This window comes from Kitasatospora sp. NPDC052896, assembly GCF_044547075.1.
Classification (GTDB): Bacteria; Actinomycetota; Actinomycetes; order Streptomycetales; family Streptomycetaceae; genus Kitasatospora.
The window spans coordinates 1-55,347 of sequence record NZ_JBITZU010000034.1; the positions used below are offsets into that span (position 1 = coordinate 1).

Below are 55,347 nucleotides of genomic sequence, written 5' to 3' on the forward strand. Positions count from 1 at the left end.
CCGGTCGTGGCGGCGTGGACGGTCACGCGGTCGGCGTGGATGGTCAGGGTGTTGACCGCGACATCGGCGGTGTGGTGGAGCCAGAGGTCTTGGAGGAGATCGTCAGACACGACTGTTCATGATCGCGGTTCCGGTGACACTCCGTGGCTCTGGCATGGAAAGTGATCCAGAACCACACCTGTGCCGAGATCTTCGGCCCGCTGCTGACCGCCACCGCCGGATAGGCACGGCTCGCCATGCCCCCGCCCGCGCACTCCCGGCACCACGGCACCACGGCACCACGGCACCACGGCACCACGGCACCGATTATCGGCGTACGCCTGAACGTGCTCAACCCCGTACAGGTGAACGTGCTCAGTTGATGATGCGCTGACCACGGGTTCTCGTCAGTCCGCAATGGACCGTCGACGGCGTCGGGCGGCCGGGCACTTCTCATGCCACCTTGATGACAACCTTGCCCGAGGTGTGACCGTTCTCGACGGTGGCGAGGGCGGCCGGGGCGTCGGAGAGTGGATGGATCGCGGTGATCACGGGTGCGAGGACTCCGTCGAGGGCCAGCCGGGCCGACCGCTCCAGGTTGTCGCGGTCGACGCGACGCTCGACGAAACGCCCACCGAGATCGGACACAGACATGTCACCCACAGCGATGACGTTGCGGGGATCCCGGGCCAGTGGAGCGACCGTCCGCAGCGAGGTGCCTCCGACCAGGTCGACGATCCCGTCGAAGCCGTCCGGGACCAGCTCGCGTGCCGCGGCGGCGACGTCCTCGGCGGCGTAGTCGATGAACCGCACCCCGATGGCCTCGGCGTGCTCGCGTTTGGCGGTACTCCCGGTGCCGATCACACGCAGCTCGCGCCCAATGGCCAGCCGGGCGACGGTGAGGCCGACCCCGCCCCCGACCCCGTTGACCAGGACCGTGGCACCGGCTGGGAGGTCGAGCTGGTCGAGCACGTCCACCGCGGTCGTCCCGGCCACTGGCAGCGTTGCCGCCACGGTCGCGGACAGACCCTCCGGGATACGCGCGGTGTTCGGCGCGGACAGCACCGTCGTCTCGGCGTAGGTGCCGCCACCGGTGAGTGCGAAGCCGAAGACCGCGTCACCCACCTCGAGCCCTTCGACATCCTCGCCCCGGGCGAGAACGATTCCGGCTGCCTCCATGCCCAGCACGCGGGGAAACGGACGCCCGCCGTCGAGCCCGTCGACCAGACCCGAGCGCAGAAGGTGGTCGAGGGGATTCACGCCGGCCACGGTGACCCGGATCAGCACCTCGCCGCGACCGGGGACGGGATCGGGACGATCGAAGGACTCCTGCGCCTCGGGCCCGCCATACCTGCCGAAACCCCACGCCTGCCCCATTGTCTGCTGCCTCTCGTGTGACCGACCCCGGTGGTTCCGGGCGCTGTCGCCATCCTCACCTCTGACATTGATGTAAGGGGCAAGCGGCTGAGATGCAGATCACAGCATCAGGCCGACTGTGCCACCGGTTCCGGGGCCGTGGACAGCTCCGCCCGGTGCCGGCTGTTGGCCCTGATCAGCACGTCGAGTGCATCCCGGGTCTCGATCAGGTGCGCGATGTCGGCGTCGATCCGGTCGCGCTCGCGCATCATCGCCGTGAACGTCTCCTCGGCGACGCCCAGGTCACCGGGGATGTCCACACACGGCAGCACAGTCGCGATCACCCGGCTGGACATACCCGCGTCGAACAGCTGTCGGATGAGCGATACGCGCTGGACCGCAGCATCGGAATAGTGACGCTGCCCGGCGTCGGAGCGTGAGCTGGTCAGCAGGCCCTGCTCTTCGTAGTACCGCAGTGAGCGCGGACTCACGTCCGTGCGCTTGGACAGCTCGCCTATCCGCATTTCTGAGAGCCTACGCCCGCGTGCTCCGGGTTCAGACCGCCGGCGAGTCATGGACGCTCGCGGACACCCCCACGGCCGCAGGGTTGTCGTCCCGGTCCCACGACTGAGCACGTTCGTCTGTACGCGCCTGAGCACTCTTCTCGGTACGCCGACACCGATGGCCCCGGCGGCCTCGGCCTGTTCGTGGCGGTGGTGGCCGCGGCCCTGCTCTGCTGTGCGGGGCCGGCGCTGATCGTCGCCGCGGCGTCGGGTGCGCTCGCCGTCTGGCTCGGCAACTGGTGGGCGATCACCAGCGCCGTACTGCTGACCGCAGGTGCAGCGGCCTGGTGGGTCCGGCGCGGCGGTCGTGCCGTCCGCCGCGTCCCCTCGATGAAGCCAGGCGGGGCTGTTGCGGCGGTCGGCGGCTACTTCGCGGCGGCGGCCCGGCGGCGCTGGTCGAAGATCAGCGCGACCAGGAGCAGGCCGACCGCGCCGCCGATCAGCTGCATGCCGATGAAGCCGGGCAGCGAGCCGGGGGCGATCCCGCCCCGCCAGGCAGGCGCGGCCGTCGCGCGGCGCGAGGTTGCGCAGCGCGACGACCCGGATCAGCTCGCGCCAGGCGGGATCGGCCAGCCACGGCGACGAGGGCGGTCGTCGTGCCGCGATGACCACGACCGCGTCGGCGGGCAGCGCGGGCAGGAACTCGTCCCGTACCCAGTCGTCGATCGGGGCGAGCAGCTCGTAAGTGTCCAGGAGCAGCACCGCCCGGCCGCCGATGGAATGCGCCTCAAGGGAACTCCGGACCGGCGGCACGTGACGGCCATCGACCGTCATCGGATCGGCGCCCGCAGCCACCGCGACATCGGCCAGAACATCCAACAACGCGCTCTTGCCGATGCCGCCGGGACCGTGAAGAAAGAGCACGCCGCCTGCGCCCAGCATCGACCGGAACAGCTCGATCTCCCCGGTGTGCCCCGCAAAGGCACGCCGTCGTAGCTCACTCAGCCGCTGCTGGTGATCGTCACAACGGTGGGCGGGTCAGTCGTTGAACGCCGTGGCCACGGCATCTCCGAGCTGATTCAAGACGTCCCGTGAGAGCTGCACCGACCCGGTGAACGAGAGGAAAGCGTGGGTGGCACCCTTGATCGGGAGGTGCGTGACCGGCACGTCGGCTTCGGCGAGCTTCTGCGCGTACCGGTCACCCTGGTCCCTTAGCGGATCGTGTTCGGCGGTGACGATGACGGCGGGAGGAAGCCCGGCCAGCTGGTCGGAGCGCGCCGGCGAGACGCGCAGGTCGGCGCCTTCGTCGGGCGTGTTGAGGTAAAGGCCCCAGAACCATTCGAGCCAGCTGCGGCTCAGCAATGGTCCGGTCATGTTCTCGTACATGGAGGGGCTGTCGTCGAACCGGTCGACCGCCGGGTACGCCAGTACCTGCAGTGCGATTCGAGGTCCCCCGCGCCGCTGCGCTTCCTGCACGAGGGCCGCTGCGAGGTTGCCGCCGGCGCTCTCGCCGAACACCGCGATGCTCTGCCCGTCGCCGCCGAAACTCCCGGCGTTGGCCGCGACCCATGTCAGGGCGGCGTAGGCGTCTTCGATCCCTGCCGGGAAGCGGTGTTCGGGCGCGAGCCGGTAGTCGACGGAGACCACGATCGTGCCGGAGCGGTTGGCCATGATGCGGGCGATGTGGTCCTGGCTGTCCAGGTCTCCGAGGACCCATCCGCCGCCGTGGAAGAAGACCGTCACGGGCCGAGGCCCGGAGCGCGGGAGGGTGGCGGGGGCGTAGATGCGGATGGGGACCTCGAGGCCTTCGGCGGCGGCCACTGCGTCGTGCACGCTGCCGACGGGCTCGACGTCGCCCGCGAGGGTGGAGAAGCTGCTCACGAGGTCGCGGTTCTCCGCGACCGTTCGACTCTCCGGTGCCGGTTCGCCTCCTTCGGTCAACTTCTCTAGCAGGGCATCGATCTGAGGGTCGAGGGACATGATGAGGACCTTCCTGGAGCTGGCGAAACGACGCGGATTGGAATGACTGTTCCAATCTCTCCAAGTCGCAGGAGTGGAGCAGCGGCAGCGTGATGCCGTCCGGCGCTGCGCGACCCCGGTCACGGCCGGGCCCGCGCTCCACGCGCACGCGCACTTGGATCGGCGAGCGTGCGGCCCCTGCCGACGGCCACGGGTCGCCGTCCGGCGCTGGATCGCCGGCCCTGGCTGCGCTGTCGTAGCTGTTCTGGATGTGGGCCGGCCGGCGGCGGTGTACTACGTGCGGATCAGCGGGCGATTGAGATCGCGAAGGGTGTGAATCCGCTGGACCGGATGACGTGCGGGACGAAGAGGATCGCGGCCTCTGTGGCGCGGGCGGTCTGGATCCCGCCGAGGTCGGTGATCCAGTCCTTGTGCCAGCCGAGGTCGGTGAGCAGTTCGCGGACGGTCTGCTTGGCCTGGGGGTCCTCGCCGGAGAGGAACGCGGTCGGTGTCTGGGTGAGCGTGGCCGGTGCGGTCATCACCGGGAAGAGCATGGTGTTGAGTGTCTTGACGACGCGGGTTTCGGGGAGTGCTTCCTGGAGTTGTTCGGCGAGGCTTGAGCCGGGGTGGAGCAGGTCGGCGGGCAGTCCGTCCGGTCCGTCGAGGGTGGCGTTGGAGACGTCGACGAGGATCTTGCCGCGCAGTTCGTCGCGCAGGGCGGCGAGCCGGTCCAGCGAGCCGGCGCCCGGGGTGGCGTTGATGACGATCCGGGCTGTGCGGGCGGCGTCGGCGGCGGCGCCCGGCGTGCGGTCCGCGACGGTCACCTCGTGTCCTGCGCGGGTGAGGGCGGCTGCCAGGTTGCCGCCGACGCGGCCGTTTCCGAGTACTGCGATCGTGGTCATGGTGATGTGGTCCTCTTGTGGGTGCGGTTGTGGTGGGCGGTCAGCGGGAGAGGGTGGCGACGGCCTGGGTGTGGACGCCGGGTGCGGCGGCCAGGAAGCTTTCGCTCTGCGGGGTCCAGGGGCGGCCCTGGGCGTCGGAGATCCGTCCGCCGGCCTCGGTGACGAGGAGCGTGCCGGGAAGCAGGTCCGCGCGGGCGCCGGCGGACTGCCAGAAGGCGTCGATCCGGCCGGCAGCCACGTTCAGCAGGTGCAGGGTCGCGGGCACGGCGACGCGGACGACGAGTGCGTCGAGGAGCATCGCGGTGATCGAGGAGCCGACGCGCCGGACGACGTTCTCGTCCTCGTCGGGCCGGGCCTGGCTGGTGGCCACGATGCTCAGGCCGAGGTCCGCGGTCTGGGAGACGTGCAGCGGTCGGCCGTCGAGGTGGGCGCCCGCGCCGGTGAGCGCGGTGTAGGTCTGGCCGGTCAGCGGCAGGTGGACCGCGGTGAGCACCGGCTGGTTGTCGCGTACGAGGGTGGCGGTCACCGCCCATTCGGGCAGGGCGTGCAGGTGGTTGACGTTGCCTTCGGCCGGATCCACGACCCACCACTCGCCGGATGGCAGCGCCCCGCCGTCGAGTTCGTCCTCCACCCAGCCGGCGTCCGGGCGCAGGCTCGTGAGTCGGGGGCGCAGGATGGCGAGGGCTGTGTCGTCGTTGGCGGCCAGCGCGCGCATCAGCTCCTCGCGGGTCTGGTAGCGGACCACCTCGCCGAACCGCTCGCGCAGCGCCGAACCCGCCTCACGCACGGCGATCGCGGTCTGGGCGAGCACATCGGCGTCCAAGGCGGCGACGTCAGTGGTCTGAAGCGTTTCGGACATGGTGGTACTCCCGTCTGAGGTGGGGTGCTGAGGCCGGTCGAGGGCCGAACTGCGCGTTACTTCTTGCGCTTTCGCCTCAACGGTAGACAGCCCCCTAATTAACTTCAAATGCATGTCAAGCACGGCTAGGGTTACTCACATGCAATTGGATTTGAATCTGCTCGCCGTGCTCGACGCGCTGCTGGAGGAGGGCAGTGTGGCCGGGGCGGCCGCGCGTCTGCATGTCACCGCCCCCGCGATGAGCCGGAGTCTGGGCCGCATCCGGCGCACGACCGGGGATCAGATCCTGGTGCGCACCGGTCGCACGATGACCCCGACGCCGTATGCGATCGCGGTGCGGGAACAGGTGCACGAGCTGCTGCACCAGGTCCAGGGGGTGCTGGCACCGAGCCGTGAACTCGATCTGGCAACGGTGGAGCGCACTTTCACACTCCGCTGGCACGATTCCCTGGTCGCCTTGAGTGGCCCCGCACTGCTCGCGGCCGTGCGCGAACAGGCACCGGGCGTGCGGTTGCGCTTTGTTGCGGAATCGAGCGTCGACACCCCCGAGTTGCGGCGCGGCGAGGTCGACCTGGAGGCGAACGCCAACCGTCCGAGTGCACCGGACATCCGTGCCGAGAGCGTGGGCGAGACCCGCCTCGTCATCGTCGTGAGGCAGGGGCACCCCCTCACCCGTGTTAGGACTATCACCGCAGAGCGGTACGCCGCCGCTGAGCACGTCACCGTCTCGCGACGTGGAAGCCTCAGTAACGCCCTCGACGACGCCCTCGCACGGCTCGGCCTCACACGCCGCGTGGTGGCGACCGTTCCCACGGAAGCGGCCGCGCTGAAGTTCGTACGCGGCTCCGATCTCCTGATCAGCGTCCCCGAAGCGACCACGCGGTCCGCGGTCGCCGACCTCGGCCTGGTCTTGCTCCCCCTCCCTCTCGAACTGCCGTCGGCACCGATATACCTGTCGTGGCATCAGCGCTACGACACCGACCACGCCCACGCCTGGCTGCGCGGGCTGGCGCGAACCGCGCTAGCCGTGTGCGGAGCGTCGTAGTCGGCGTCGTCCGGCCGCTTCGGGGCCGGCACACAGACCGGTGGCCGTGTTGGCGAGGCGGAGCCCGGCGGGCTGGCTGCTCGGTGTGCACGAAGTCGCAGGCGACGACACCCTCGGCCTGCGCGGTCAGGAACTCGCGCCACGTCGGCCCACCGCGGCGCGGGGCCGGATCGATGCCTGCCGCCGTCAGGATCTCCCAGACCGTCGTCGTGCCGATTGGATGCCCGAGGCAGACCAGTTCGCCTTGGATCCGACGGCAGCCCCAGCGCGGATCTTCCTTGGCCAGCCGCAGCACCAGCCTCTTCAGCGCGCTCGCGGTCGGCGGCCTGCCGAGCCTGCCCCGCCGCTTGGTGTAGTCCCACTTCCGGGTGACCAGCCTGCGGTGCCACGCGAGCAGAGTCCCGGGCGTCACCGGAAACACCTTCGCCCGCCGGCGCCGGGGGATCAGCGAGGACAGCGCCGCGAACCACAGCCGGTCCGCCGGCTCGTACCGCACCGGCGCGGTGAGTTGCCTGCGCAGCACCGCGTTCTCATGCCGTAGCACCAGGAGTTCGGCGTCTTTGGCCGCGTCCCGGCGCAGCAGCATCGCCGGAACCGACAGCAGTTTCCGCGCCACCTGATACACCAGTGAGACGATCACCTGGACAGGGTTCCAGCAGTCCGTGACGGCGCGCCAGACCCACTCCTAGCAGCACCGATGAGTATCCGAACGGCACACGACTGGGGCTTACCGCTCCGGGCTTTCCTGGGTTTGGGCTTGCTTCTCGTCGTAACGGTGCCGTGCGGCTGCGACCTGTGGCGAGAATTCGATGATCGTGGACAGCAGCTCACTGAGAGAGTCGACGACCACCTCGCCCGTCGGGGTAAGGCTGTACTCGACGTGAGACGGGATGGAACGCACCAGCTTCCGGTCCACCACCCCGTCACGCTCGAGCGCCTTCAGCGTCTGCGACAGCCTGCGCTCGCTGACTCCACCCACGGTGCGCTTGAGTTCGTTGTAGCGCAGCGTGCCGTCCTTCAGCGCGATCAGGATGAGCAGCGACCAGGTGTTGGCAATGGTGTCGAAGGCCTCCCGCACGTCACCCGCACGTGCGAGCACCTCCTGGACCGACACCTGATGTCCCGGCCGTCGTTCGTCACCCATCGCTGCCGTACCCCTTCCGTCCCGCGAATGAATATACACACTTTGCGTGTACCTCCATATCGTGTGTACTCTCATTTTGAGAGCACAAGCTCGTCCGAGGAGGTTCCGACATGAGTACCGAGTTCAACGACTGGACTGTGGGCGACAGCAACGCGGTCACCTTCGACGCCCCTGCCAGGTTCGTCTTCGATCTCGTCACGCAGGCCCGCTTCTGGCCCGAGTGGCACGTCGCCAGCCACGGCGTCGGCGGCGTCACCGAGCGCCCCTACCGCGTCGACGATGTGATCTACGAGTACGGCGTCCTTGAGGACGGCAGCGAACAGCACCTCTACTGGCGTGTGGTCGACCAGGAGTACGCCAGGTCCTCCCTCCTCATCGACGACCGTCTCGGCGCGGGCCTGCAGTACCTGCTCACCGAGGACGGTGAGGGCGCCACCAGCTTCACCCGCCGCACTCTCTACAGCCCCGACTCCCCGTTCACCCCGGCTCAGCGCGCCATCGTCGCCGAAGCCAGCGCCGAAAGCGTGCAGGGTCTGCACCGTCACATCAGCGCCCTGCTGGAGACGGAGCGCAGCAGCCTTCCCGCGGTCTCCTCGTAGAACCGTGACAACCAAGATCGAGAGGATGTACCTCGGGTCCATCGCGACCTAGGTGTACCTCACTCGATTGGTGCAGACGGTCGGGTGTGGGCTGATCGGCCTACACCCGACCGGCGGTAGGGCGCCCGTGGAAGGCCGTGTCGAAGGCATTGGACGCAGCCTTCCGCTTGCTGCTCCAGCGCGGGCGTCCGCGGCCGGTGGGGTCCAGAGCGAGGGCGGCCAGGTCAAGGGTCTGATGGCCCGGAGGGTCACCGACCGTGGTCTCCGAGAAGGGCAGACGAGGTGATCGACAAGGGCAGGGTTCGGTGGGGAGTAGCACGGGAGACCGCCACCGAAAAGCCGATGCCGGGCCCGCCCACCAGCTGCGTGCCAGCTCGCTGCGGGCCTTCGGGGCAAGAGCTGTCCCCAGACGAATCGGACAGGACGTCATCTGCGCCTGCCCCGGCGCCGGGCACCTGCTCCCGGGCGCTCTGGTGGACTTTGGTGGTGAGCGCAGGCCCTGCTGCGCCGTGTGCGCGCTCTGGTGCGACGGGGGCGAGCGCCGCACACTGACGAGGCGACAGCAACCCCGGGTAGCGCACGCACGACCGTCAGCAGGGGGATGCCGATGGAGTACGTACCGATCCTGCGCGGCAAAGCGGGCGAGTTCATCGCCCTGCGCAACACCAGCGCCGACGTGCAAGCACACATCCGCCCGCTCCTCGAAGTCCACCCCGACCAGCGCCTGGCCGACGTCGTGCGGACCTTCGCCAGACACGCCGGCGAGCACCTGCCCGCCAACCTCACCGTGACCGTCGACTGCGGGCAACTCTGGCAGCACGGCGCCGTGGGGACCGGCTTCCGCGGCCACGCCATGCTGTGGCTCAGCGACGCCTTCAAGGACTGGCTCCACACGCTCATCCCCGCCTTCCGTACCACCGACCCGGCCGGTTCCCTCGACGAGACCCGCCAGACCCAGCTCGCACATGGCGCAGGAGGTTGCCTGCGCATCGACCTGTACCACCTGCCCGACGGCCCCCGGGCACTGACCGAAGACGTGCTCGGCGCCCTTGAAGCCGTCGCGCTCACGCCGCAGGACACCGACCTTCTCCTCGACGCCGGCTACCTCCCCGACACCGACACGGCCATCGCCTTCGCCCCACGAGCACTCGAGGTCCTGACCTGGGCACGCACACTGCCCTGGCGTCACGTCACCCTCGCCGGCGGGGCGTTCCCCCCGACACTGCGCCGCGTCACACCCCACGTCCTCACCGCGCTGCGCCGCCACGACCTGGACCTGTGGGAGCACGTTGCCCGACGGGCCGCGGGCCCGCCGCCCGACTTCGGCGACCACGGCGTCACCCACCCCGACCCGCCGGCCCCGGCCCGCGTGCGAGTCGCGCCGGCCAGCCTGCGCTACACCAGCGGCCGCCACTGGCACGTCGTGCGAGCCGTCGGCACGGCGGGCGTCGACACCCTCCGGTTGTGCCGCCAACTCACCCAGGCCGACGTCTGGCGCGACAGTCACAGCGACCTGTCCTGGGGAGACGGTGAAATCCGCATCCGAGCCGTTGGTCTCGCGGACGGTCCCGGCGGCCCCAGCCAGCGGCGCGCCTGGGAGACCTCCCACCACCTCGCCGCCGTCACCCGATCCATCGCCGAGCGGGGCAGACCCTGACGCTGCCACTCGCACGTGGGGTACCGCCCACGACGCGGTCCATGAGTGTCCCGCTCAGCCGTCGGCCTGTTGGCGCGCGACAAGCGTGGCGATCGACTCCTAGACCGGCTGGCCGGCCGCAGTGGCGGTGGAGACCGGCGGCGGGACGATGCGTGAGGGCAGGCGTGTCGGCCGCATCGGGCGCAAGGGGGTCATCGGTGGCGGCGTCTGAAGACGATCATCCGCAGGACGGTGAAGCGCACGACGGTCACCAGGGCGAAGCTCGGTGCGAGTACCAGGGTCTCGGCCGCTGGTGAGGCGGTGGGCCGGTAGTGGCGGAAGAGCAGGACGGCGCCGGAGGTGACCAGGTAGGCCAGGACGAACAGGCCACCCGCGACCAGATGCGCTTGCAGGACCCGGACCGCGGTCCCGCGGAAGGTCAGCCGGCGGTTGGCCTCCGTGTTGAGGACGGTGACGACGAGAAGGGCGGCGAAATTGGCCAGGACGGGCGGTGACCAGTGGCGCAGAACCCAGTACAGCAGGGCCTGGGCGAGCGTGGAGGCGATGCCGATCACGACGAACCAGCACACTTCCCTGGTCAGTGCGGTGCGGCCGAGCCGGGGGAAGGCGCTGCGCCGTGCGCCGGGGTGTCGCACCCCACCATCATGAGGCCACCGTGCGGGGACCCGTCGAGCCGCGCGGAACACAGGTTCGGCCATTCGGTCGGCGGTCCGGTCCGGCTGACTCCCATCGAGTGGCGGATCCTCGCGGTGCTGCTCGCCGCGCCCGGCCGGCTCGTGCCGCGCCGGCGCCGCTGTCGGCCACGGCGACCAGGTATTCGAGCTGGCGGGCCGGATTGCCATGAGCAGATTTTATCGCTGGGGTAGAAAACAAGCCTTGGACTCATTGCGGGGGGTTGGGGGAGGGTCGTGGTGTGGCCGCCGCGGGGAACAGCGACGGCCGATCCCCAATGACTCGAAGGAGTTCTTCCATGTCCGATGGCACGCTTCTCCAGGGGCAGCGGCTCGTCGTGGTGGGTGCGGGTTCGCGCACCGGGCGCGAGCTCGCCAAGGCCGCTTCGGCGGCCGGCGCCACGCTCGTGCTGGCCGGTCCGGATCCGCGCAAGCTGGAGTGGACGGCCGGTGAGCTGTCCGGGCCGTGCGAGGTGCTCGCGCTCGACTTGACCGACGAGCGGTCGATCGCCGAGTTCGCCGGGCGGGTGGGCCGGTTCGATCACCTGGTCTCCACCGCCGCGGTGCCGGCCAACGGCCCGCTGAAGGATCTCGAACTGGCGGATGTGCAGCGGGCGTTCTCGGCCAAGGTGATCGGTCCGCTGCTGCTGGCCAAGCACCTGGCCGGGCAGGTGTCCGAGCGCGGCTCGTTCACCTTCTTCTCCGGGGTGGCCGCCTGGCGTCCGGCGCCCGCGCGCACCGTGATGGCCACCACCAACGGTGCGCTGGCCTTCCTGGTCCAGGCGCTGGCGGTGGAGATCGCGCCGGTCCGGGTGAACGCCGTCTCCCCGGGCATCGTCGACACCGGCTCCTGGGACGGCCTGGGCGCCGACAAGGAGGCGTTCCTGCGCGGGGTGGCCGAGCGCAACCCGGCCCGCCGGGTGGGCAGCCCGCAGGACCTGGTCAAGGCCGTGCTCTACGCCATCGACAACCCCTACGTGACCGGCACCGTGCTGCACGTCGACGGCGGCGGCCGCCTCGCCTGAACACCCGCCGACGCGTTCGACCCGACCGACGAGAAGGAGCAGCTGATGGATCTCCACCTGGACGGCAAGGTCTTCCTGGTCACGGGTGCCTCGGCGGGCATCGGCGCGGCCACCGTGCGCATCCTCGCCGCCGAGGGTGCATCCGTGGTCGGCACGGCCCGCAGTACCGAGGGCATCGAGGACCTCGGGCCGCGAGTGAGCGCCGTCGCGGCCGATATGACCGATCCGCAGGCGCCCGCACGGGTGGTGGCCGGGGTCCTGGCCCGGCACGGGCGCCTGGACGGCCTGGTCAACAACGTCGGCGGCCTGACCTCGCGCACCGGCTTCCTGGAGGTGAGCGACGAGCAGTGGCAGACGGCGTTCGACCTCAACTTCCACTCGGTCGTCCGGATGACCCGCGCCGCACTGCCGGCCCTGCTGGAGCACGGCGGCTCGCTGGTCCACGTGACCAGCGAGGCCGCCCGGCTGCCCGACGTGCCCCTGGTGGACTACGCCGCCGCCAAGACGGCCCTGCTGTCGCTGAACAAGACCCTGGCGGGCGAGTTCGGCCCGCGCGGAGTGCGTTCCAACGTGGTCGCCCCCGGCCCGACCCGCACCCGTCTGTGGGACGCCCCCGGCGGGTTCGCCGAGCAGCTCGGCGAACAGTACGGCCTCGCACCGGAAGCGGCGATCGACCACTTCGTGCGCGAGGTGCGGCGACTGCCCAGTGCCCGGCTCGGCGAGCCGCAGGACGTCGCCCGGGTCATCGTCTACCTGCTCTCCCCCCTCGCCGGCCAGATCACCGGCGCCGAATGGGCCGTCGACGGCGGCGCACTGCGCCAGATCTGACGTCTCAACATCCATTCCGCCCGGCCGGTCGAAGGGACCGGCCGGCCACCCCGGCACGCCCGAAACCGCGAGCGTGACCGGCTGATTCGAGGAGCAACTCCCATGCGTTACCGCACCCTTATCCGTACCGCCGCCGTCGCCGCGGCGGTGGCGAGCCTGGCGGGCGGCACCGCCGCAGTCGCCTACGCCCACGACAACGGCCACCACCCGGCCACGCAGGCCTGGCCGCAGGGCCTGGTCGACCGCTCGCCCGACCTGGTCCAGCCCACGGCGATCACCGTGGACCACTCGATCGGCGCCAAGCGCGCAGCCCAGGAGGTCCACCTGGCCCAGCAGCTGTACACCTTCTGGAACACCGGCCAGCAGAAGTACCTGGACGCCGCGATCAGCCCGCAGTTCAAGGACAACACCCTGCCGGCCGGGCGCCCGCAGGGCCCCGCCGGCCCGGTCTTCGCCTCGAAGAACTTCCGTACCGCCGTGCCCGACCTGACCTGCGAACTGTCCGACCTGCTGGTCACCGGCGACAAGATCACCGCCCGGCTGGTCTTCCGCGGCCACTTCACCGGCACCTTCAACGGCGTCCAGGGCAAGGGCCAGAGCGTCGACTTCAACGCCATCGACATCCAGCACGTCGGCACCGACAAGATCATCGAGGACTGGCACATCGAGGACAACCAGACCCTGATGAGCCAGCTCGGCATCAACGGCTGACCCCCGCCCGTCCACCCACGCCCTGGCAGCCCCCGCCATCGGCACCACGCCCGGCCCGAGTCGCCGCCGACACCGGGCCGGGCAGCACCCCGACGGCCACCCGCCACCCCACCGCGCTCACCGACCGCCTCGTCCCGGCCCCCGGCGCCATCACGGCGGAGGTGGTCCGGCCGCGCACCACCCGCCGCTCGGCCCGGACGCCCGCAATCCCTTCCCACCGGATGGACCGCTCCCCCTCACCCGGAAGGCAACCACTCCCGATGAACACCGATGACATGTCCGACCTCCCACTCGCCGGCACCCTGATCGCCGACGGATTCCAGGGCTGGACGCCCGCGCTGCGCGAGGAGTTCGAGCGCAACGCGGACAACGGCCAGGTCGGCCGGCAGCTGCTCAGCGAGACCGCCCGGGTGCGGGTGTGGAGCATCCGGCTCGCCCCCGGCGAGCGGGTGGCGGCCCACCGCCACGTCCTGGACTACTTCTGGACAGCCCACACCTCTGGCCGCAGCCTCCAGCACACCTGTGACGGCACCACCCGCATCGTGGACTACACCCCGGGCGAAACCCGCCACTACACCTTCGGCCCCGGCCACTACCTCCTGCACGATCTGGAGAACATCGGCACCACCGACCTGGAGTTCACCACCGTGGAATTCAAGGACGGCGCCAACCCTCCCCTGGACCTCCGGCCCGGGCCGGAACACTGACCGGACGGCCTCTCGACCGCGCGGCAGCACGAGCGGGCCGAGCCCACCACCGCGCTGGGCCTGGCACGAAGAACAACTCTCTGGAGGCCGCCCAGGGCTCGTGCTCTTCGGTGACCGGGGCCTCCCATCCCTGCTCCGTGAAGACCTCGCGCACGAAGTGGTCGAAGGTGATGATCCAAGGGACGCCATCAAGGTCCGTCGGCGAGTCGTTCTGCCGGACGAGAGGGAAGTTCTGATGAAGTGCGGTCCAGCGGCAGACCCTGGACGGTGGTGCGATCGTGATCTGGTACCTGGTGATCAGGCGCGGCGAGCGCCCGGCGATGGAGTCGCGGCGAACGCTCGAGGAGCATCTGGCCTGGATGCGTGGCCAGCACGAACGGGGTAGCGTGCTGATCTCGGGGCCCAGCTCGGATGGCGCGACGGGGCTGTACGTGGTGCGTGCACGCTCCCGTTCGGATGCGGAAGCCGTCGCGCAGAGCGATCCCCTCGTACGCGATGGCCGGGCAACGATCGAGATCATCGAGTGGCATGTCCACCAGATGCTCGGTATCGGCCCTTTCGACATCGACGCTCTGCAACGCATCGAAGGTGGTTCGTGATCGCGTGTCAGGAGCCGGGAGCGCGGGCTTGCCGCGTCGGCCTGGCCGGGTGGTCCGGCGAACCGACCAGCTCCGCCCCGTCGCTGCCGTGCGCTGGCAGGGCCGGCCGGACTGGTTGCCGACGCCGTTGTTGAACCCGGGCCCCTGGCCGCACCCCCAGGACGCCGGCGGACGGAAGACGGCGACGGTCCACGGCGGTCGCGCGCACCTCGGGTCACTTGTCGGACTCGGCCGTAGGCGATGCGTTCAGAGGTCAAGCAGCACGACATCCACGGCCGCTCGCTGACCCCGGTCCCGATCGGACCGGCAGCAGCTCGAAACAGGCACCCGGTGATCCCCGGCCCCACGGCTGGCCCTTGCCGGGCGGGCCGCCTGGGCGGGCTTTCGCAGCAGCCGACGTGGCCGCAGGTCGGAGAGCCGGTGACCGGTCAGGGCTTTCCCTCGGGCGTGAGCACGTCGATCGCGGTGCCCGTTGCTCCCCTGCGGCCCCGCCTCGGGCTTGACGGCACGTCATCCTTCCACCACCATTCCACTAATGCATTAGTGGAATGGTGGTGGAAGCGTGGAGTACCGGATCGACCGGAACAGCGGCGTGGCCACCTATCTCCAGATCGTCCAGCAGACCAAGAACGCGCTGCGCCTGGGTCTGCTGGCGCCAGGGGACAAGCTGCCGACCGCCAAAGAGGTGGTGGCCGCCACCGCGATCAACCCGAACACCGTGTTGAAGGCCTACCGCGAGCTGGAGAGGGAGGGGCTGGTCTCCCCCCGCCCGGGGCTGGGGACCTTCGTGTTGCGCTCACTGGCCCGCGACGAGGCCGGCTCCGACTCGCCGCTGCGGGCCGAGCTGGCCGACTGGACGGCCAGGGCGCACCGCGCGGGGCTGAGCCGGGAGGACGTGGCCGCACTGGTCGCCTCCGTGGTCGAGCGGGAGTTCGGCGGGGACGTGACCGAGCACATCGAGGGGAACCGATGACCGAGCAACACCCTGCCGTGGCCGCGTACGGCCTCGGCAAGCACTACCGGCGCGGCTGGGCGCTGCGGGACTGCGGATTCCGGCTGCCGGCCGGCCGGATCTGCGCACTGGTCGGCCCGAACGGCGCCGGCAAGAGCACCCTGCTGGCGCTGGCCGCCGGACTGCTGAGCGCCACCGAGGGGCGGATCGAGGTGGCCGGGCGGGTGCCGAGCGACGGCGGCAGCGTCACGACGGCCTTCGTTGCCCAGGAGAAGCCGCTCTACGCCACCTTCACGGTGGCGGACCTGCTGCGCCTGGGCCGGGAACTCAACCCGGGCTGGGACGAGGAACGGGCCCGGAACGTGCTGGCGGACGGCGGCTTCCCGCTCTCCGCCCGGGCCGGCTCGCTCTCCGGCGGGCAGCGGACCCGGGTCGCGCTGGCCCTGGCCCTGGGCAAGCGCCCCGACCTGCTGATCCTGGACGAGCCGATGGCCGACCTCGACCCGCTGGCCCGCCATCAGCTGATGGGACTGCTGCTGGCCGAAGCCGCCGAGCGCGGGCTGACCGTCCTGCTGTCCTCCCACGTGATCGCCGAACTGCGCGAGGTCTGCGACTACTTGGTGCTGCTGGCCGGTGGCCGGGTCCGGCTGGCCGGGGACATCGAGGAACTGCTGGCCGCGCACCGGCTGGTGATCGGTCCGCAGAGCGCCGCCGCCACTCTGGCGGTGCATCAGGTGGTCGAGTCCCGCACCAGCGGGCGCCAGGTCACCGCGCTGCTGCGCCCCACCGGCCCGCTGGACGACCGCTGGGAAACGAGCGAACCCACCCTGGAGGAGCTGGTGCTGGCCCACCTGCGGACGCCCGAGGTACCCGCCCTGCTGACCGCCGAGGCACGCCCGACCCGGACCGTGGAGGTGGCCGGATGACCGCCGCCCTGGACGACCGCCCCACCGCCCCCGCTCCCGCCCGTCCGACCGGGCGGGGCCCGCACGGCCTGGCCTGGCTGATGTGGCGCCAGCACCGTGCGGTGCTCTGGTGCTGGTTGGTCCTGCTGCTGCTGGCGGCGGTCGCCGCCCCGGTGCTGCGGGCCCAGATGACCTCCTACATCGCCGACCACCACATCGCGGGCTGCGCCGAGATCAGTACGAACGCGAGCTGCCAGGACCCCGGGCAGCAGAACGCCGTGATGGTCTTCCGCGACCACTACGGCCTGCTGCTCAAGGCGGTGGGCGCGCTGCTGCTCCTGCTGCCCGCCGGTCTCGGCGCCATCCTCGGCGCGCCGCTGCTGGCCCAGGAGTTGGAGCGCGGGACCTGGAAACTGGTGCTGACGCAGTCGGTCGGCCGGGACCGCTGGGTGATGGCCAAGCTGCTCTCGGCCGCACTGATCGGCGCGATCGGCTCCGGCCTCCTGGCACTGCTCTACCGCTGGCTCTGGCAGCCGTCCGCCAACGACGTGTCCGGCATCGCCTGGTACAGCACGGTCTTCTTCTCCTCGGGCGGCCCGGTCCTGGTGGCGTCGGTGCTCCTGGCGCTCTCGGCGGGCGCGCTCACCGGAGCGCTGCTGCGCCGGGTACTGCCGGCGATGGCGGCGTCCGTCGGGGTGGTCGGGCTGCTCCAGTACGGGCTGGCCACCCTGCGCCCGCACCTGTGGGGGTGGCACACCGAACTGATCGCCTGCTCCGAACTGCCCAACGACGTCTGGGGGTTCGCACAGGGCTTCCTCACCCCGGACGGGCACCGACTGCCCTACGACATCTGCGCGACGGCGCTGCTGAACTGCCCGGCCGAGGCGCCGGGCACCCGGGAGTTCACCGACGTGCACCTCGCCGCGGACTACTGGCCGCTGCAACTGGTCGAGTCGGGGATCTGCCTGGCCCTGGCGGCGGCGCTGACCGTGGCGACCATCGCCGTGGTCCGGCGGCGGCGCGGCTGACCCGGCCACGGGCCGGCCGCGCGAACGCCTGACACCTGACCGCCGCCGGCGCGGTGGCGGTGGCGACCTTCAACGCGCCGGGCCGGCCGGGCGGTGGGTGGGTGCGGTGGACGGGTGGTCAGTGCTGCTGCCAGCTGGGGTTCGTGGCGGCGGCCATGAGCTGGTCGATGGTCAGTGCGGGCGTGTCTCCCCGGATGTCGTAGCCGTTGCCGCCGTTGGTCTCGTCGATGGTGACCCCAGTGCCGTCCGGTGGCATGACCTCGACCGTCCATCGGGTGGTGGGGCCGCCACTGCCCGCGGTGACGGCGGCTGTTGAGGTGATCACGCTGCTGCCGCCGCCGGCGCGGGTCAGCTGCTGGCCGGGCCGGACACCGCGCTGGAAGCCAGCCCGGCCTGGGTTCCCGCTCCCCGACCTGGTCGAGGCGACGCGGCTACCAGCCACGTGTGCCGGTGGGAGATGGGACGGAAGCGAAGCTGCGCGCCTGGGCCGGTACCAGGCCCAGGCGCGCAGCGTCACGAAGATCCTTCGGTGCTATCCGGAAACGTTACTCAGGGAGGCGTTCCATCGGATGACCAGCTGAGGACCTGGTACCTCACGCCCCGGCGGTCAGCAGCTTGCGGAGGTGCTCCACGGCCTCGGCCACCGGAACGGACTGGGTCTCGCCGGTGGCCCGGCTGGTGACCTCGACCGTGCCGTCGGCCAGACCGCGGGCGCCGACCGTGATCCGGTAGGGGATGCCGATCAGCTCGACGTCGCGGAACTTCACACCGGGCCGCTCGTTGCGGTCGTCCAGGAGCACGTCGACCCGCTCGCCCTGCAGCTGCCGGTACAGCGTCTCAGCAGCCTCGGTCACCTTCTCGTCGCCGCTGCCGAGGACGACGACGGCCACCTCGAAGGGAGCGACCGCGACCGGCCAGATGATGCCCTTGTCGTCGTGGTGCGTCTCCACGATGGAGGCCAACGCCCGCTCCACGCCGATCCCGTAGCTGCCCATGATCGGGGTGACGCGCTCGCCGTCCCGACCGAGTACGGAGACGCCGAGGGTCTCGGTGTACTTGCGGCCGAGCTTGAAGATGTGGCCCACCTCGATGGTGACCACGACCTCCAGCGGCGTACCGCACTGGGGGCAGGGCTCGCCGGCGTTGACCTCGCGCAGGTCCGCCCAGCGCTGCACCGCGATGTCCCGCTCGACCGACACACCGCGCAGGTGGACGCCGTCGGTGTTGGCGCCGGTGGTCATGTCGGTACGGCCGCGCAGGGCTTCGTCCGCGAGGATGGGCAGCTCGGTGACGCCGACCGCGCCCAGGCTGCCGGGGGAGGCGCCGAGCGCCGCCTTGATCTCCTCGGGGGTCGCCGGCCGAACAACGGTGGCGGCAAGAGTGTCGATGAGCTTCTGCTCGACCAGGTTGTGGTCGCCGCGGACCAGGACGAGGGTCAGCTGCTCGTCGACCACGTACACCAGCGTCTTGACCTGGCGTTCCGCGGGCACGTCGTGCTGGCGGGCCAGCTCCTCGATCGTGCGGGCGTCGGGGGTGTCGAACCGCTCCGGCGTGTCCAGGCCGGGACCGTCCGCCACGGTGGGCAGCGCGGAGGTCGCCTTCTCGGTGTTGGCGGCGTAGTCGCAGCCGGGGCAGCGGACCACCAGGTCCTCGCCGGCCTCCGAGGGGCTCATGAACTCCACCGAGGCGCTGCCGCCCATGCTGCCGCTGGACGCCTGGACGGCGATGGCAGGCAGGCCCAGGCGCGCGAAGATCCGCTCGTAGGCGGCCTTGTGCAGGTCGAAGGAGCGGTCGAGGCCACCGGCCTCGATGTCGAAGCTGTAGGAGTCCTTCATCGTGAACTCGCGCACCCGCAGCAGGCCGCTCTTCGGGCGGGCCTCGTCGCGGAACTTGGTCTGGAACTGGTACCACATCTGCGGCAGGTCCCGGTACGACCGCAGCTCCTGGGACAGGAGGGTGAAGATCTCCTCGTGCGTCATGCCGAGCGCCAGGTCCGCGCCCTTGCGGTCCTTGAGCCGGAACATCTCCTCGCCCATCACCTCCCAGCGGCCACTGCGCTGCCAGATCTCCGCCGGGTGCAGGGCGGGCAGGACGAACTCCTGGGCGCCGATCGCGGTCATCTCCTCGCGGATGATGTCCATGATCTTGGCGCGGACGCGCACGGCCAGCGGCAGCAGGGAGTAGTGGCCGGCCATGAGTTGCCGGACGAACCCTCCCCTCACCAGCAGGCGGTGGCTCACCGCATCCGCATCCGCCGGGTCCTCCCGGAGAGTGGGCACGTACAGCTGGGACCAGCGCATGGGACCGGAGACCGTCCTCTCGGTGAAGCTGTGGGGTATCGCAGAGAATTCTATTCTAGTGGCGGAGCCGCGCCCGACTCGGTCCATTACGGGAAGCCCAGGTCAGGGCCCACGGGCCGAGTGCTCCCACGCTGGTGGTCGGGCGGGGGCAGCTGGCCGGCGCACCCGGCGAAGCGCACCGCGGTGATCGCCCTGTCGAAGCCGTCCGACGCCGCTGCGACGCTCTCGTCGAGGGCGAGGTCGACCGCCTCACGACGGATGTCGCGGGCAGGGTCTGCTACGAGATCCGTCGCCGCTTCCCGGCCGACTACCGGCTCAGTTCCGTGGTCCGTGGTGACGTTCCGCATCCAGCCGCTACGAGCCACCGTGACCGGAGTCGGGCCCGGTCTCGTGGGGGGACGTCTCGAGGGACGTTTCGAGGGGCGTTCCGAGGGAGGCGGCGAGGGCGGTCAGGCCCGGGGAGGGCTGCGCCAGGGCCTCGGCGCGTTGTGCGGCGCGGGCGGCGGTGAGCAGCTGCTCGGGGGTCAACGTGGGTAGCCGGGTGGCGAGTTGATCGAGCATGGCGCGGGCGTCGGCGAGCAGGGAGTCATCGTCCAGCGGTCGCCGGTTGGCTGGTGCGGCGTCGAACAGCAGCTGCTGGGCGGCCCGTTGGAGGTCGTCGGTGGCGATGTCCCGGACGGTGAGCGACAGGTGTACCGAGAGTCCGCTGTCGCCGGTGGCGTAGTGCGCGAAGCCGCGCGGGATGTAGAGCACCTCGCCGGCCCGCAACAGCGGTGACACCACCGGCGGTTCGCTGTCGGAAGCCGGGCCCGGGCGCCACTGTGGGCTGTCGGGCCCCTGGTGGACGTACCACTGCTTGCTGCCGTTCAGCTGGACCACGAAGACGTCCGCGTCGTCCCGGTGCAGGCGCAGACCCTGGGCGCCGGGCGGGGTGACGAAGAAGAACGCCTCCACCTTGCGGCCCAGGTCCTCGCCCAGTCGGCGGGTGAACTCCGCGGTGCCGGCGTGCCATTGCTCGACGCAGCGCAGCACCAGAGTGGTTCCGGCGTGCAGCAGCGTGCGGATCCGGGTGGCGTCGGCGTAGCCGGGGTGGTCGACCCGGTTGACGGTGCGGCTGGTGGTGTACGCCTCGCGCGGGATGATCCGGTCGGTGCGCACCATCTCCACGTACGGGGAGTGCAGTGCGCCCGTGCCGAGTGCGGCGTCCGCCTCGTCCAGGGTGAGCGATCCGGTGGGGCGGGGGCCGGAGCGCAGTACGGCGGGCCGGCGGCGCCAGTGGTCGCGGAGGAAGGGCGGCGCGTCGTCGATCAGTTCGGCCAGTCCGCTTGGAGTCGAGGTCGCCACGAGGTCCCCATTCAGCATCAGGCCTTCGACCTTCAGCGTGCGAGCGAGTGTATGACAGATGATAGTGACTAATATTGACTCCTTATTATGACAGCTGTCAAGATTGTTGCATGTCGATAACCGAAGCTGTGGTGGGCCCCAAGACCCGCATACGCAACAAGCTGGTGCCGGGCACGATCGAGCACGCCCACGCGATTCCGTACTACCGCGAGCTGTGGGCCGACCGCCCGCGGGCGACGGCCGTCAGCACGGTGGCCGAGTTGGCCGCACTGCCCGTCGTCGGAAAGTACGAGCCGGCGGGCGGGATGTCGGTGGTCGGGCACCCGGACCGCACGCCGTCCGTCCTGATGCACAGCAGCGGCACCACCGGCCACCCGTTCACCCGCTACCGCAGCGCCGAGGAGGTCCAGGAGCTCACCGCGCTGCTGTCGAGCCTCAACGCCCGGGCCCGTGAGCGGACGAACGAGGCACGGCCCATCGTGCACCTGTCCACCATCTCCAAGCGCCATCACGGCAACTCCATCGGCGCGTTGGCGGTGGAGCGCAGCGTGACGCTCGGCCTGTTGTCGGAGCGCGACCTGGTCAAGGCGCTCGGCCTGCTGCGCCGCCCCCAGCTCTTCCCGGACCTCGTCGACCCGCTGATCCAGCTCAGCGGCACCCCGGACGACCTGGTCGTGCTGGCGCACGCGGTCCAGGCGGCCGGACTGCTGGAGCGGCTGCGCCCGCGCACCGTCACCGCGCTGGCCGACTACCTGACCGACGGGCACCGCGACTTCCTGGCCGGCTGCTTCCCCGACGCGCGGATCGTGCACCGCTACAGCCTCTCGGAGGTGGTGGGCGGGGCCACCCGCTGCGAGCGCTGCGGCCTCTTCCACTTCGACGTCCATGTCGTGCCGCAGGTGGTCTCGCTGGACGGTGAGCAGTCGCTGACCTCGGGCGTGGGACGGCTGGTGCTCACCGAGCTGTTCCCGTTCTCGCAGTACCAGCCCTTCATCCGGTACGACACCGGTGACCTGGTCGAGGTCTTCGAGAGCCCGTGCGAGCCCGGCGAGGTGTCCGTCGCGCTGGTCGGCCGGCGCGCGCACGTCCCGCTGGTCGAGCACGCCGGCCGCCGGCTGCCGGCGTTCCGCCCGATCGCCCTGCGGGGGGCGCTGGAGTCGCTGCCGGAGTTGCGGCGCGGGCCGATGCACGCCGCCATCGCCCCCTACGACGTGTTGCCCGGTTCGGCCCCGCGTGCCAGGGCGGAGTTCCACCCGGCGACGCCCGAGGCGCCGGCCCGGCTGGAGCTGACGGCCGTCACCGCGTTCGCCCCGCACCTGTTCCCGCGCCAGACCGAGGAGTTGCGTGAGCGGGTGCGCGGCGTCGTCCTGCAGAGTTCGCCCGAGCTGCGCGAGCTGGCCGAGGCCGGCGCGTGCGAGCTGCACGTCCAGCTGACCGCGGACCGGCGCGCGGCCGACCCGTTCACCGTCCGGGGCGCCTGAGTCCGGGGCACCTGACCACCGGAGGAACGCCGATGGGTCCCGACCACGGTCCGGCAGGAGCGTGGTCGGGACCCATCGTGCGTCCGGCCGTCAGGAGGCCAGCGTGTCGATGCCCGAGAGGATCGCCTCGCGCAGCAGCTTGACCTCGTTGCCGAAGGCGATCAGCTCGAAGCCCTCGGCCGCGTAGGCGCGGGCCAGCTCCGGCGCGTAGGCGAAGATCCCGGCCTGCTTGCCGTGGGCGCGGGCGGCGCGCAGTACGGCGGCGCGGGCGTCGTCCATCGCGGGTCCGGTCATCACCCCGGGCTGCCCGAGCGCGCAGGCCAGGTCGCCCATCCCGAGGAAGAGCGCGTCGACGCCGGGGGTGGCCGCGATCGCGTCGGCGTTCTCGACCGCCAGCGCGGACTCGATCTGCACCACGCAGGAGGTCCGCGCGTTGGCGCGCGAGAGATAGCCCGCGACGTCGGCGAAGTAGCCCGACGCCCGCACCGGGTTGATGCCGCGCTGCCCCTCCGGCGGGAAGCGGCAGGCCGCGGCGGCGGCCGCGGCCGCCTGCGGGGTGTCCACCTTGGGGACCATGACCCCGGCGGCGCCCAGGTCGAGCGCGTGCTCGATCAGATGGTGGTTCAGGTAGGGGACGCGCACGATCGGCGCGCAGGACGACCCGGTGAGCGCCTGCAGCATGTGCAGCGCGTCCTGCTTGGACATCGCCGACGCCTCCATGTCCAGCACCACCCACTGCAGGGGGAGCGTGCCGCACAGTTCGGCGAGCAGGCTGCTGCCGCTCAGCAGGAAGAGGCCGAGTGCCGGGCCGGACGACGCGTCGACCGCCTCGGCGAGGCTGGGGACCGGGCTCAGCAGGGGGTGGGACATGGTGCGATCCCTTTCGACGGGTCGGTGGAGGCAAGTTGCCGGATCCGCTGCCACAGCGCGGCCGGTGGTGTGAGCAGGTCGGGGGCGTGCGGCGGGCGGACCGCCCGGCCGGGCAGCCGCGGCGCCCGTTCCTGGTCCACCCGCGGGCCGGCCAGCAGGTGCTGCTCGAGGGCGCTGACCGCCGCGCCGACCGCGGCACCGGAGCGTCCCAGCGCGTCGACCCGGAAGGCGACGAACAGGCCGCCGTTACCGGGCCCCTGCGGCGCGGCCGCGTGCCCGGCGCCGGCCACCGCGCCCGCCAGCGTCTCGACCAGGGCGGCCAGCGCGTGGCCCTTGTGCCCGGCGACACCGCCCAGCGGTGCCAGCGCGGCGCGCGGCGGCTCGGTGTAGAGCAGCCGGGGGTCGGTGACGGACGCTCCGTCGGTGCCGATCAGCAGGCCGGGCGGCACCTCGGTGCCGGCCAGCAGCGCCGCGCGGACGACGCCCTCGGCGGCCGCGCTGGTGCTCATGTCCAGCACCAGCGGCGCGCCTGGCGGCGCGGGACAGGCCAGCAGCAGCGGGTTGGTCGCCCACCGGCCGTCGGTGCCGCCGGCCGGCGCGACCTTGCGGCCCGCGCCGCAGAAGTTGACGAAACCGAGCAGCACCAGCCCCTGCCCGGCGACCTCGCGGCCCAGCGGCGCCAGTCGGCCCAGGTGCCCGGAGTCGCGCAGCCCCACCACCACCGGCCCGCCCTGCGCGGCGCGGGCCAGCTCGGTGGCCAGCAGCCGGCGCACCAGGACGCCCGGCGCCCGGCCGCCGTCCACCAGCACCGCGCGCTCGCCGGTGCGGTGCACCCGGGGGCGGGCGGTCGGGCAGAGCTCGCCCGCCGCCACCGCGGCGACGTACTCGGGGACGCGCAGCAGGCCGTGCGAGGGCTGGCCGTCCGCCTCGGCCGCGACCAGCTCGGCGGCGGCCCGCTCGGCGACGGGCGGCGGAAAGCCGGCCCGGCCGAGCGCGGCCGTGCACACCGAACGCGCGTCCGCGGCGCTGACCGGCGTCACGGACCGCGCGCCCACCGCCGCGTTCTCCGTCGCGCCCACCGCCGCGCCCGCCGGCGTCACCGGCCACGGTCCGGATGGCGCGGGCGCCGTGAGGGTGCCCGGTGGCAGGTCGGCGGCCTCGGCCGCGGCGATCAGGTCGACCACCTGCGCCGCCGTCAGCGCGCCGGTCTCCACCTGCCGAACGCCGGGCACGGTGGCGACCTCCTCGTCCAGGTGGCTCCAGGACAGTCGCCCGTCCGCCTCCTGCACCTTGCGGTCGGCCAGGATCCGCTCGGCCAACTGCTCGGGCCGCGCGCGCAGCCCGTAGAAGACCCACTCCAGGCGGGGATCGGCGAGCAGGTCGGCGAACTGGTCCAGCGTCCGGCCGGGCAGCATGACGCCGCTCAGCACCACGACCCGCGCGCCCCACTCCAGGTAGGAGTCCAGGCAGGCCCGCAGGTTGCGCCCGAGCACGGCGTAGAGCCGTTCGTCGGCCTGCCAGGGGTAGACGTCGGCGACGGCGTCGGTGTCGATCAGCGCGGCCGGGACCTGGTAGCGGCGCACCAGGCGCCGTCCGGTCTCGGTCTTGCCCGCCCCCGGTGCGCCGGTCAGCACCACCACCCGCACCCGGGCGGTCTCCGTCTCCGTCCTCACGTCCGCGTCCGCGCCGACGCCGACCTCGGCGCCCTCCAACACGCTCATGTGCGCGGGGAGAGGTAGGCGACGGTCGTCACGGTGCGGCCGGTGACGACGCACGGCGCCGGCCGCGGCGCCTGGCGGAACCCCAGCACCTCGCCGAGCCGCCACTGCGACACCGCGCCCACCGCCTCCTCGCTCGCCTCCAACGGCGCCACGGCGACGGCGCGTTCGGTCAGGATCTGCCGCACGCTCGCGCTGTCGGCGGTCCGGCACTGGCGCTGGGCGAAGCCCCAGGCACGCCGCAGGTACCCGTTGCCGACCTCGGCCAGCGCTCCGGGCAGCAGCTCGGCCAGCGCGGACAGTTCCGCCGGCAGCAGCACGGCCTCCTCCCGGGTGTCCGCGCGTACCACCACGGCCCGGGTGCGGTCATCGGCGCCGCGGCGGGCCTGCAGGTAGACCCGCAGCGGCACGCCCTGGCGCCGCCAGCGCTTGTGCAGCCGTCCGACGGCGCGCCGGTCCGCCTCGGTCCGCAGCTCGCAGCGCACCCCGCGGGCGGCCAGGCGGGTGACCAACTCCTGCGCGTCGGCCAGCTCCTGGGCATCGTCGCTGGTGAGGGTGAGGGCGACCTGGACGGGTGCCAGGTCGGGGTGGAGCAGCAGCTCACCCTCGCTGTCCATGCCGAGCATCAGGTGGGTGAGCACCAGCCGCCGGGTGAGCGCGCCGGTCACATGGTGGGTGTAGACCTGTTCGGCGCCCTCGCGGAAGCCGACCCCGTAGAGCCGGGAGAACCGCTGGGCCTGGTCGTACAGGCAGCCCACCTGCAGGGTCGCGCCGTGCGGCAGCGCGACATCGCCGCCGATGGTCCTGTCGGAGACCTGGGTGTTGTTGGTCCACGGCGGGCGGGTGGACCACAGCACCGGGACGTGCAGCCGCCCGCCGACCTGCCGGGCCATCGCTGTCGCCTGCTCGAAGCCCTCGAGGGCACCGGCCCGGTCGGCGTAGCAGGCCTGGAACTCGTAGATGTCCTGGGCCTCGATCGCCCGGAACACGCTGCGCCCGGCGCGCGCGGGCCGGAAGTACCGCGCCTTGCGGTAGGCGCGGATCGGCAGGTCACGGCGGCTGCGGACCATCTTCGCCCAGTGCGTGTAGACGGCGCCCTCGCCGGTGGGCGTCAGCACCATCCGCTTGCGCCCGGCCGCCCAGTCCTCGTCGCTGCCGGCGTAGAGCAGCGAGCCCTTCAGCGGCATGATCTCCCGGGTCGGCTCCAGCACCGAGTCGGGTACCAGCATCGGGTAGTCGAACTCCTCGAAGCCGGCCTGTTCGCAGGCGCCCGCGACGACGTCGTTGAAGCGGCGGATGATCCGCATGCCGTACGGCAGGGTGACGGTCGCGCCGGGCAGCTCGATCGGCCCCTGGTCCAGCACGTCCGCCTCGCGCAACCAGGTGGCGAAGCGGCCGAGGTCGAAGCCCTCGCGGTGCGGTTCGGTCGCGTCCGTCAGCGCCACCACCTTGGCCCCGCCGCGCGCGGGCTCCCAGGGGAGGGTCGGCGCGGCGGGCGTGGGCGGCGCGGGCAGCGCGGCCTCGTCCCAGGGCAGTACCCCGGCGGGGTCAAGCTCGGGCATGGGGACTCCCAGCGGTGGCGGCCGCGCCGAGCTCGGAGACGCAGAGCCGGAACTTGCCCGTGGAGGACTCCGGCATCCGGTCCAGCGACTCGAAGTCGATGGCGAAGGGGAAACCGGTGTGGTGGTGGATGCGCTCGGTCAGCGTCTCGGTGGTCTGCCGGCTCAGCCCCTGCGGCGTGTAGACCTTCACCGAGAGCCGGTGCGGCTCGCTCTGCACGACCTGGAACCAGTGCACCTCGGGGAAGCGCATGAACAGGTACGAGAAGAGGTACGCGTCCACGTGGTCGCCGCTCGGGGTGACGATCAGGTCCTGCAGCCGTCCGGCGACCGAGGTCATCGCGGGGTAGGGCAGGCTGGTGGCGGCGCTCGCCGGCAGTGGCGCCGCGAGGTCGCTGGTCTCGTAACGCACCAGCGGCATCGAGCTGTTGTTCAGGGTGGTGAGCACCATGCGGCCGGTCTGTCCGTCCGCGCAGGGCTCGTCGTTCTCGTCCAGGAACTCCACGAAGACGTTCTCGGCCTGGATCAGCATCGCCCCGCCGCCGGGCTGCTCGTGCGAGACGATGTTGGTCTCGCGCATGCCGTACTTGTCGTACACATCGCACTCCAGCACCCGCGCGATAGTGGCGCGCAGCGCGGGCGGCAGCGGCTCGGAGGTGCCCTGGACGGCGCGCAGGCCCGGGATCCGCAGCGAGCGCCGTTCGGCCTCCTTGGCGATCAGGTGCATCGCGTTGGAGTAGGTGCTGACCAACGCGGGCTGGAAGCGCACCAGTTCGTCGGTGACCGAGGTGACCAGCTGCGGGGAGAGCCGGAAGGTGTTGAACTCCCGGCGGTTGGAGAGCAGGTTCTCGCCCCGGTCGACCAACTGCTTGAGCGACCAGTAGATCTCCGAGCCCCACAGCAGCACGAAGGGGTCCCCCAACTGCCAGCCGCTGCACCACTCGTAGGTGCGCAGCTGGTGGGCGCGCATCCACATCCGGAAGTCGGCGTCCTGCTGGAACTGGGCGCGCCGGCCGGTCGAGCCGGAGGAGTAGTTGGTCTGCAGGGTGGCGCGGTCGGCCTCCGAGGAGACCAGCTGCTCCTGCTCCCTGATCAGCACGTCGCGGGTGAGCAGCGGCAGCTTGCGCAGGTCTGCCACCGACTCCAGGTCCCGGATGCCGCGCTCGTCCATCACCCGGCGGTAGTACGGGACGGTGCGGTAGGCGTGCCGGACGGTGGCGCGGAGCTTGTCGAACTGCAGCTCCGCGATCTCGGCGGGCGTCCGTTCCTGGTTGGCGCGCAGCCACTGGAGGCGCTCCTTGACGCCTGCTCTGCCGCGCAGCCGCTGCTCCTGCCAGTACAGGGATCCGGCGAGTCGTCGGGGGAGATGCATGGCCCGCAACCTTTCAGTACTGGTGGAACCGCAGATAGCGGTCGAGGGGGAGGTCGGCGCGCAGGCAGTGCGCCGAGTCCGGGTGCAGCGCCCGCCACCGGGTCAGCCGGCCGGTGAACTCCTCGATCCGGCCGCCGAACCAGGCGGCCAGCACGGCGGAGTGGCTGAAGGAGGTCCGGGCGTCCTCGATGTCGGTGTTGTCGTCCCAGTCGTAGAAGACGACGTCCCGGCCCTGGTCCAGGGCCGTGCGCAGCTCGTCCAGCACCGCGTCCGGCACCAGCCGGTCGAGCAGGTGCAGGTACGTGGGCAGGTAGACGGCGTACCGGGCGGTCACCAGGTCGATCGTGGTGCCCGCGTAGCTGAGCGTGGAGGCCGGGTAGTCGAACCCGGCGCCGCGCTGGTCCTCGGCGGGGCGTTTGACGGCCGGGCGCGCCAGCAGGGTGAGGTCGGTGGCGCCGTCGACCAGCTTGAGCGCCTGCCAGACGCTCTCGACCGAGCAGGAGACGGCATCCAGGCCGGGGACCGGGATGCGCCAGTGCGGGTCGAAGTGGAAAGGGTTCAGCGTGACGAAGCGGCGCATGCCGTCCGGCGCCGCGAGGGCGGTGTCGACCGGCAGCGCGTTCCGGTCGGTCAGCGCGAGCCCCTCGGCACGGCTGACCGCGCGGGTGGTGCCGGTCATCGCGCCGTCAGGACGGCGTCGAGCGCGCCGGGAGCCGGGTCCAGCTCGAACCAGCCGTCGCCGGTGCGGGTCAGGGTCCCGTACCGGGCGGGCTCGCGCTCGCAGTCGGCGCGCACCGCCTGATGCGCCGCGGCGGAGCCGGCGGCGACCAGGCGCAGGCGCCCCTCGCGGCCGTAGACGTCCAGGCCGGGCAGCCGGTGCTCCAGGCGCCACTGCGGTCGCGGCGCGCGGTAGGCGTTGCGGCGTTCCCAGTCGACCAGCCGCAGACCGGCGGCGGCGGCCGCCTCGCGCAGCGGCTCGGGCAGGTCGGCGAAGGGCACCACGACGGCGGCGGCGCCGAGGCCCGCGTACACCGCGAGGTCGTCCGCGCGGGGCAGGTCGGTGAGGTAGACCACCGGGGTGCCGGCCGGGGTCGCCGCGGGGGCGACGGCCGCGAGGCGCCGGGCGAGGTCCCAGTCGGCGCTGTCGACCTGGGCCAGCGGGGTCCCGGCGCTGCCGCTGCCGGGCACCGCCAGGCAGGCCACCGAGTGCTCGGGCTCGCCGGCCACCGCGTCCTGCAGCGGCTGCAGCCAGTCCGCGTGCGTCTCGAAGGACCAGCGGTAGCCCAGGTCCTCCTTCTCCAGCATCAGGGTGCTCATGTTGTGGATGTCCAACGGTGCTTCCAGCGCGGCGAGTTCGACCTCGAAGCCGGCCTCGCGCAGGAGCGCCTCGCGGCGCGGGTTGTTGCTGAGCAACTGCACCGAGGGGACGCCGAGATGGCGCAGGATCGCCACCACGGGCTCGTAACTGCGGGCGTCCACGGGGGCGTTCAGGCGCGCGTAGACGGCGTCGGTGTCGAGGTTCTCCTGCTGGCGCATCGCGTAGATCGCGAAGTGCGCGGCGATGCCGAGGCCGCGGGCGTCCTGGTCGACGCCGTAGAGCAGCAGGCCGCGCCCGTTGCGGGCGAAGCTGTCCATGGCCTGTTCCAGCTGGTAGCCGCAGTCGCACTGGGCCGAGCGCAGCACATGGCCGAAGATGCAGGCGGACTCGATGCGCAGCGGCATCGGTTCGCCGCTGTGCAGCTCGCCGGTGTAGGCCGCCACCCAGCGGTTGCCTCCGCCGAAGTCGAAGTGCCACAGGACGAACGGGGCTTCGCCGCCGTCCCAGCGCAGTGGCAGGTGGGCCGGGCCGTCGGGGACGGGCAGCGGGAGGGTGCTCACTTGGACAGCACCTCCATGACCGCCTCCTGCTCGCGCACGATGGTCATGCGGGTGTGCGAGTCGATCGGGTGGTGCGGGACGCCGAACGCGAGGAACTCCAACTCCTCGTCGTTGACCGGCCCCTGGACACCGTGCGGGTAGTCGGCCGGCACGTAGATCGAGTCGCCGGTGCGCAGCACGTAGTCCTTGCCGTCGATGTGCAGCGCGCCCAGGCCGTTCAGGACGTACAGCAGGTGGGCGCCCTCGTGGACGTGCAGCGGGAAGGCGGTGCCGGGCTGCATGATGATCCGGTCGACGCCGATCGGCAGTCCGGCGGCGGTGCGGCCGCTGGCGCCGGGCACGCCGGTGATGGACTCCAGGCGCAGCCCGGAGTCGTCGAACATGGTGCGGCGCACGCCCTCCAGGACGTTCTCGATGTGCTCTTCGGGACGGAACAGCTGAGTCACGGCGGGACTCCTCGGGTTGCGGGACAGGGGCTGAACAGGCACGTGGGACCGGTCGGTCTCAGGTGAGTTCGCTGAGAATCGGGCGGCTGTGCGTTCGGCGGGGCATCGCGATGACGTCCGCGCCCAGGTCGGACCAGCGCGGGCGCAGGCCCTGCTCGACAGCGGTCAGCTGCTCGAAGAGCAACCGGCGCAGCAGGGTGATGCCCCGGTCGGCGCCGCCGAGCCGCTCGCGGGTGCGGTCGGCGATCGCGCCCTGGGTGACCCAGGCCATCACGTCCTGGCCGTCGATGGTGTCGAGGTTGAACGAGCCGTCGGCGTGCTTGATCTCGGCCTCGGAGACGTGGTAGCGGGTGCCGACGGCGGTGTCGTCCGAACTGCCCCCGGCGCCCGGCCGCCCCGGGAAGCGGATCTCGGTGCCGGGGGCCGGCGCCGCCGCGCCCCGGCCGCGCACCTCGTACCAGATGTGCCAGGTGCGGACGTCGTCCAGCGGGACCCGGAACTGCAGCGAGCGGAAGTAGCGGTTGCTGACGTACATCGCGGCCGGGAAGAGCACCAGCTGCCCGACCGACCAGTCCTCCTCGGCCCGGTCCTGCTGCTCCAGCAGGCGACGCTTGATGATGCCCAAGTCGTCGGTGTCGAAGCCGAGTTCCTCGTGGTGGGCGACCTCGTACAGCTCCTGGTGGCCGGACTGCCGGTTCTGGTGGTTGGCGAAGTGGCCGTGCAGCCACTCCAGGTGGACGGGGTCCAGGCCGTTCTCCACGATCTGCAGCCAGTTGCAGTCGATCACCGCGGTGCGGATGGAGACCTCGACGTCGCTCTCCACCATGAGGTCGAACCTGGGCAGCTCGGGCGGCGTCCCCGGGGCCAGGTAGGCGAACACCAGGCCGCCCAACTCACGTACGGGGTAGGCAGGTTGGGTGACCCGGTGCTTGAAGCCCAGCGACGGGTCCTCGTTCGGCTGGTCGAGGCAGGCGCCCCGGCCGTCGAAGAGCCAGCCGTGGTACGGGCAGCGCAGGCCGCGCTCCTCGACCATGCCGAACGCCAGCGAGGTGCCGCGGTGCGGGCAGCGCTCGTCGAGCATCGACCAGGTGCCGTCCGGCCGGCGGAAGAGTGCGAAGCGCCGGCCGAACAGTTCGACCGGGCGGACCTGGCCGGGCTCCCAGCCCACCGAGACGGCCACTGGCATCCAGTAGTGGCTCAGCAGGTCGCCCATCGGCGTGCCCGGGCCGACCTCGGTGAGCCGGCGGTTTTCGTCGATGCTGAGCGTCATGCGAGCCCTTTCGGGGAGTGGTGTGGATTCCGGCGGACGTCACGGAAGAGGAAAGACCGCTAAGGCCTAGTCATATTCTGAGTTTATGGTTGTCATATTTCCTTGTCAAGAATCATTCGCGGCGCCCGGAAGGCAGCGGAACCGCCGGCTGTGAGTCACCTTCCGGGGCGTCCCGGCCGGCCGCCAGCGCGGCCCGGGCCGACGCCAGCAGCCCGCGCTGCTCCAGCTCCCGCAGCACCGGCCCGGTGAGATCCCCGCGCAGGTGACCGGAGATCACCTCGCGCAGCGCGCCGCCCTCCTCGGCGTGCCTGGCCCTGATCTCCTCCGGGACCAGCACGCCAAGATGCTCGGCCTCCCGCCGCACCAGTGTGTCCAGCAGTGCGGCTGAGGTCACCTCCGGCTGCTGCTCGGCCAGTTGGGCCAGCGCGGTGGCGGCCGGGACGCCCAGCGCCTGTTCCATCGCCCGCTCGCCGCGCTGCTGGCGGACCGTGCGCAGCAACTTCTCCCAGTAGTAGGTCGGCTCGAAGTCGAAGGCGCAGACCGGTGGTTGGACGCCCTCGGCGACCAGGTCGCGGATCCTGGCCAGCAGCGCGAGCGCGTCGTCCCGCTTGGCGTCCGGCCTGGTCGTGCGCACGTGCTCGCGCAGGGCGTCGAGTTCGGCCTGCGGCAAGCCGGCCTTGCGGCCGTCCGCGTACACCTGGCCCCACGAGCGGTCGGGGTAGAAGGTGCGCTTGGCCGCCGCCAGCAGGGCGTCGTGGGTGGCCGCGCCGATCGCCCCCGCCTGCCGGGCACCGGCCAGGCCCGCCCGCAGGTTGACCATCGCCTCCGACAGCGGACGGTAGCCGTCCTCGCCGGGCGCGTGGACGATCGTCACCTCGTCGTCGTCGGTGAGCCGACCGTCCCTGAAGTCCTCGAAGACGCTGCCGACGCCGTCCATGCCGAAGGCGTGCAACTCGGCGGCGCGCAGCGCACCCATGCTGGATGCGCCCACCACCCGCACCCCGCGGCTCATCGCGAAGAGGATCTCCTTGTGCCACACCGCCGGGACCTGCTCGAAGAGCCCGTCCACGATGCCGATCACGCTGGGCGGTTCACGGTCCAGGACCAGCTCGGTCACGTCCCCGCAGCTGACCGGCGGCAGGTAGTGGGCGTCCAGCACCGCGCGGGCCTGCTCGACCGGCAGGCTCGGACCGAGGAAGACGTACACGCTCATGCGGATCCCTTCTGGGCGCGGGCTCGGCGCGCGGTGGCGCGCGGACCGGGGGTGTAGCCGATGAACAGGGAGTAGTGCTCCAGACCCGGCACGACGACCTTGACGGTGGGGATGCCGACCTCCGGCTTGCTGAGGTCGACCGCGACCACCTGCTCGACGCCGACCTTGCGCAGCCGCTCGAGCACCGCGTCCAGGTCCTCGTTGAGGGTCGGGTTGTCGATCCCGGTGGTCGGGTCGAACGGCCGGGTGCCGGGGTGGGCGAAGAAGACCTCGCGGGTGCGGGCCAGCGTCTTGGCGCTGTTCTGCGCGTTGTACATGGTGCGGAAGTTCTCGTCCCGGCTGGCCGCGATGACGGTGACCCGACTCTGCGCCACCTCGGTCAGCGCGCGGGAGAGCGCCACGGCGGGGGAGGTGTGCGCGCCGTAACCCCAGCAGGCGCCGAACGAGCGCCAGGCCACCCGGTCGGCGCTCTCCACCGCGCAGGCCTGGAAGGCCGGGATGCCGGTGTCGCAGGTGACGTCCCAGACGGCGACCTCCAGGCCGCCCTCCGCGAAGGCGTCCAGCAGGCCCCGGCAGCCGGGGTCGTCGATGGTGGCCAGGTCGAGCTTGGCGGCCTCGACGTCGGAGCGTTCGCGCAGGCCCTGCCACCACATGGTCAGCGCGTCGCGCTCGGCCAGCTCGCAGATGCCGTGGATGGTGGCCTCGACCAGGTTGTTGCCCGAGGCCAGGCCGTTGGAGCTGACCCGGAAGGTGGTCGAGGCGTAGTCCAGGCCGACCTTGTTCAGCAGCACGCTCTCGTGCGGCAGCCAGATCGGCTCGCCGCCCATCAGCTCGTAGCCCTCGGTCCACAGCAGCGGCAGGTCGGGGCGCAGCGTCGAGCGGGCGGGCGTCTCGCGCGAACCCGTGCCGGTGGTGTCCAGCCCGCCGCGCAGCGGCAGTTGGTGGATGTCCAGGACAGGCAGCCGGCGGCGCAGGTTCTGGTACGAGTCATGGCGCAGCGGTCCGTCGAAGAACTCGGCGTGCCAGCACTCGATCGACTCCATCAGGGCCGAGACCGCGGCCGCCGCGTGGTCCACGCCCTTGCCCTGGGAGACCGACAGCGAACGGGAGTTGGGTCGGATGGCGTTGTAGACCGGGATGCCGAGCCAGTCCAGGCCGGTCATGTTGGCCAGCCGGGTGATGCCGAACTGCCCCATCCGGGAGCCGAAGTCGGCCAGCGTCTCGGCCGGCGGGCGGGCGCGGTGGGTGCCGTCCCGGTGTTCCTTGGGATGGCGGTGCTTCAGTTCTTCCATGGCGTCGGCGCCACCCTTCATATCGTGTCTGGGACTTGGAAGATCGCGTAGTCGCCGTCGACGACCAGGGCGGCGGCGAAGCGGCGCAGGCCCGGGCCGGCGCCGGTGGGGATCCGGGCCTCCAGCGCGCCGGCGCCGGGCGCCAGGGCGCGGGGGAGCAGTGGGTGTTCACGATGGCCGCCGATCGGCTGGCGACTGGCGGCGAACCAACCTCCTTGCACCAGCGGTGCGTTGAACTCCACCCGAAGTGCGGTCGGGTCGACCCGCAGCCGGCTGGGCGGGGCGAAGCCGTGCGGGAGGCTGTAGGCCGGGCCGCAGCGCTCGCAGATGTACAGCTCGCGCGGCCGGGCCGGGGCCCAGTGCGGCACCAGCTCGATCCCCAACAGCTCCCTGCCGCAGTGGTGCCGGAGTCCGGTGGCGCGCTCGGGGCGGTAGCCGAAGGCGCCGGTGAGGTAGTCGTGCACGTCCGGGCCGCGTCGGCTGAGGATCGTGGCGAGGAAGGCGCACAGCGCGCGGTCACCGGCGCCGGCCCGCTCGACCGGGTTGCCGGTGGCCTCCGCCCTTGCCCGCAGGTCGAGTTGGCTGGCGAGCCGGCGTCCGGTCATCGCCGGGTAGTCGCCGGCGGCGACGGCGGCCCGCACCATGACGGCCTGCAGCACGTGCCGGGCGGCCCGGTCCAGGTTCTCCTCAGCCATGCTGGCCGCCCTGTGCCGGGGTGCCGGTGAAGACCCGGATGCGCGAGAAGGCGCCGGCCGCGGTGTGGCAGAGCGTCACGCTCTCCCCGGCCGGCCCCGGCACGCGCTGGCTGCCCGCACCGGCCGGAACCGGGGCCGGGAACCGACCGCCGTCCCCGCCCTCGCCCACCACGGTGCACCACCCGGACAGTTGCCCGGTGTCCCAGTGGACCAGCCCGTCGGCGCGGTCGTGGTGGACGCCGAGCGGTATGTTCGCCGCACCGGCGGGGGTGTCGCTGAGCAGGCCGTGCACCGCGCAGCGGCGAACGGTGCGCCGGTAGGCGGGGTGCAGTACGGCGGCGTACGCGGTCTCGGTGACCGGGCCCCCGCACGCGGGGCACTGGCCGTCGGGCCGCGAGCCGGTGGGCAGGCAGAGCTGCTGCCAGGCCTCCTCCGGCGCGGCGGCCAGGACCCGCAGCAGCGCGGTGTCCAGTTTGGTGGCGCTCGCGGGCGCCCGCATCGCGGCCACGGCCGCCTCGGCCAACCGGCCGCTCAGCCGGGTCGAGTCGGTCGCGGCGGCGAACTCGGTCGCGAACAGCAGGTCGACGGTGGACTGCCACGGGCGGACGGCGGCGCGCGCGGGGGTGGTGGCAGTGCGCACCGGGGCGGCGGCCGCCACCGGGGCCTGGGCCGGTCGCTCGGTGGCGCCGGCCGGCGGCAGCACGAGGTCCGGGTCGCCCAGGCAGACGTACGAGGCCGGCCCCTGCGCGGACAGCCGGTTCACCCGCAGCGCGACCTCGCCCAGCGAGGCCCCCTCCTGCAGCAACTGGGCCACCGCCACACCCAGTTGCGGGGTGCCGTGGTTGATCCGGGTGGAGGCGACGACGCCCGCCACATGCGCACCGCGCAGCAGCTGCTGGGAGAGCTGGAACCGCGCGCCGAGCAGACCGTCGTGCGGCTGGTAGGCGGAGCAGGAGAGCAGTACGAGCAGCCGGGCGCGCACGGCCCGCGCGCCGTGGAAGGCCTGGAAGCCACTCTTGTGGTCCAGTCGGCACGGCCCGCCGCCCTGACAGGGCAGGAACCGCTCCCCGGCCCGCGCGGGGGCGGGCCTGAGCCCGTCGACCTGGAGGCACAGCACATGCTCGCCGACCCGGAAGTCGGCGCCGTTCCCGTGGCTGTGCAGCACCACGGCCTCGGCGCCGGAACGCAGTTGCTCGACGAACTCGCCGGACTGCGCCGAGCCGTAGACGCCGGGCCGCTCGGCGGGCGGGGTGCGGCGGAAGTCGGTGTAGTAGAGCGACCGGTGGCGGTGGCGGGGGGTGGGAGCGTGCAGGGTCGCCGCCCGGTCCACCAGCGCGGCGGCCTCGGCCGGGTCGGCCGGCAGCGGCAGCACGCCGACCGGGAGGTTGAGCTCGCGGCCGCGCCCCATCAGCGCGTTGACCTCGCGGAAGCCGAGCTCAAGCTCCGCCAGCAGCACGAAGGCCGAGCCGTCCCGCGCCGCCGCCAGGTCGAGGGCTCGCAGTGCCTGATCCGAGTCTTCCACGGCGAGGAAGGGTCGCCCGAGCGCTTCGGCGTAGCGGTGGGCGAGCTCCCCGGCACTGCCCTGCCCGATGACCAGTCCGCCCGTGCGCCCGGGGGCGGCACGGAGCTTCAACTCATTCATGACTGAGTTGATATCATAGTCAGTCAAGCTTGTCACTATTCAAGTCATGAGGTAGCTTCGCTAAGCCGCGCACTCGCGCGGGCCCCCTGTCCAGCGTGCACGAGGAGTAGCGAATGGCGCACGAAGAAAATCTGCCGACCGGGTCCACGGAGGGTGTCGCCGCGGAGCCGGAGGAGTCCCCCCTGGCCGCCGAGGAGCGCGACGAGCAGGCGTATTTCGAGCAGCTGGCCGCCGTGAAGGACAGCATCCTCGAAGGTGTCATCACCCCTTGGTGACCGATCGTCCGTCCACGTAGGAGGAGGAATTTTGACAATTCACCAGCCGCTGGACGCCCAGCAGCGCGATCTGTTCCGCGACCAGGGATTCCTCGGTCCGCTCACCCTGATGACCCCGGCGGAGATGGCCGGGCTGCGCGTCGAACTCGACGCGGTGCTGGAGACCCCGGGTCTGGCCCCCGCGCCCGACGCCGAGCAGTCGCGCGGCCGGCTCGCCGACCTGATGGCCCCCCGGCAGGGCGGCTCCCCGGTCCCGTACGTCGAGTCGCGCCACCTGGACGCTCCGGCAGTGCACCGTCTGTGCACCCACCCCGCACTGCTGGCGCTGGCGCGCTCGCTGTACGGCGAGGACCTGCTGCTGTGGCGGTCCACCTTCATCGTCAAGGCCTCCGAGGGCCCGGCCTTCGGCTGGCACCAGGACTGGGGCGGGGTCTTCGCACCGGGGGAGGCCTACGGTCTGGAGCCGCCGCTGGCCTTCACGTTCTGGATCGCGATCAGCGAGGTGCCGGAGGAGAGCGGGTGTCTGCAGTTCGTGCCCGGGGCCGGGGCGGTGCTGCCGGCCGCGCCCTCGGGCGCCGGGCGGCGGGCCACCCTGCTGGTGGGCGACGACGCGGTGGACACCGCCAGCGCCGTGGCGGTCCCGCTGCGGCCGGGGCAGTGCGTGGTCTTCACCGACCGGGCGCTGCACGCCTCGGGGCCCAACGTGTCGGGAGCCGAGCGGATCGGTCTGGCCGTCCGCTTCACGGTGCCCGCCGTGCGGGTGCGCCCGCACTTCCCCGGGCACGCCGTGGTCCTCGCCTCCGGCCGGGACACCGCCGGCCTGAACGCCCTGGCGACCCCGCCGGTCTGACCGGATCCGTCTGGGAGAAACTCCTCGCAGAGAAGTTGACTCAGCTTATTGACTCGAACTGACTTCGAAGTCTAGAGTTCTAGTCATGGAGGCCAACCGGCCCCCCTAATGAAAGAGGTAAAGAGATGAACATCTCCCGCGAGATCACCGAGCTGCTCACCAACGACGAGCTGGACATCGTTCTGGGTGCGGCCATGATGGCCGAGACCATCTGACTTGCATAGTCAGGCCGGGCTGTCGGCGGGAATTCCCGCCGACAGCCCGGCCAGCAATCGGCTCCAGCATTCCCCAGCATTAAGGATTCTGATGGCATCCGGAACTGACCAGGCCACGCCGGTCCTAGAGGTCGCCGGGGTGTCGCGCTCCTTCCGCGCCCGGCACGGCACCGTCCAGGCGCTCAAGGGTGTGGACCTGACGGTCGGATCGGGTGAACTCGTCGGCCTGCTGGGCCTGAACGGCGCGGGCAAGAGCACCCTGTTGAAGATCATCTCGACGCTGCTGCTGCCCACCGGCGGTACCGTCCGGGTCTGCGGCCACGACGTGGCCCGCCGCCCCCGGGAGGTACAGCGCAAGCTCTCCCTGGTGCTCGGCGGCGAACGCGGCCTCTACCTGCGCCTGTCGGCCCGCGACAACCTGCGCTTCTTCGCGACCCTCACCGGCCTGAAGGGCCCCGACCTCGGGCGCCGCTGCGAGCAGGCGGTGGAGTTCGTCGGCCTCGGCCCCGCCGCGGACCGCCCGGTCGAGACGTACTCCAAGGGCATGCGCCAGCGCCTGCACCTGGCGATCGGCATGGTCACCCGCCCCGAACTGCTGCTGCTCGACGAGCCGACGGTCGGGCTGGACCCGGCCGAGGCGGAGAACATCCGCACCGCGGTCTCCAGGATGCGAGACCAGGGCACCACCATCCTGCTCACCAGTCACTACCTCAATGACATCGAGCAACTGGCCGAGCGCGTCGTCGTCCTGCACGACGGACGCGTCCTGCACGACCTGCCGCTGCCCCGCCTGCTGGAGCGCGCCAAGGCCGCCGCCGTGGTCACCCTCACCGGCCGCGGCACCGCGCCGGCGCACCCGCCGGCCGCGCTGGACGGCCTCGCCTCCGTCGGTGTGCTCCAACAGCACGCCACCAGCTGGTCGTTGGAGCTGCACGTGCGCGCCTGGACCCCCGAGTCGCTGCGCCAGCTCGCCGACCTCTGGCCGGACCAGCAGCTCACCGACGTCCGGGTCGCGCCCTCCGGCCTGCAGCAGGTCTTCAAGGAACTCGCCGACGACGTGAAGAGCGCCGCGTGAACCACCTCGCGCCCGCGCCCTGGTGGCGGGTGGCCGCGGCTGCCTTCCGCCTCCAGTTCCGCGGTATCTCCTGGCTCAGCGTGCTGGTCGGCGCGGCCATCCAGCCCGCCACCTACGTCACCATCACCCTGGCCGCCAACCACCAGGGCGGGCTGGACCCCGACGCGGTGGTGCTCGGCAGTGCCGTGCTCTCCGCCTGGACGGCCACCCTGTGGCACGCCGGCATGGTGCTGCGCCGCGAGCTGTGGGCCGGCACACTGCCCGCCATCTGCTCACGACCGGGCGGTCTCGGCCCGACGCTGACCGGCAAGACGGTCGCCTCGGCCACCCTCTCGGTCGCCGTCATCATGCTCTCGGTGAGCCTCTCCGCCGCGCTGAGCGGCCACCCGCTGACCGTCGCCCGGCCCGTGCAGTTCGCCGCCGCGCTGGCGCTCGGCTTCGCAGCCACCCTCCCACTGGGCCTGCTGGTCGCCTGCCTCTTCCTGCTGACCCGGGCCGCCCTGCGGGTGGCGGAGGCGCTGATCTACCCCGTCTTCATCGTCGGCGGCCTGATCATCCCGCTCGCCGCGCTGCCGGGTTGGGCCCGTCCGGTGTCCGGCGGCCTGAGCCTGCACTGGCTGAGCGTCCTGCTCACCGACGCGGCGGCCGGCCGCCCGGCCGGACTGCTGCCCTGGTGCGCGCTGCCGGTCACCGGACTGCTCTACGCCCTCGCGGCCCGGATCGCCTTCGGCCGTGTCCTGCACCGTGCCCGCAAGGAGGGCAGCCTTGAGATCTTCTGACCTCCTCCCCGCACTCGCCAGGGCCGGCCGCCTCGGCGCCCGCGAGTACCTGGTCGAGTACCCGTCCCGGATCCTGCTCGGCGCGGTGCTGCCGCGCGCCCTGCTGCAGGTCGTCTTCCTCACCATGCTGGGACGCGCGGTCGGGGGAGCGGACGGCGCGCTCGCCGCGGGCCTGGGCGCCTCCGCCTTCAACATCGTCTCGGCGACCGTGATCAAGGCACCCGACGTGCTGATCAACGAGCGGGTCCAGGGCACCCTGTACCGGCTGCGGATGACCGAACTCCCGCTGGCGGCCCTGGTCGCCGCCCGCTGGGTGGTCTACGCGGCCGAGGGGCTGACCACCGCCCTGCTCGCGGTGCCCGTCGTCGCGCTGCTCACCGGCCGCACCGAGCCGCTGACCGACCTGCCCACCACCCTGCCGCTCTACCTGCTGATGGCGCTCACCACCAGCGGCTTCGGTCTGGCCCTCGCCGTGGTGGCGGTGGGCCGCCGTGCCGACGTGTTCCTGACCAACTTCGGCTCCTACCTGGTGCTGGCCTTCAGCGGCGTACTGGCCGCCCTGCCCACCAGCGGCCCGCGGGCCCTGGCGGGCGCGGTGCTGCCGATCACCCACGGCATCGCCGCGCTGCGCGCCGTCCAGCACGGCGCCGGCGCCGGTCAGGTGCTGCGACTCGCGGCGACGGAGGCCCTGGTCGGGCTCGGCTGGGCGCTGGCCGCCGTGCTGGGCCTGCGGATCCAGGCCTACCGCCTGCGCCGCTCCGGCAACGACTTCCTGATCTGAGAAGGGTCCCCGATGACCGCGTCCCTCAGCCGGGACTCCTTCGCGCCACTGGACGCGCAGCAGACTCTGCACCTGTTCGACGCGCTCACCTGGTTCCCCACCGACCGGGCCGACGTGTGGCAGCGGGCGGCCGACCACGTCGGCGCCCACGCCACCCACGCGCCCCGGCCGGCGCCGCGGGACTGCCGCGCGGTGGCCGCCCGGGTGCTGGCCGGCGCCGCCCCGGACGCCACCGCGCTCTACCGCGCGAAGTACGAGGTGATGACCGCGCTCTACCCGGACGACTGGTTCACCTTCATGAACCTCGGGTACTGCGACGACCCGCCCGTGCCCGACCGGCCGTCCGGGTACGGCGACCCGGTGTGGCGGTTCGCCGCCCGGCACTACGAGTTGACGGCTGGTCAGATCGACCTCGCGGGCGCCGAAGTGCTCGACGTCGGCTCGGGCCGCGGTGGTGGCACGGCGCTCGTCGCCCGTACGCACCAGCCGCGTTCGATCCTCGGCCTGGACCACGCGCGCGCCGGCACCGCGTTCTCCCGGCGCGTGCACCGGGCGCCGGGCCTGGCCTTCCAGTGCGCCGACGCCGAGCGCCTGCCGTTCCCCGACCGGAGCTTCGACGCCGTCCTGACCGTCGAGACGGTGCACTGCCTGGCGGACGCCGACCGCTTCCTCCGTGAGGTGGCCCGGGTCCTGCGCCCCGGCGGGCACCTGCTCCTCGCGGACGAGTGGCCGGCCGTGGACCGGCCGCTGTCGCGGGTGGCCGCGGCCGGCCTGCGGGTGGTCGCGCACCTCGACATCACCGAGGGCGTCGTCCGCGCCCTGGACCGGCTGCCCGAACGCGCCGACGAGCTGCTGTCGCGGCTGCCCGAGGGCCCGGACCGGGAGGTCTACCGCCGCTTCTTCCACCAGCGGCTCTGTCGCGACTCCGGCCGGAACCTGCGCAGCGGACGCTTCGGCTACCTGCGGCTGCACGCGGTCAAGGAGGGCTGACCGCCGCCCACCGCCGCCCCACCCGATTTGGACGAGGATGGCCCGGGGCATCCCGCTGTAGGCTGAAACCTGCCTTGACAGGCGATGTCAACTGCTAGTCTTCATGCAGAGTCAAGGAGGTGTGGTCATGGTAGATCTTCAGGGCCTCGGGTCCCGTATCCGGCAACTGCGCCGAGCAGCCGGGATGTCGCAGGCAGACCTGGCGGGAGGCGATCTGTCGTCCAGCTACGTCTCCCTGCTCGAAGCCGGCAAGCGCAATCCGTCCAGCGCCGTGCTGGAACAGCTGGCCGAACGGCTGTCCTGCGATCCGGCGAATCTGCTGAGTTTCGTCGAGCGCGCCCAGACCGGCGACCTCGAAGTGGAACTGCACTACGCGGAGATGACGCTCCGCACCGGCGACGCCGCCGGCGCGCTGCGGGCGTACCAGGAACTGCAGGGCAAGGCCGCCGCGTCGGGGGAGCAGGAGATCGCGGAGGCCGCCGAACTGGGCGTGGCCAAGGCGCTGGAGCACAGCGGCCAGCTCGAGGAGGCCGTGGTGCGCTACGAGGCGCTGCGGACGGCGGCCCGGCAGGCGAGCAGCCGCAGCTCCCAGCTCGCCGTGGTCGTGGCGCTCTGTCGCTGCTACCGCGAACTGGGCGACCTCTCGTACGCCATCGACCTGGCCGAGACCACGCTGGCCCAGGTGCAGGACCTCAATCTGGCGCCCACCGTGGTCGGCATGGAGCTGGTCTCCACCCTGGTCGGGCTGCACTACGAGCGCGGCGACCTGCACCGCGCGGCCTACCTCGCCTCCGTCGGCATCGAGCAGGCCAAGGAGGTGAGCGACCCGAAGGCGCTCGGCGCCGTCTACTGGAACGCCAGCGTGGCCGCGCACAGCAACGGCCGTTCCGGTGACGCGCTGATGCTGATCCGGCGGGCGCTGGCGATCTACTCCGAGGGTGACAACCACCGGGCGCTGGCCCGGCTGCGCAACGCCTACGCGGCGGTGCTGCTGCAGACCGACGCGCCGGACGTGGACACGGCGAAGGGGCTGCTGCGGCAGAGCGCCGACGTGCTGGCCAGCCAGGGCAGCAGCGTCGACATCGCCTACTGCGAGACGGCGATGGCCCGTGCCGAACTGCTCTCGGGCCACCCGGAGGCCGCCATCGGCCACGCCCGCCGGGCGCTGGACCTGCTGGGCCCCAAGCACCGGCTGGAGACGGCTCGGACACTGCTGGTGCTGGCCGCCGCCCACCTGGAGCAGGGTGACGAGGAGGCGGCCCGGCTCGCCTACGAGCGCGGCGCACTGACCCTGGAGGCTTCCGAGGCGGGGCGCCAGGCGGCTTTCGCCTGGGCGGAGCTGGCAGAGGTGCTGGAGCGCTCGGGCCAGGAGGAACGCGCGGTGTGGGCGTATCGCCAGGGCATGCGCTGCATGGGCCGGCGCGGGAGTCTGGTCGGCGGTGTCGCGAAGTCGGTGCCCGGCCTCTCCTGACCCTGACCGGCGTGACGTCGGACGCGATGGGCGGCTCCTGTTGAGGGGGCCGCCCATCTGCGCATCGGGGCCCCCGACCCGTGCGCGGTACTGACGCGGCTGCCCGTCAGCAACAGAGCGGGACGTCCCCGACCGGCGGCGACGCGAACGCGGTCACGGTGTGCGCGCCCCGGCCGTTGTCGAGCCGTGCGGTTGCGCTGTGCACAGGGGCCAGGGTCAGCGCGGCGGCGACGAGCAGAAAGACGGACGTCGTTATGAGCTTCTGAATCATAAAAGGGCCCCGATCGCGGATCTGAGAATCGTTCGACTGCAACTTCACTCGGAATAATGACAACTGTGACTCCGATTGTCAATGATCTGCAACCCGAGCGATTCGCCCAATGATGTCCGACGTGTCCGGTTTGGGTCGTCACGGAAAAGCATGTGACTCGTCACAGAGGTGCTGGTAAGATTCGAGTATTGAGCAGTCAATAATCGAGTCATGAGTGATGTGAATGATTGCGCACACGGCTGAGCCGGCTCAGCTGTTCGTCGAGTCCCTGACCAGCGCCGGGTACCGGTGGCGTCACCCGCGCAGCCTGCACACCGACGACGGGCTGCTGTTCGGAGCCCTGCGCCGCGAGGGCGGTTCCGTCGCGCTGCAGTGGGGCGTCCACACGGGTCGGCTGGGGGCGCTGCCCGAGGCCGTGCCGTTGACCGCCCGGCGGACGGTCAACGCGGCCTGGGTCGGCCCGCGCGCACCCCAGGACGTCCTGGGCGACATGTTCGAGGCGCTGCGAGCCTGCGGCCTGGGCCCGGACGTGGTGGTCTGCCGGCTGGCGGACCAGACCAGGGCGGGCGACCCGGTCCGGGCCGCGCTGGCCCGCCTGGGCATCCCGCAGACCGGGGAAGGCCCGGACATCGAGGTACCGCCCGGCACGCCCCGCCGGATGCGCGGGACGCACGGCGTCCTGTTGTCGCTGGACTGCCAGCTCGGCCCGCCCTGCTCGGCGGCCTGCGCGCCCGGCTGCCTCTGCGGCCGGTACCTCCACCTGGGCGACGGCCGGTTCACCGGACCGGCGCGGGCGGCCGGCCCGCCGGTCTTCGAGTTCCTGGCCGCCGAGGACGCGGTCTCCTGCGGCTCCGCCCGACTGCGTGACCCCTTCGACCTGCCGCCCTTGCGCGGCCTGCTGGAGTCGGTCGCTGCCCGGCTGCCCGAACTCCTCGCCCTGCCCGCGCCCGGGCAGGCCCTGCGCCTGGTCGTCGACCACACCCGCGCGGTGGCGCTGCTGCTGGCCACGGGCTCCGTCCCCGGCCCGCGCGGTCCGGCTCACACCACCCGGCGGTTGCTGCGCCGGGCGGCCGGCACCGTGGTGCTGGCCGGCGCGCCCGCCGCCGGGATGGCCGACCTGGTGGCGCTGGCGGGCAGTGCCCACGGCTTCCCCGCCCTCTCGGTGGCCGCCCGCTACCTGGTGGAGCGCGAGACCGCCGCCTTCGACCGCGCGGTGGCGGCGGGCCATCGGCACTTCCTGCGCTGCCTGGCCCGCCGCCCGACGCCCGACGAGCTGGCGGCCGAGCTGGCCCGGCTGCGCTCGGAGCGCGGCGTGCCGCTCGCCCTCACCCTCAACTGGTGCCGGCAGCAGGGGATTTCCGTCCCCCTGCCGCTGATCGCCGCGGCCGACCTGCGGGATGCGTGAACCCCGGCAGCATCGACGTGCGGGGCTGTTCCCAGGGCGCCGCGCTCGCCGATCCGAAGGGACCTGTCAAGCCCGAGTCCCACCCGAAGTGTGATCACCTGATCGCCGAGCCGACCGAGAACGGCTCCGGGCAGGGGGACGCGGAGAGGCGCGCCGGCGAGGTGATGGCGTTGGGTGCGGACGCCGACAGGTCATCCGTGCACCCACGAGGGCCGGGCCCGTCAGACGGGTGTTCGCGATGCCGTGCCCGACGCGGCCGACGTGGCCGGGAGGGCGGGCGGCGCCTCGGTCAGGGTGACGTTGGCGCGTTCGAGCAGCGGTCCGGTCATCAGCGTGGTGACCAGGGCCATGACCACCATCGCGCTGAACATCCGGGTGTCGATCACGCCGAGGCGGTGGCCCACGTTCAGGATGACCAGCTCGGTGAGACCCCGCGCGTTGAGCAGTATGCCGAGGACGGTCGCCTCGCGCCGGGTCGAGCCGGTGAGCCGGGCGGCGAGGGCCGCGCCGACGAACTTGCCCGCGCAGGCCGTCACCAGCACCGCGGCCACGATGACCAGGCCGCGCGAACCGAGGCCGGTGAGGTCGACGGCGAGACCGGTCACCGTGAAGAAGGCCGGCAGCAGCAGGAGCCCCGTCTGTTCGATGCGATCCGGAACCTCGGGCGCGACCGCGTCGATGCGGTCGCGGGGCACCGCCGCACCGAACATGAACGCGCCGAAGATGGTGTCCAGCCCGATCCGGTCGGTGACCCAGGCGGTGAGCAGCGCGCCGATGACGAGCGCGGCGTGGATCCACGGCCCGTCAAGGGGCCGACCGCGTTCCGGCGCGAGCAGCCAGCCGAGGCCGGGGCGGACGACACCGGCGAGCACCAGGAGGACGAGGGCCGAGTGCAGCGCCAGCAGCCCGATCGACCAGGGGCTCCGGGCCTGCACCACGGCCACCACCACGGCCAGCGCGCACCAGGCGAGGAAGTCCTGCAAGGCTGCGCAGGCCAGCGACAGGCTGCCGAGCGGGTCGTGGTGCATCCGCCGCTCGGCGATGATCCGGGCGAGGACGGGGAAGGCCGTGATCGACATCGCCACGCCCAGGAACAGCGCCGGGCCCAGCCGGCTGTCCGTGGCCAACCGCGCGGTGCCGAAGCGGGGGTAGAGCAGCAGCGCCAGGCCGAGGCCGAGCGCGAACGGCAGCGCCACCGAGCTGAGCGACACCGCCGTCACCCGGCGCCCGGCCCCGCGCAGATGGCCCAGGTCGAACCGGTAGCCGACGGTGAACATGAAGAAGACCAGGCCCAGTTGGGACAGCAGTTGCAGGTACGGCTGGACCTCGGGCGGGAACAGGGCGGTGGTCAGGTGCCCCGGCAGCAGCCCGAGCAGGCTGGGGCCGAGTGCGACCCCGCCGACGATCTCTCCCATGACGGCCGGCTGGCGCAGTCGAACGGCGATGCGTCCGCAGACGAAGGCGGTGCAGAGGATGGCGGCGAGGGCGACGAGCACCTCGCCCGTGGTCGCGGCCTCGTTCGGCGCCGCGATCGCCATTCTTGATTCGTAGGGGAGTGCGGTCAGTGCGGGCATGATGCTCGGCTCTCTCGCTGGGCGTGCCGGAGCGCGCGTCGGCCGGTCCGGTATCGGGGGGAGGGGGTGTGGGTCACCGCTCGGTGGTGGCGAGGAGATCGGTGCGCAGCCGGACGGGGGCGGTGCCGAAGGCGAGCCGCCGCAGTATCGCGCCGTACAGCGGGGTCCTGGACATCAGAGCGGCCGCCCGCGGGCGGAGCGTCGAGGAGAACCGGCCGGTGGAGAGCATCATCCGGCTCTGGACCTGCTGGATCCGGGTGATCCGCTCCGCCTCGGGCCGACGCTGCGCCGCGTACCCGCGCAGACGGTCCGTGCTCGCGTCGCCACCGCGGACCGCGTCGACCAGGACGGGGTGAGCCGCCACGGCGTCCCGGATGGCCAGGTTGATGCCCTGGGCGCCGATGGGACTGTGGGTGTGGGCGCTGTCGCCGATCAGCAGCAGGCCGTCGCGCACCCACTCCTCGGCGCTGCCGGAGAAGACGTCGAGCAGGGACAGGTCGCCGAAGCCGGTGATCTCCGCCCGGATCCGCTCGGCGTACTCCGGCGCGGCACGGCAGAGTTTCTCGACGATGTGGCCGATGCCGAGGTCGGCCAGCGGGCGGAAGCCGCCGTGCGGGAGCGTCCAGCCGAGCTGGAGCGCGTCGGGCACCGAGCGGTAGCTCAGCACCGGGTTGCCGCCGGCCCGGAACACCCGGACGTCGTAAGGGTGTTGGCGCCCGGTGGGTTGGGGTGGCGCGGTGAGCCGGAACCACAGCACGTCCTGGCTGAACAGTTCCTGGCGCCGGTACCCGATCCCGGCGAGCGCGCGGACCCTGGAGAACCGGCCGTCCGCCGCGACCACGCACCGTGCGCGCACCACAGGTGCGGCGGTGCCGGCCGGCCCGCTCGTGACCACCCCGCGGACGGCGCCGCCCTCCTCCACCAACGCGGTGGCCTTCACGCCCGACAGGTGGCGGAAACCGTCGTGGCGTTCGCAGGCGGTCAGCAACTCGGTCAGCAGGTGCCGCTGCGGCAGGCTCAGCAGACAGTTGTACGGCCCGGGCAGCCTCCGGTAGTCGCCGTCGATCAGGATCCGCCCGTGCTCCTCCAGCAGGAACCGGTGGTGCGCGACCGCGCCGCGCTCTCGGGCCGGGCCGAGCACGCCCAGCTCGTCCAGCAGCGCCTGGCCGCCGGGTTGGAGGATCTCGCCGCGGTACGTCCGGTCCAGTGAGCGGCTGCGCTCCAGCACGGTGACCCGGACGCCGGAGCGGACCAGCAGCAGGGCGAGGGTCAGTCCGGCCGGGCCTCCGCCGACCACGCAGATGTCGGTGTCTGTGTCCATGCGGCCAGACGCTATGCGGGGCGCCTCAACGCCGGTTCGTGTCGCTTCTCCCGCGCCTGGTGGACGGCGGCTCGAAGCCGCCACGAACCCCGGCCAGGACGATCTGATCCGGCGCAAGTACCGGATGTGCACGACGGACAGGAGGTCATCGGGCATGGCGGAGACGGACAGGGGGAGCAGTGGTGTCAGCTGACGACGGGCGGCGGCGCGTGGTGGTGACCGGGATCGGCGTGGTGGCTCCCGGCGAGGTGGGCACCAAGGCGTTCTGGGAACTGCTGACCGCGGGCCGGACCGCGACCCGGACGATTTCGACCTTCGACGCGTCACTGTTCCGGTCCCGGGTCGCCGCCGAGTGCGACTTCGATCCGGCAGCACATGGACTGACGCAGCGTCAGACGAGGAAGTGGGATCGGACCACTCAGTTCGCGGTGGTCGCGGCGCGGGAGGCGCTGGAGGACTCGGGGGTGTCGGGTCTCAACGACCCCCTCCGCACCGGGGTGATGGCCGGTACGGCGTGCGGGATGACGATCAGCCTGGACCGCGAGTTCGCGGTGGTGAGCGACGAGGGCCGAAACCGCCTGGTGGACGACGCCCACGGCGTGCCGTATCTCTACGACTACTTCGTGCCGTCCTCGATGGCGACCGAACTGGCCTGGCTGGTGGGTGCGGAGGGTCCGGTGGGCGTGGTCTCGACCGGGTGCACCTCCGGGATCGACGTGGTCGCCCACGCCTGTGACCAGATCCTGGAGGGCGCGGTCGACGTGATGTTGGCAGGTGCCTCGGATGCCGCGATCTCCCCGATCACGGTGGCCTGCTTCGACGCGATCAAGGCGACCACGCCGCGCAACGACGAGCCGGAGAGCGCCTCCCGTCCGTTCGACCTGACCCGCAACGGCTTCGCCCTCGGCGAGGGCGCGGCCATGTTCGTCCTGGAGGAGCGGGAGCACGCCCGCCGGCGCGGCGCGCACGTCTACGCCGAGGTCACCGGCTACGCCGGGCGGTGCAACTCCTACAGCATGACCGGGCTGCGGCTGGACGGGAACGAGATGGCCGAGGCGATCCGGGTCGCGCTCGACCGGAGCCGGATGAACCCGGAGGACATCGCGTACGTCAACGCGCACGGCTCGGCCACCAAGCAGAACGACCGGCACGAGACCGCGGCGTTCAAGCAGAGTCTGGGTGACCACGCCTACCGGGTGCCGGTCAGCTCGATCAAGTCGATGATCGGGCACTCGCTGGGCGCTGTGTGCGCGCTGGAGTTCGCCGCCAGTGCGCTGGCGATCGAGCACTCGGTGGTGCCGCCGACGGCCAACCTGCACACGCCCGACCCCGAGTGCGATCTGGACTACGTGCCGCTGGTGGCCCGGCAGCAGCCGGTGCCCACGGTACTCAGCGTGGCCAGCGGCTTCGGCGGTTTCCAGAGCGCGATCGTGCTGGCCGAGCCCGAGTGGGGCCGCGCATGACCAGCGTGGTGGTGACCGGGATCGGGCTGGTGGCTCCGAACGGCTGGGGCGTGGCGGAGTACTGGGAGGCCACGCTGGCCGGCCGCTCGGGCCTGGGCCCGCTGACCCGCTTCGACTCCGACGGGTACCGGGCGCACGTGGCCGGGGAGGTGAACTTCACGCCGGAAGACCATCTGCCGGGCCGACTGCTGCCGCAGACCGACCACATGACCAGGCTGGCCCTGGTGGCCGCGCAGGAGGCGCTGGCCGACGCCGGGGCGGACCCGGCGACGATGCCGGACTTCGCCGCCGGGGTGGTGACGGCGGCCTCGGCGGGTGGTTTCGAGTTCGGCCAGCGGGAGCTGCAGGCACTGTGGAGCAAGGGGCCGGCGTACGTCAGCGCGTACCAGTCCTTCGCCTGGTTCTACCCGGTCAACACCGGGCAGATCTCGATCCGGCACGGCATGCGCGGCCCCGGTTCGGCGCTGGTCGCCGAGCAGGCGGGCGGTCTGGACGCGCTGGCCAAGGCACGCCGGCACGTTCGGGAGGGCACCGCGCTGATGCTGGCCGGCGCGGTGGACGGCTCGCTCTGTCCGTGGTCGTGGCTCTGCCTCACCCGCAGCGGCACCGTGAGCCCGGAACGGGATCCGCGCCGGGCCTTCCTGCCGTTCGACGCCGACGCCAGTGGCGGGGTGCCGGGGGAGGGCGGCGCGCTGCTCGTCCTGGAGGCCCCCGACCGGGCGGCGGAGCGCGGGCAGCGCCGCCACTACGGGGAGATCGCGGGCTACTCGGCCACCTTCGACCCGCGCCCCGGATCCGGCCGTCCGCCCGGGCTGCGCCGGGCGATCGAGGGCGCGCTCGCCGACGCCGGGCTCGGCCCGTCCGACATCGACGTGGTCTTCGCCGACGCGAGCGGTGTGGCCGAGCAGGACCGGGCGGAGGCCGAGGTACTGAGTGCGGTGTTCGGGCCGCGCGGGGTGCCGGTGACGGCGCCCAAGACGATGACCGGCCGGCTGTTGGCCGGCGGCGCCCCGCTGGACGTGGCGGCCGCGCTGCTGTCCATCCGGGACTCGGTGATCCCGCCGTCCGTCCACATCGGGCGGCCCGCGTACGGGGAGCTCGACCTCGTGCGGGACCGGCCGCGCCCGGCCCGGCTGACCAGCGCGCTGGTCCTCGCCCGCGGCCGCGGCGGGTTCAACAGCGCGCTGGTGCTGACGAGTTGCTGACGGGTCAGACACCCGTGACCACACGACCGAGACAAGGAAACGCCATGGCAGAGTTCACCCTTGACGACCTGATCACCGTGCTCCGGGAGGCCGCGGGCGCCGACGAGGGCGTCGACTTCGACGACATCCTGGACGTGCCCTTCGAGGACCTGGGCTACGACTCGCTGGCCCTGTTCAACACCGTCAACACCATCGAACGGGAGCGGGGGATCGCGTTGCCGGACGAGACGGTGGTCAAGGCCACCACTCCGCGCATGCTCCTGGACGCGGTCAACCTCCGCCTGATCCAGGCGGGTTGAGCATGTGCGGAATCGTGGGGGCGGTCGACTTCGACGCCCCGCCCGAGCAACGCCGGGAACTGCTCCAGGCGATGACGGACACCATGGCCTGCCGCGGGCCGGACGCCGAGGGGCTCTGGTTCGGCTCCTGGGCGGCGTTCGGCCACCGGCGGCTGGCGGTGATCGACCCGGAGCACGGGCGGCAACCGATGACCGCGAGCCACCAGGGTCGCGGCGCGACGATCACCTTCGCCGGGGAGATCTACAACTTCCGTGAACTGCGCGCCGAACTCACCACGCTCGGCCACGAGTTCCGGACCGCCTGCGACACCGAGGTGGTCCTGCGCGGATACCTCCAGTGGGGCACCGCGCTGGTGGAGCGGCTGAACGGGATGTACGCCTTCGGCATCTGGGACGAGCGGGCCGAGGAGCTGCTGCTGGTCCGCGACCGGATGGGCGTCAAGCCGCTCTACTACCACCCCACCCGTGCGGGCGTGCGGTTCGGGTCGGAGCCCAAGGCCGTTCTGGCGGACCGTTCCCTGCCGCGCCGGGTCGGCGCGGAGGGGCTGTGCGAGGTGCTGGACATGGTGAGGACGCCGGAGGCGGCCGTCTTCGCCGGGCTGCGTGAGGTCCGCCCCGGCCAGCTGGTCCGGGTCGGGCGTGGCGGGGTGCGCCGACACACCTACTGGCGGCTGGAGGCCCGCGAGCACACCGACGACCTGCCGACGACCATCACCACCGTCCGCGAGCTGCTCGCCGACACCGTCGAGCGCCAGCTGGTGTCGGACGTGCCGCTCGGCACGCTGCTCTCCGGTGGCCTGGACTCCTCGGCGGTGACCGCGCTGGCCGCCCGCTCCGGGCCGGTGCGCTCCTTCTCGGTGGACTTCCGGGGGGCGGCGGACGGCTTCGCCGCGGACGCGGTCCGGCAGACGTCTGACGCTCCGTTCGTCCGTGACCTCGCCCGGCACGTGGGCGCGGACCATCACGAGGTGCTGCTGGACAGCCCGGAGCTGACCGACCCGGCGGTGCGGGCCGCGGTCCTGCGGGCCACCGACCTGCCGCCCGCGTACTGGGGCGACATGTGGCCCTCGTTGTACCTGTTCTTCCGTGCGGTGCGGCAGCGGGTGACGGTGGCGCTGTCCGGCGAGGCCGCGGACGAACTGTTCGGCGGCTACCGGTGGTTCCGCAATCCGCTGGCCCTGCGGGCCGCCACCTTCCCGTGGCTCACCTCCGGTTCGGCGCGCTACTTCGGCGGCCGGTCGCTGTTCCAGCAGGGCCTGCTGGACAAGCTCGACCTGGACGGCTACCGGGCCGCCCGGTACGCCGAGGCGCTCACCGAGGTCCCGGTGCTGCCGGGAGAGCCGGACACCGAGCGCCGGATGCGCGAGATCGGCTACCTCAACCTGACCCGGTTCGTGCAGACGCTGCTCGACCGCAAGGATCGGATGAGCATGGCGGTCGGCCTGGAGGTGCGAGTGCCGTTCTGCGACCACCGGCTGGTGGAGTACGTCTTCAACGTGCCGTGGACGATGAAGAGCTTCGACGGACGGGAGAAGAGCCTGCTGCGCGCGGCCGTCGCCGACCTGCTGCCGCGCTCGGTGGTCGAGCGGGTGAAGACGCCGTACCCGGCCACCCAGGATCCGGGGTACGAGAGCGTGCTGCGCGCCGGACTCGCCCGGCTGCTGCGCGACCCGGACGCCCCGGTGCTGCCGCTGCTGGACCTCGACCGGGCGCGGTCCGTGGCCGACCGCCCGATCGGCGCGGTGAGCCGGCCCTACGACCGGGGCAGCCTGGAGCTGGTGCTCTGGCTCAACTCCTGGCTCGCCGAGTACGAGGTCACGCTGGATCTGTGACCGTGTTCGTCGAGGTGGCGTCCGCGTCACCGGTCAACGACGGGGGCAACTCGTCGGCCAGCACTGTCCGAAGGTCACGCAGCACTCGCAGCGTGGCCTTCAGGTCGTCCGGGTTCAGATCGCCGGCGAGGTGCTCCAGCCAGCGGCGCTCGGCCGGCTCGATCCGGGCGAGCGCCTCGCGGCCCTTGGCGGTGAGGCTGACCAGCGGGGCCCGCCGGTCGGCCGGATTGGGTCCGGTGCTGACCAGGCCCTCCTCGACCAGTTTGACCACGGTCTGCTGGACGGCCTGCCGGCGCAGCCCGCGCTCGCGCGCGAGGTGTGCGGCGCTCTGCGGGCCGTCGTGCAGCAGGCCGAGGACCTGCCACCGCGCGGAGGTGAGCCCGAACCGGGCGGACAGCGCGTCGCCCGCGCGGAGCAGGGCGCCGTTGACGGCGAACAGTTCGGTGGTGATGTCACTCAACGTGTCGGCCGCGGGGGAGAGGTCGGTCATGCGGGCAGCCTAACCGCAGCCTCGTCGACATTTCGACAAGAACTTGTCATTCGCCTCCGACGGTCACTATCCTCAACTCGACAAGATCTTGTCGAAATGGTGAGTCGCGCCCGCTCCCGCGGTGTACGACCCGACGCGGTCGGCCGGGACGCCCGGCTGATCGGACCCGCTTGGAGAACACAGGAATGGCAAACGCCGCCTCGCAGACCGACGAGGCCGTCGCGGACCCCACCGGCGGCCCCGTCGGCTTCACCCACCGTCAGATCATCACGGCGCTCTCCGGGCTGCTGCTGGCAGTCCTGCTCGCCGCGCTCGACCAGACCATCGTCTCCACCTTGCTGCGCACGATCGGTGACCAGCTGCACGGGCAGACCGCCCAGGCCTGGGTCGTCACCGGCTACCTGGTCAGCTCCACGATCGCGATGCCGTTCTACGGCAAGCTGTCCGACATCTACGGTCGCAAGCCGCTCTACCTGGCGGCGGTGGTGGTCTTCGTCATCGGTTCGGCCGCCTGTGTGCTGGCGAACTCGATGGCGACCCTGGCCGTCGCCCGTGTGGTCCAGGGCCTGGGCGGCGCGGGCCTGATGTCGCTGCCCACGGCCGTCATCGCCGACCTCGCCCCGGTGCGCGAGCGCGGCCGGTACTTCTCCTACCTGATGATGGCCTGGGTCGCGGCCAGCGTGCTCGGCCCGCTGGCCGGCGGCCTGTTCGCCAGTGCGGGGGAGATCCTCGGGGTGGCCGGCTGGCGCTGGGCGTTCCTGGTCAACGTGCCGCTCGGGCTGGCGGCGCTGCTCAGCGTGCGAAAGGCGCTCAACCTGCCGCACCAGCGGGTGGACCACCCGATCGACTACCGGGGTGCCCTCACCCTGGCGCTCTGCCTGGTGCCGCTGCTGATCGTCGCCGAGGAGGGCCTTGACTGGGGCTGGGGCTCGGCGCGTTCGCTGACCCTGTACGGTGTCGCGCTGCTCGGCCTGGTGCTGTTCGTGTCGGCCGAGCGGGCCCGGGGGCTGGAAGCGATGGTGCCGCTGCGGCTGTTCAGGCGGGGCGGGATCACGCTGGCCACCGCGGTCAACTTCACCATCGGTGTCGGCATCTTCGGCACGGTCTCCACCCTGCCGCTCTACCTCCAGCTGGTGCAGGGCCGCAGCGCCACCGTGGCCGGCCTGGTGATCATCCCGCTGATGACCGGCGCGATCGTCTCCCAGATGGTCTGCGCGAAGATCATCAAGAGGACGAACCGGTTCAAGAAACCCGCGATCGTCGGCCTCGGGTCGATGGCCGGCGCGCTGCTGGTGCTCGCCACCACCGGCGCGGACACCCCGCTCTGGGGGGTGGTGCTGCTCTCGGCCTGGCTGGGCCTCGGCATCGGCCTCTCCCAGACCGTCATCACCCTGGCCATCCAGAGTGCCGCGCCCAAGTCCGAGTTGGGCGTGGCCAACGCGGCCTCCGGCCTGTTCCGGCAGCTCGGCGGCACGACGGGAGCCGCGGTGTTCATGTCGGTGCTGTTCAGCGTCGCGGCCGGCCGGTTCGGCGGGGCGTCGGCAGGCGAGGGGGCCGTCCGCCGGGCGCTCTCCGACCCGGGCGCCAGTGGCGCGCTGGCGGCGCCGGCCGTCGAGGCCTTCGAGGCCGGGTTCCGCACCATGTTCCTGGTCGGAGGCCTGATCCTGGCGGTCGGCTTCCTGCTCACCTTCCTGCTGCGGGAGCTGCGCGAGGAGGAGTGACCGCGCGCACACCCGCACCCTGGACCCGCGTACCCCCGGCCTGCCCCCGTGCCGGGGGTACGCGCCTTTGCTGCGACGGCCGCTCGAAGGTGCCCGACGAGCATGGGAGCAAGGGAAGTTGACGTGCTGAGAGTGGAGGACCGATGTCCCCGATACCCCTGCCGCTGGACCTGGCCACCGACCTGGTCGACGGCCCGACCTTCCAGTCGATCATGGGCGCGCTGCCCACCGGCGTGACCGTGGTGACCACCCTCGGACCGGACGGGGAACCGTACGGGCTGACCTGCTCCGCGGCGTGCAGCGTTTCCAAGACCCCGCCGCTGCTGCTGGTGTGCATCCAGCGGGGGAGCCGGGTGCTGCGGGCCCTGCTGGAGCGCGGCGAGTTCGTCGTCAACGTGCTGCGTGGCGGTGGCGAGTCCACCTCCGCGCTGTTCGCCTCGCCGCGGGACGACCGCTTCCGCGGCGTCCCCTGGGAGCCCGGCCGCCACGGCGGCCTGCCGGTGATGCCGACGGACGTCGTCGCGCACGCCGAGTGCCGGGTCGCCGCCGCGGTGGACGTCGGCGATCACACCGTCGTGATCGGCGCGGTGGCGGCCGGCGGCACCCGGCCCGAGGTGCCCAGCCCGCTGATGTACTGGCGCCGCTCCTACGCCCGCTGGCCGGTCGAGGAGGACTCGCGGGTCGACGCACTGACCCTGGCGGCCGAGGGCTGAGCCGCACCTCCAGCCCCTACCGAGGGCCGCTCGTAAACCGAAGGCCGCCCGTACACCGAGGACCGCCCGTACCAACGCCGAGGGCCGCGCCCGGGGAACAGTTCCCCG

General features: G+C 72.1%; 51 protein-coding genes and 2 pseudogenes. 26 read left to right on the plus strand and 27 right to left on the minus strand.

Features of this window, described 5'->3' with window-relative positions:
- Positions 1 to 432 precede the first annotated feature (432 nt).
- The 6 genes and pseudogenes from ACIGXM_RS34640 to ACIGXM_RS34665 all read right to left on the minus strand — a co-directional run bounded on the left by ACIGXM_RS34640 (position 433) and on the right by ACIGXM_RS34665 (position 5,558).
- Positions 433 to 1,356, minus strand: coding sequence for an NADP-dependent oxidoreductase (locus ACIGXM_RS34640; protein ID WP_396568074.1), 924 nt, complete (start codon positions 1,354 to 1,356; stop codon positions 433 to 435).
- Positions 1,357 to 1,463: 107 nt separating this feature from the next.
- Complete coding sequence (locus ACIGXM_RS34645; RefSeq protein WP_396568076.1) at positions 1,464 to 1,859, minus strand: MerR family transcriptional regulator; 396 nt, start codon at positions 1,857 to 1,859, stop codon at positions 1,464 to 1,466.
- Between the two features lie 404 nt (positions 1,860 to 2,263).
- A pseudogene (locus ACIGXM_RS34650) lies at positions 2,264 to 2,383 on the minus strand (aquaporin family protein); the annotation flags it as partial.
- 493 nt (positions 2,384 to 2,876) lie between these two features.
- Entirely contained in the window at positions 2,877 to 3,818 is a 942-nt protein-coding gene (locus ACIGXM_RS34655; RefSeq protein ID WP_396568078.1) for an alpha/beta hydrolase, read from the minus strand.
- Between the two features lie 284 nt (positions 3,819 to 4,102).
- The gene (locus ACIGXM_RS34660) at positions 4,103 to 4,699 is read right to left on the minus strand and encodes an NADPH-dependent F420 reductase (protein WP_396568080.1); all 597 of its coding nucleotides are present in this window, start codon (positions 4,697 to 4,699) and stop codon (positions 4,103 to 4,105) included.
- A gap of 40 nt (positions 4,700 to 4,739) precedes the next feature.
- On the minus strand, positions 4,740 to 5,558 hold the full coding sequence (locus ACIGXM_RS34665; RefSeq protein ID WP_396568082.1) for a 3'(2'),5'-bisphosphate nucleotidase CysQ: 819 nt from the start codon (positions 5,556 to 5,558) through the stop codon (positions 4,740 to 4,742).
- Between the two features lie 139 nt (positions 5,559 to 5,697).
- Here ACIGXM_RS34665 and ACIGXM_RS34670 point away from each other — a divergent pair, with 139 nt between their 5' ends.
- Positions 5,698 to 6,603: a LysR family transcriptional regulator gene (locus ACIGXM_RS34670; protein ID WP_396568084.1), complete on the plus strand. Its 906-nt coding sequence runs from the start codon at positions 5,698 to 5,700 to the stop codon at positions 6,601 to 6,603.
- A gap of 79 nt (positions 6,604 to 6,682) precedes the next feature.
- Here ACIGXM_RS34670 and ACIGXM_RS34675 read toward each other — a convergent pair.
- Both ACIGXM_RS34675 and ACIGXM_RS34680 read right to left on the minus strand, forming a co-directional pair.
- Positions 6,683 to 7,243, minus strand: a pseudogene (locus tag ACIGXM_RS34675) (integrase); the annotation flags it as partial.
- An 87-nt stretch (positions 7,244 to 7,330) separates the two neighbouring features.
- Positions 7,331 to 7,747 (minus strand): winged helix-turn-helix transcriptional regulator, encoded by a 417-nt coding sequence (locus tag ACIGXM_RS34680; protein WP_396568086.1) that lies wholly within the window; start codon positions 7,745 to 7,747, stop codon positions 7,331 to 7,333.
- A gap of 110 nt (positions 7,748 to 7,857) precedes the next feature.
- Between ACIGXM_RS34680 and ACIGXM_RS34685 the strand changes: the two genes are divergently transcribed.
- Both ACIGXM_RS34685 and ACIGXM_RS34690 read left to right on the plus strand, forming a co-directional pair.
- Positions 7,858 to 8,346 carry an SRPBCC family protein gene (locus ACIGXM_RS34685; RefSeq protein ID WP_396568088.1) on the plus strand — a complete coding sequence of 163 codons (489 nt, stop codon included), beginning with the start codon at positions 7,858 to 7,860 and terminating at the stop codon, positions 8,344 to 8,346.
- A 607-nt stretch (positions 8,347 to 8,953) separates the two neighbouring features.
- Positions 8,954 to 10,003: a hypothetical protein gene (locus ACIGXM_RS34690; RefSeq protein WP_396568090.1), complete on the plus strand. Its 1,050-nt coding sequence runs from the start codon at positions 8,954 to 8,956 to the stop codon at positions 10,001 to 10,003.
- 191 nt (positions 10,004 to 10,194) lie between these two features.
- Here the strand turns inward: ACIGXM_RS34690 and ACIGXM_RS34695 are convergent, their stop codons facing one another.
- A complete protein-coding gene (locus ACIGXM_RS34695) occupies positions 10,195 to 10,638 on the minus strand; it encodes a GtrA family protein (protein WP_396568092.1) in 444 nt (147 codons plus the stop codon).
- A gap of 335 nt (positions 10,639 to 10,973) precedes the next feature.
- Here ACIGXM_RS34695 and ACIGXM_RS34700 point away from each other — a divergent pair, with 335 nt between their 5' ends.
- From ACIGXM_RS34700 to ACIGXM_RS34735, 8 genes are all read left to right on the plus strand, one after another.
- The gene (locus tag ACIGXM_RS34700) at positions 10,974 to 11,699 is read left to right on the plus strand and encodes an SDR family oxidoreductase (protein ID WP_396568094.1); all 726 of its coding nucleotides are present in this window, start codon (positions 10,974 to 10,976) and stop codon (positions 11,697 to 11,699) included.
- Between the two features lie 45 nt (positions 11,700 to 11,744).
- Positions 11,745 to 12,527: an SDR family NAD(P)-dependent oxidoreductase gene (locus tag ACIGXM_RS34705; RefSeq protein WP_396568096.1), complete on the plus strand. Its 783-nt coding sequence runs from the start codon at positions 11,745 to 11,747 to the stop codon at positions 12,525 to 12,527.
- 102 nt (positions 12,528 to 12,629) lie between these two features.
- Positions 12,630 to 13,238, plus strand: a complete 609-nt coding sequence (locus ACIGXM_RS34710) for an ester cyclase (protein WP_396568098.1) — start codon at positions 12,630 to 12,632, stop codon at positions 13,236 to 13,238.
- A 260-nt stretch (positions 13,239 to 13,498) separates the two neighbouring features.
- Positions 13,499 to 13,945: a hypothetical protein gene (locus ACIGXM_RS34715; protein ID WP_396568100.1), complete on the plus strand. Its 447-nt coding sequence runs from the start codon at positions 13,499 to 13,501 to the stop codon at positions 13,943 to 13,945.
- Positions 13,946 to 14,223: 278 nt separating this feature from the next.
- Positions 14,224 to 14,544: a YciI family protein gene (locus ACIGXM_RS34720; protein ID WP_396568102.1), complete on the plus strand. Its 321-nt coding sequence runs from the start codon at positions 14,224 to 14,226 to the stop codon at positions 14,542 to 14,544.
- A gap of 562 nt (positions 14,545 to 15,106) precedes the next feature.
- Complete coding sequence (locus ACIGXM_RS34725) at positions 15,107 to 15,517, plus strand: GntR family transcriptional regulator (RefSeq protein ID WP_396568104.1); 411 nt, start codon at positions 15,107 to 15,109, stop codon at positions 15,515 to 15,517.
- The gene (locus ACIGXM_RS34730; protein WP_396568106.1) at positions 15,514 to 16,422 is read left to right on the plus strand and encodes an ATP-binding cassette domain-containing protein; all 909 of its coding nucleotides are present in this window, start codon (positions 15,514 to 15,516) and stop codon (positions 16,420 to 16,422) included. Before ACIGXM_RS34725 ends, ACIGXM_RS34730 begins: the two co-directional genes overlap by 4 nt.
- Positions 16,419 to 17,429 (plus strand): ABC transporter permease, encoded by a 1,011-nt coding sequence (locus tag ACIGXM_RS34735; RefSeq protein ID WP_396568107.1) that lies wholly within the window; start codon positions 16,419 to 16,421, stop codon positions 17,427 to 17,429. The genes ACIGXM_RS34730 and ACIGXM_RS34735 overlap by 4 nt, the downstream gene beginning before the upstream one ends.
- 118 nt (positions 17,430 to 17,547) lie before the next feature.
- On the opposite strand, the gene ACIGXM_RS34740 is transcribed toward ACIGXM_RS34735, so the two are convergent.
- From ACIGXM_RS34740 to ACIGXM_RS34750, 3 genes are all read right to left on the minus strand, one after another.
- Positions 17,548 to 17,754: a hypothetical protein gene (locus tag ACIGXM_RS34740; RefSeq protein WP_396568108.1), complete on the minus strand. Its 207-nt coding sequence runs from the start codon at positions 17,752 to 17,754 to the stop codon at positions 17,548 to 17,550.
- A gap of 268 nt (positions 17,755 to 18,022) precedes the next feature.
- Positions 18,023 to 19,729 carry a proline--tRNA ligase gene (locus ACIGXM_RS34745; protein ID WP_396568109.1) on the minus strand — a complete coding sequence of 569 codons (1,707 nt, stop codon included), beginning with the start codon at positions 19,727 to 19,729 and terminating at the stop codon, positions 18,023 to 18,025.
- 354 nt (positions 19,730 to 20,083) lie between these two features.
- Entirely contained in the window at positions 20,084 to 21,091 is a 1,008-nt protein-coding gene (locus tag ACIGXM_RS34750; protein WP_396568110.1) for a JmjC domain-containing protein, read from the minus strand.
- A 92-nt stretch (positions 21,092 to 21,183) separates the two neighbouring features.
- Between ACIGXM_RS34750 and ACIGXM_RS34755 the strand changes: the two genes are divergently transcribed.
- Positions 21,184 to 22,554, plus strand: coding sequence for a hypothetical protein (locus ACIGXM_RS34755; protein ID WP_396568111.1), 1,371 nt, complete (start codon positions 21,184 to 21,186; stop codon positions 22,552 to 22,554).
- Positions 22,555 to 22,644: 90 nt separating this feature from the next.
- Here ACIGXM_RS34755 and ACIGXM_RS34760 read toward each other — a convergent pair whose 3' ends face one another.
- From ACIGXM_RS34760 to ACIGXM_RS34815, 12 genes are all read right to left on the minus strand, one after another.
- Positions 22,645 to 23,424, minus strand: coding sequence for an HpcH/HpaI aldolase/citrate lyase family protein (locus tag ACIGXM_RS34760; RefSeq protein WP_396568112.1), 780 nt, complete (start codon positions 23,422 to 23,424; stop codon positions 22,645 to 22,647).
- Complete coding sequence (locus ACIGXM_RS34765) at positions 23,406 to 25,145, minus strand: Ldh family oxidoreductase (protein ID WP_396568113.1); 1,740 nt, start codon at positions 25,143 to 25,145, stop codon at positions 23,406 to 23,408. The genes ACIGXM_RS34760 and ACIGXM_RS34765 overlap by 19 nt, the downstream gene beginning before the upstream one ends.
- Complete coding sequence (locus ACIGXM_RS34770) at positions 25,142 to 26,704, minus strand: hypothetical protein (RefSeq protein ID WP_396568114.1); 1,563 nt, start codon at positions 26,702 to 26,704, stop codon at positions 25,142 to 25,144. Before ACIGXM_RS34770 ends, ACIGXM_RS34765 begins: the two co-directional genes overlap by 4 nt.
- Entirely contained in the window at positions 26,691 to 28,073 is a 1,383-nt protein-coding gene (locus tag ACIGXM_RS34775) for a phenylacetate--CoA ligase family protein (protein WP_396568115.1), read from the minus strand. The genes ACIGXM_RS34770 and ACIGXM_RS34775 overlap by 14 nt, the downstream gene beginning before the upstream one ends.
- Before the next feature lie 13 nt (positions 28,074 to 28,086).
- A complete protein-coding gene (locus tag ACIGXM_RS34780) occupies positions 28,087 to 28,752 on the minus strand; it encodes a DUF6939 family protein (RefSeq protein WP_396568116.1) in 666 nt (221 codons plus the stop codon).
- The gene (locus ACIGXM_RS34785; protein ID WP_396568117.1) at positions 28,749 to 29,951 is read right to left on the minus strand and encodes a hypothetical protein; all 1,203 of its coding nucleotides are present in this window, start codon (positions 29,949 to 29,951) and stop codon (positions 28,749 to 28,751) included. The genes ACIGXM_RS34780 and ACIGXM_RS34785 overlap by 4 nt, the downstream gene beginning before the upstream one ends.
- Positions 29,948 to 30,397 carry a cupin domain-containing protein gene (locus ACIGXM_RS34790; protein ID WP_396568118.1) on the minus strand — a complete coding sequence of 150 codons (450 nt, stop codon included), beginning with the start codon at positions 30,395 to 30,397 and terminating at the stop codon, positions 29,948 to 29,950. The genes ACIGXM_RS34785 and ACIGXM_RS34790 overlap by 4 nt, the downstream gene beginning before the upstream one ends.
- A gap of 58 nt (positions 30,398 to 30,455) precedes the next feature.
- Positions 30,456 to 31,667, minus strand: a complete 1,212-nt coding sequence (locus ACIGXM_RS34795) for a Rieske 2Fe-2S domain-containing protein (RefSeq protein ID WP_396568119.1) — start codon at positions 31,665 to 31,667, stop codon at positions 30,456 to 30,458.
- 112 nt (positions 31,668 to 31,779) lie between these two features.
- Positions 31,780 to 32,880: a TfuA-like protein gene (locus ACIGXM_RS34800; protein WP_396568120.1), complete on the minus strand. Its 1,101-nt coding sequence runs from the start codon at positions 32,878 to 32,880 to the stop codon at positions 31,780 to 31,782.
- Complete coding sequence (locus tag ACIGXM_RS34805) at positions 32,877 to 34,172, minus strand: YcaO-like family protein (protein ID WP_396568121.1); 1,296 nt, start codon at positions 34,170 to 34,172, stop codon at positions 32,877 to 32,879. The genes ACIGXM_RS34800 and ACIGXM_RS34805 overlap by 4 nt, the downstream gene beginning before the upstream one ends.
- Positions 34,173 to 34,189: 17 nt before the next feature.
- Positions 34,190 to 34,867, minus strand: a complete 678-nt coding sequence (locus ACIGXM_RS34810; RefSeq protein ID WP_396568122.1) for a hypothetical protein — start codon at positions 34,865 to 34,867, stop codon at positions 34,190 to 34,192.
- Positions 34,860 to 36,509: a hypothetical protein gene (locus ACIGXM_RS34815; protein WP_396568123.1), complete on the minus strand. Its 1,650-nt coding sequence runs from the start codon at positions 36,507 to 36,509 to the stop codon at positions 34,860 to 34,862. Before ACIGXM_RS34815 ends, ACIGXM_RS34810 begins: the two co-directional genes overlap by 8 nt.
- 113 nt (positions 36,510 to 36,622) lie before the next feature.
- Between ACIGXM_RS34815 and ACIGXM_RS34820 the strand changes: the two genes are divergently transcribed.
- The 8 genes from ACIGXM_RS34820 (at position 36,623) to ACIGXM_RS34855 (ending at position 44,621) form a co-directional block, all read left to right on the plus strand.
- Entirely contained in the window at positions 36,623 to 36,784 is a 162-nt protein-coding gene (locus ACIGXM_RS34820) for a hypothetical protein (protein ID WP_396568124.1), read from the plus strand.
- 31 nt (positions 36,785 to 36,815) lie between these two features.
- Positions 36,816 to 37,634, plus strand: coding sequence for a phytanoyl-CoA dioxygenase family protein (locus tag ACIGXM_RS34825; protein WP_396568125.1), 819 nt, complete (start codon positions 36,816 to 36,818; stop codon positions 37,632 to 37,634).
- 306 nt (positions 37,635 to 37,940) lie between these two features.
- A complete protein-coding gene (locus ACIGXM_RS34830) occupies positions 37,941 to 38,924 on the plus strand; it encodes an ABC transporter ATP-binding protein (protein ID WP_396568126.1) in 984 nt (327 codons plus the stop codon).
- Positions 38,921 to 39,703: an ABC transporter permease gene (locus ACIGXM_RS34835; RefSeq protein WP_396568127.1), complete on the plus strand. Its 783-nt coding sequence runs from the start codon at positions 38,921 to 38,923 to the stop codon at positions 39,701 to 39,703. The genes ACIGXM_RS34830 and ACIGXM_RS34835 overlap by 4 nt, the downstream gene beginning before the upstream one ends.
- Complete coding sequence (locus tag ACIGXM_RS34840) at positions 39,690 to 40,484, plus strand: ABC transporter permease (protein ID WP_396568128.1); 795 nt, start codon at positions 39,690 to 39,692, stop codon at positions 40,482 to 40,484. Before ACIGXM_RS34835 ends, ACIGXM_RS34840 begins: the two co-directional genes overlap by 14 nt.
- A 12-nt stretch (positions 40,485 to 40,496) precedes the next feature.
- Positions 40,497 to 41,474, plus strand: a complete 978-nt coding sequence (locus ACIGXM_RS34845; protein ID WP_396568129.1) for a methyltransferase domain-containing protein — start codon at positions 40,497 to 40,499, stop codon at positions 41,472 to 41,474.
- A 127-nt stretch (positions 41,475 to 41,601) separates the two neighbouring features.
- On the plus strand, positions 41,602 to 42,945 hold the full coding sequence (locus tag ACIGXM_RS34850) for a helix-turn-helix domain-containing protein (RefSeq protein WP_396568130.1): 1,344 nt from the start codon (positions 41,602 to 41,604) through the stop codon (positions 42,943 to 42,945).
- A 494-nt stretch (positions 42,946 to 43,439) separates the two neighbouring features.
- Entirely contained in the window at positions 43,440 to 44,621 is a 1,182-nt protein-coding gene (locus tag ACIGXM_RS34855; protein WP_396568131.1) for an alanine--tRNA ligase-related protein, read from the plus strand.
- Positions 44,622 to 44,842: 221 nt separating this feature from the next.
- Here the strand turns inward: ACIGXM_RS34855 and ACIGXM_RS34860 are convergent, their stop codons facing one another.
- Both ACIGXM_RS34860 and ACIGXM_RS34865 read right to left on the minus strand, forming a co-directional pair.
- Positions 44,843 to 46,195, minus strand: a complete 1,353-nt coding sequence (locus tag ACIGXM_RS34860) for a cation:proton antiporter (RefSeq protein ID WP_396568132.1) — start codon at positions 46,193 to 46,195, stop codon at positions 44,843 to 44,845.
- Between the two features lie 73 nt (positions 46,196 to 46,268).
- A complete protein-coding gene (locus ACIGXM_RS34865) occupies positions 46,269 to 47,516 on the minus strand; it encodes an FAD-dependent monooxygenase (RefSeq protein ID WP_396568133.1) in 1,248 nt (415 codons plus the stop codon).
- A 182-nt stretch (positions 47,517 to 47,698) separates the two neighbouring features.
- Here ACIGXM_RS34865 and ACIGXM_RS34870 point away from each other — a divergent pair, with 182 nt between their 5' ends.
- The 4 genes from ACIGXM_RS34870 to asnB are packed head-to-tail and all read left to right on the plus strand — an operon-like array spanning position 47,699 to position 52,315.
- A complete protein-coding gene (locus ACIGXM_RS34870; protein ID WP_396568134.1) occupies positions 47,699 to 48,979 on the plus strand; it encodes a beta-ketoacyl-[acyl-carrier-protein] synthase family protein in 1,281 nt (426 codons plus the stop codon).
- Positions 48,976 to 50,184 (plus strand): ketosynthase chain-length factor, encoded by a 1,209-nt coding sequence (locus ACIGXM_RS34875; protein WP_396568135.1) that lies wholly within the window; start codon positions 48,976 to 48,978, stop codon positions 50,182 to 50,184. Before ACIGXM_RS34870 ends, ACIGXM_RS34875 begins: the two co-directional genes overlap by 4 nt.
- 44 nt (positions 50,185 to 50,228) lie before the next feature.
- Positions 50,229 to 50,483: an acyl carrier protein gene (locus tag ACIGXM_RS34880; protein ID WP_396568136.1), complete on the plus strand. Its 255-nt coding sequence runs from the start codon at positions 50,229 to 50,231 to the stop codon at positions 50,481 to 50,483.
- Positions 50,484 to 50,485: 2 nt separating this feature from the next.
- On the plus strand, positions 50,486 to 52,315 hold the full coding sequence (gene asnB / locus ACIGXM_RS34885) for an asparagine synthase (glutamine-hydrolyzing) (RefSeq protein WP_396568137.1): 1,830 nt from the start codon (positions 50,486 to 50,488) through the stop codon (positions 52,313 to 52,315).
- On the opposite strand, the gene ACIGXM_RS34890 is transcribed toward asnB, so the two are convergent.
- Entirely contained in the window at positions 52,299 to 52,805 is a 507-nt protein-coding gene (locus ACIGXM_RS34890) for a MarR family winged helix-turn-helix transcriptional regulator (RefSeq protein WP_396568138.1), read from the minus strand. The two genes, asnB and ACIGXM_RS34890, sit on opposite strands and share 17 nt — an antisense overlap.
- A gap of 185 nt (positions 52,806 to 52,990) precedes the next feature.
- On the opposite strand from ACIGXM_RS34890, the gene ACIGXM_RS34895 reads away from it, so the two are divergent.
- The gene (locus tag ACIGXM_RS34895; protein WP_396568139.1) at positions 52,991 to 54,526 is read left to right on the plus strand and encodes an MDR family MFS transporter; all 1,536 of its coding nucleotides are present in this window, start codon (positions 52,991 to 52,993) and stop codon (positions 54,524 to 54,526) included.
- Between the two features lie 143 nt (positions 54,527 to 54,669).
- Positions 54,670 to 55,239, plus strand: coding sequence for a flavin reductase CtcQ (gene ctcQ / locus ACIGXM_RS34900; protein ID WP_396568140.1), 570 nt, complete (start codon positions 54,670 to 54,672; stop codon positions 55,237 to 55,239).
- Positions 55,240 to 55,347 lie beyond the last annotated feature (108 nt).

Bases quoted from the DNA above. Each gene is read 5' to 3' on its own strand.
- ACIGXM_RS34765 (WP_396568113.1), bottom strand. From the start codon at position 25,145: ATGAGCGTGTTGGAGGGCGCCGAGGTCGGCGTCGGCGCGGACGCGGAC.
- ACIGXM_RS34860 (WP_396568132.1), bottom strand. From the start codon at position 46,195: ATGCCCGCACTGACCGCACTCCCCTACGAATCAAGAATGGCGATCGCG.
- ACIGXM_RS34735 (WP_396568107.1), top strand. From the start codon at position 16,419: ATGACCGCCGCCCTGGACGACCGCCCCACCGCCCCCGCTCCCGCCCGT.
- ACIGXM_RS34640 (WP_396568074.1), bottom strand. From the start codon at position 1,356: ATGGGGCAGGCGTGGGGTTTCGGCAGGTATGGCGGGCCCGAGGCGCAG.
- ACIGXM_RS34865 (WP_396568133.1), bottom strand. From the start codon at position 47,516: ATGGACACAGACACCGACATCTGCGTGGTCGGCGGAGGCCCGGCCGGA.
- ACIGXM_RS34715 (WP_396568100.1), top strand. From the start codon at position 13,499: ATGAACACCGATGACATGTCCGACCTCCCACTCGCCGGCACCCTGATC.
- ACIGXM_RS34760 (WP_396568112.1), bottom strand. From the start codon at position 23,424: ATGTCCCACCCCCTGCTGAGCCCGGTCCCCAGCCTCGCCGAGGCGGTC.
- ACIGXM_RS34745 (WP_396568109.1), bottom strand. From the start codon at position 19,729: ATGCGCTGGTCCCAGCTGTACGTGCCCACTCTCCGGGAGGACCCGGCG.
- ACIGXM_RS34755 (WP_396568111.1), top strand. From the start codon at position 21,184: ATGTCGATAACCGAAGCTGTGGTGGGCCCCAAGACCCGCATACGCAAC.
- ACIGXM_RS34815 (WP_396568123.1), bottom strand. From the start codon at position 36,509: ATGAATGAGTTGAAGCTCCGTGCCGCCCCCGGGCGCACGGGCGGACTG.
- ACIGXM_RS34775 (WP_396568115.1), bottom strand. From the start codon at position 28,073: ATGCATCTCCCCCGACGACTCGCCGGATCCCTGTACTGGCAGGAGCAG.
- ACIGXM_RS34680 (WP_396568086.1), bottom strand. From the start codon at position 7,747: ATGGGTGACGAACGACGGCCGGGACATCAGGTGTCGGTCCAGGAGGTG.
- ACIGXM_RS34820 (WP_396568124.1), top strand. From the start codon at position 36,623: ATGGCGCACGAAGAAAATCTGCCGACCGGGTCCACGGAGGGTGTCGCC.
- ACIGXM_RS34710 (WP_396568098.1), top strand. From the start codon at position 12,630: ATGCGTTACCGCACCCTTATCCGTACCGCCGCCGTCGCCGCGGCGGTG.
- ACIGXM_RS34800 (WP_396568120.1), bottom strand. From the start codon at position 32,880: ATGAGCGTGTACGTCTTCCTCGGTCCGAGCCTGCCGGTCGAGCAGGCC.
- ACIGXM_RS34730 (WP_396568106.1), top strand. From the start codon at position 15,514: ATGACCGAGCAACACCCTGCCGTGGCCGCGTACGGCCTCGGCAAGCAC.
- ACIGXM_RS34890 (WP_396568138.1), bottom strand. From the start codon at position 52,805: ATGACCGACCTCTCCCCCGCGGCCGACACGTTGAGTGACATCACCACC.
- ACIGXM_RS34660 (WP_396568080.1), bottom strand. From the start codon at position 4,699: ATGACCACGATCGCAGTACTCGGAAACGGCCGCGTCGGCGGCAACCTG.
- ACIGXM_RS34805 (WP_396568121.1), bottom strand. From the start codon at position 34,172: ATGGAAGAACTGAAGCACCGCCATCCCAAGGAACACCGGGACGGCACC.
- asnB (WP_396568137.1), top strand. From the start codon at position 50,486: ATGTGCGGAATCGTGGGGGCGGTCGACTTCGACGCCCCGCCCGAGCAA.
- ACIGXM_RS34770 (WP_396568114.1), bottom strand. From the start codon at position 26,704: ATGCCCGAGCTTGACCCCGCCGGGGTACTGCCCTGGGACGAGGCCGCG.
- ACIGXM_RS34665 (WP_396568082.1), bottom strand. From the start codon at position 5,558: ATGTCCGAAACGCTTCAGACCACTGACGTCGCCGCCTTGGACGCCGAT.
- ctcQ (WP_396568140.1), top strand. From the start codon at position 54,670: ATGTCCCCGATACCCCTGCCGCTGGACCTGGCCACCGACCTGGTCGAC.
- ACIGXM_RS34685 (WP_396568088.1), top strand. From the start codon at position 7,858: ATGAGTACCGAGTTCAACGACTGGACTGTGGGCGACAGCAACGCGGTC.
- ACIGXM_RS34880 (WP_396568136.1), top strand. From the start codon at position 50,229: ATGGCAGAGTTCACCCTTGACGACCTGATCACCGTGCTCCGGGAGGCC.
- ACIGXM_RS34670 (WP_396568084.1), top strand. From the start codon at position 5,698: ATGCAATTGGATTTGAATCTGCTCGCCGTGCTCGACGCGCTGCTGGAG.
- ACIGXM_RS34700 (WP_396568094.1), top strand. From the start codon at position 10,974: ATGTCCGATGGCACGCTTCTCCAGGGGCAGCGGCTCGTCGTGGTGGGT.
- ACIGXM_RS34855 (WP_396568131.1), top strand. From the start codon at position 43,440: ATGATTGCGCACACGGCTGAGCCGGCTCAGCTGTTCGTCGAGTCCCTG.
- ACIGXM_RS34810 (WP_396568122.1), bottom strand. From the start codon at position 34,867: ATGGCTGAGGAGAACCTGGACCGGGCCGCCCGGCACGTGCTGCAGGCC.
- ACIGXM_RS34705 (WP_396568096.1), top strand. From the start codon at position 11,745: ATGGATCTCCACCTGGACGGCAAGGTCTTCCTGGTCACGGGTGCCTCG.
- ACIGXM_RS34895 (WP_396568139.1), top strand. From the start codon at position 52,991: ATGGCAAACGCCGCCTCGCAGACCGACGAGGCCGTCGCGGACCCCACC.
- ACIGXM_RS34645 (WP_396568076.1), bottom strand. From the start codon at position 1,859: ATGCGGATAGGCGAGCTGTCCAAGCGCACGGACGTGAGTCCGCGCTCA.
- ACIGXM_RS34655 (WP_396568078.1), bottom strand. From the start codon at position 3,818: ATGTCCCTCGACCCTCAGATCGATGCCCTGCTAGAGAAGTTGACCGAA.
- ACIGXM_RS34845 (WP_396568129.1), top strand. From the start codon at position 40,497: ATGACCGCGTCCCTCAGCCGGGACTCCTTCGCGCCACTGGACGCGCAG.
- ACIGXM_RS34690 (WP_396568090.1), top strand. From the start codon at position 8,954: ATGGAGTACGTACCGATCCTGCGCGGCAAAGCGGGCGAGTTCATCGCC.
- ACIGXM_RS34795 (WP_396568119.1), bottom strand. From the start codon at position 31,667: ATGACGCTCAGCATCGACGAAAACCGCCGGCTCACCGAGGTCGGCCCG.
- ACIGXM_RS34850 (WP_396568130.1), top strand. From the start codon at position 41,602: ATGGTAGATCTTCAGGGCCTCGGGTCCCGTATCCGGCAACTGCGCCGA.
- ACIGXM_RS34750 (WP_396568110.1), bottom strand. From the start codon at position 21,091: ATGCTGAATGGGGACCTCGTGGCGACCTCGACTCCAAGCGGACTGGCC.
- ACIGXM_RS34830 (WP_396568126.1), top strand. From the start codon at position 37,941: ATGGCATCCGGAACTGACCAGGCCACGCCGGTCCTAGAGGTCGCCGGG.
- ACIGXM_RS34780 (WP_396568116.1), bottom strand. From the start codon at position 28,752: ATGACCGGCACCACCCGCGCGGTCAGCCGTGCCGAGGGGCTCGCGCTG.
- ACIGXM_RS34875 (WP_396568135.1), top strand. From the start codon at position 48,976: ATGACCAGCGTGGTGGTGACCGGGATCGGGCTGGTGGCTCCGAACGGC.